Genomic DNA, 57,025 nt, shown 5'->3' with positions numbered 1-57,025 from the left:
CATGCTGGTACTCGCCAGCCATATCCCCCTTGGCCGACAGGTACTGGCACGGGGGATCATCTTCATCGACCTGGCGGTGGCGCAAGCCGCCGCCACCGGTCTGCTGGCGGTGCGACACTTTGCCCATGTGGAAACCGAATGGCTGCTGCAGCTGGCCGCCATTGCCACCGCACTCGGCTTTGCCCTGGTGCTGCACCAGCTGGAAAGGCTGGGCAACCGGGTGCAGGAAGCCCTGATTGGCGCCACCTTTGTGGTGCTGGCCAGCGCCAGTGTATTGATGCTCGCCAATGACCCCCACGGCGGAGAACACCTCAGTGCCAGCCTGGCTGGCCAGATCCTCTGGGTCGATACCCCCCAACTGCTGGGCCTGGCCGCCAGCGCCATCGCCGCACTGGCCGCCATGAAACTGTTTCGCCACCCGCTGCTGGGCTTTTATTTACCGTTCGCCATCGCCATCACCGCATCCGTGCAAGCCGTGGGCGTTTACCTGGTGTTTGCCTCGCTGATCTTCCCGGCCCTCTCTGCCTACCAAAGCCAACGCCCAATGCAGATCGCTGCCGCAGTGGGTATCACCGGCTACCTGAGCGGGCTGGCTGCCAGCCTGTGGCTGGATTGGCCCAGCGGACCCGCCATCGTCACCACGCTGGCACTGGCTGCCGTGTTCGCCGCTGTGACACGTGCCGTCGCAGCGCGGCAATGAATTGGCTACAATCCATGCCATTGTCACTTTGCGAAAGGACCACCCTGATAATGATGAAAAAAATGCTCATCGCTGCACTCGGCAGCCTGCCACTACTGGCCAATGCCGGTGGTTTCGCCGGTCTCGACTTTGTCAGCAGCAAGATCGAACCTGACAACACCAACGCCTCCGCCAAACCCAGCGCCCTGCAGTTCAAGTTCGGCAGCTGGATCAACAAGGACGAAACCCTCGGCGGTGAAGTGCGCCTGGGCCTGGGTGTGGGAGACGATGAACTGACTCGCAACGCCGATCTGGAAATCGACCGCTCCTACGGCGCCTACTTCCGCGGCCAGTTCCCCAACACCCTGCCGGTACGTCCCTACGGGCTGCTCGGCCTGACCTATGTGGAAACCACCGTGGAATTCGACAACGGCGGCAGCGATGGCGAGAACTTCAAGGATCTCTCCCTCGGTCTGGGTGTCGACGTCACCGTGACCAACAACATCTTCGTCAGCCTGGAATACATGCGGGTTGTGGATCGCAGCGGCGATGAAGTCTCCAATCTGGCGCTGGGCCTGAACGGCCGCTTCTGAGCCATCTGCATTGCCCATAAAAAAACCGCGCCCGGCGCGGTTTTTTTTGCTTTCGGAGAAACCCTACTGCAGCCAGCTGGCGGCACAGGCATCCCGCTCAGCGTTATTCAACGGATCGCTGAGCCGACAACAACTGCCCCAGCCCGGACAGCATTTGTATGCAGCCAAACAGGATGGTGCCCCAGACAACCATCCAGGTCGCCATGTAATGGCCCACCGCACTGGAACTGAGGAAAGTGGCAACCACGACCACAAGACCCACCACCAGCCACAGGGCACCCAAGCTCACATTCTTCTTCGCTTTGGCCGCCTTGTGTTCTTGTATCACTGCCTTCTGCCGGGCGATCAGCGCCCAGGCGGTGGCGTTATCGATACCTCTGGAAAGAAGGTCGTTGACGATCTGCTGATCCGGTTTGCCAGCGAGGAGTAACTGCGCCACACGGGTACAGGCGGCGTGCATCATGTCGTCGTGAATTTGCTGTTCCATTCATCCCATCCTGAAACGATTGTTCGGTCATCATTTCGCCATGCACCTGTCCCTTCCTGGGAGCGACAATAACGAAATCAGGTTTAATCTGAGCCAGTAGTAAACCAAGCCGAAGGCCTCTTGTCTTCCCCCAAACAGGCTAAGAAAAAAAGATTACACCCCTCGAGCCAAAGCCCCCGCCTTCTCCAGCCAGCGCAGGCGTTTGGCCTCTGTTGCATAGCGAACCGGGCCGAACGAGCTGATCTTCACCGGCTTGATCCCGGTGAACTCCAGAATGGTTTTGCGCATTTGATTGTGCGCTGGCGCGCGATACACCAGATTGAAATACCACGGCGGCGTATCCATGGTGGCAAGCACATGGGCAGAGCGGCCCTTCAGCAGTTTGTCCCACAACTGGGAGTTCTTGCGGTACTTGAACGCATAACCCGGCAGGAAAATACGATCAAACATCCCTTTCATGATGGCGGGCATGGAGCCCCACCAGACAGGGTAAACAAGCACCACATGCTCGGCCCAGGTGATCGCCTCCCGGATTTCCAGCAAGCCCGGCTCAAGTTCCTGGCGCTGGTTGTAGCCATGACGCAGCACCGGATCAAACTCAATCTCTCCAAGCCTGAAGTAGCGCACCTCGTGACCCGCCTGCTCAGCGGCGCTCGCATACTGATCCGACAGCGCCCGACAGAAACTCCCCGGGTCAGGACTGCCCAGAATGACCACAACACGCTTTCCCATAAACAGACTCCCCCAGTATTCTCAGAACGGCATCGTGAAGCCACAGCGAACCAGCAGCTCGACCATGCTCCCCCGGTGATAAGCAACAGTGCCTGTAAAAATGGGGAGTCTGATCGCCGTTACAAGGCAACCATGCGAGGAAAAGTTCGAGTACCAGCCACAGGCAAACCCATTGGCCTCAAAAGAATAGAAAGCGACGCTGAGCGGAGGCCGTGGACGCAAGCCATCAAAGGCATGTCGCGGACGGTTGTTTTGCCCATTGCTCAAGCGTCAGCCGGTATAGCCTCACAGGCCGGCCATGAAACTCCAGGGTCTTGTAGCTGGCAAACCCTGCTTTCTCAGCCACTCTCAGCGACGCCACGTGCTCAGGCTCTATGATCACGACGACCGAGTTGAACAGCCCCTCATCGAACACATGCTTCAGCACTGCCCGGGCGGCCTCGGAAGCGAGCCCCTTGCTCCAGAAGCGCCTGGCCAGCCGGTAGCCGAGGTTCATTTCCTCGACACCATCGACCTGCTCCGGCCCCACACCGCAGAAGCCAATCAACTCATGGGATTGTCTATCTATCAAAGCCCACGGCCCAACACCCTGTGATTCATAACAAGCAAAACACCATGCCAAAAACTCGCGGGTGGCCGCCTCATCACATACACCCCGGACAGAGTACTTCATCACTTCAGGATCACTGAGCATGTCCGTCAACGCGGACACATCTGCAAGCTGCAGCTGCCGCAAAACCAAACGATCCGATTCACAAATCTGCACTACCGCCTCCCTGTGCGTTACGCCGGGCACACCGTTCCACGCTCACATGCGCCCGGCGGCCGACAACCGCGTAGTGCGGCCCGTGATTGTGTGTGGGGGCAACCGACAGCCTAGTTCGAGAGATTGAGTTGCCAGGAAACGCCATACCTGTCATTCAACCACCCAAAACGTTGGCTGAATCCGTAGTCATCCAAGGGCATTAGCTCTACCCCTCCTTCAGCAAGAGCCCGAAACACCTTTTCTATCTCGCTCATTGACTCACACTCAACGTACAAGGACATGGAAGGGGTAAAGGTAAAGGCGTGATCAAGATGGCTGTCCAACGCCATAAACTCGGAGCCATTGATCGTAAACCTGGCCATCTTGATAGAACCTTCGGGCTCATGCTGGCCCGCTTCGTATCGCTGAAGCTCAATGATCTCTGAATCGGGGAATAGAGAGGTATAAAACGTCATCGCCTCCTCGGCTTTCCCGGCCTGTTCCCCGACAAACATGAGCGAGGTCTTAATGGATCTCATCCGTTTCTCCGTTTTCTTTTGGACACATGACGCTCGATTCAGCGAGCAAAATGAAGCGATAAACGAGCGGAGACTTGGTCCTGCTGCCGCCACTTGTTATGCATTTTCCTCATCCTCGGATAAGCGCCCTCTGCGCATGAAAATACTAAGCGCAGAGCGGGAAGCTTCAGATAGTGACAACCACTCAGCAGATAACTGTAAAGAGTCTGAATTAACGGATTCCCACGAAGAATTAACCCGCGCCATGGCCAATATCTCATCTTGGGAGAAAACATCGATTGAGAATTTAAGCAACGCTTCCTCGTCAACCCAATCACCCCAAAACTCTAAATTGGATGATGCCACTTGAAACATGCTTGAATCCGAGAAAAGCTCCAGGACTTCAATTATCCTGTTTCTAATTCGCTGCTGGATCAACTTCTCTGATAGCTCATCACTCATAAGGCATAACGCCGGCAGCAGCCGCCGGAGGCGATTGGCGACTTTTTTGCAGCGAAGCGCAAAAAAGATGACAATTGCCGGAGGTCCGTTGCCTGCCCTTGTTATGTTCATTTCCGTAAATGTAAATTAGCAGCATCAGCTATAAGCCATTTTTTGCCAACACTACCAAAATCGATGTGGATTGTGGTGGTGAATTCTTGCTGCCTTATATCAAGTACCTCACCTTCCCCAAACTTTGGATGGATGACAGCGGAGCCGATCTCAGCTAATTCAGTGTCATTTATGTTCACTGAGGCAACTGATTCACCTGCATGGTATGAATACACATAGTACCCACCACCTACGATGAGCACTAACAATAGAAACAGGATTCCGAATAAAATTCTCATAACTCTCTAAAGAACATAACGCTTTGCTCACCGGAAAATTGGGAGCGCAGTGAGTATTTTTTCCGGGTGCAGCAGCTTGTTATATTCAAAACGCGCTAAAATCAAGAGAAACGATTGGCTTCTTGAAGCCTATACCTTTGGCTTCAATATATTCAACGAGCTCATAGATAAACCCGTCAACTTTGATCGGAACAAAGATCCGCACGAACGGACTTTCGTTATATTCCATTGGTTCCTCTATATCTACGAACCCATGCTCCCCAAGCAAAACCACTTCATCGTCCAAGTCGGGAAACCGGCAGACCCGCTTAAGCTTGTTGTAGTTAAACCACAAGTTCTCATAGAAGCCAGACCCACTCGGGGTCTTCTTGTCATCCTTTTCTCTGCGTTCAAGCAGAAACGCATAAAACTCCCGAGTTATTCTGGGCAACTGAGCAAGCTCTCTAGAAAATTTTCGGAAATGCTCCTTTACCTCTTTGGCCGTGTGTTCGAATTCCTCTGCACATTGCTTTTGATAGGCGTGATATTTTTTGAAGTCGGACATTTGTGGTGCCGGAATCTTCTCAATATATGAATCGATTGATGTAGAATAATTGCCATCTTCGTCGGGAATCTCAAGTTCGATTCGCACTCTTGCCAAGTTACGACGGACTAGTTCGTAAAGTGCCTGCAAGCGATCAAGCGGAAGTGATATGGTCTTTTTACATAGATCATCGACATCCCAAATATTTTCCTCCGTGAACCCAAGACTTTGAGCAAGCGATTGGTCCAACCGGTAAGATGCTTGCTTTTTTCCAATAACAAGTACGTTAATTTCATCAAACTGCTTTTTTCTTTTTGACGTTGTCTTAAGAGTCTTGTTGACCTTCTGAGCGGTCCTAGTCGATGTCACCTGAAAAGCCACAGAGGACACTTCATCGCCGAGATCTAGGCCTGGCTCATTGCTTCTCTCATCATTTAGATTCACTAACGAGAGTGACAGAGCCTCATTGAGATAGTCCTTAAAGAAATCCTCAAGATAGCGATTGAGGTCTGTAAGCCCCAGTTGGCACCGAGTAGATACCTGCTGCGAAATGGAGGTTAGTCCATCAACAATTTCGCCGATGAGATGTCCGCGCGTGATCATAGTTTCCCTTGAATATAACGCCCGGCGCAGCAGGCAAATTGAAGCGACGCAGGAGCGGAAATTTGGTCTGCCTGGCGCCGCTTGTTATGTAAATTTCAACTTCGATCGAACTAGACTCACCACTGCGGCAACGTAGCACGGGATAAAGAGGACAACGAACAGACCCGCCTCACCTCTTACACCAACCCCACCCCAACTTAACCCAGAATCCGTATAGGCCGGCCCAATGAAAAAAATCATGGCAACACCACCGATAAAACTAACCGGCACACCGCCATGGCCACCAAGAAGCAAGGTGGGGGCGATAAAGGTTGCGGTGATGCCCGCCCTTAATGCTGCAAAAAACCAAAAGTTTCGCTTTATGAAGCCTTCGTTTTGGAGCAATCCCCTTTGAAATAGAAGGCCCAAAAGAAGAGGAACAGCCCACACGAAGATAACTTTAACGAAATCCAATCCCCCTCCTTATACATAACGCCGCGCTCTGCCGCTTGTCGGCAGCAGCGCCTTGTTATGCGTATTAGCCCTTGCGTGAATCAATAACATCCAGGGTTTCTTCTAAATTTAGAATCTCACCCTCATTGCCTCTAAATCTAGAAACAAGAATGCTCCCATCTGATTCCACATCAAACTCGATCCGCTCTCCCGGCACAGCCAAATGAACTGTGACAGTACCGGTTCTGTAACGCCCTAAGGAGTAAAGGATCTGCTCAGAGTCTAAAACTTCCAGCAATTCATATAAGACATGCATGACTCTTACTCACACATAACGTCCGGCTCACCGGGTAAATTTTTGATGGCGGCTTTTGTGCCGTATTTTGCACAAAAGGTGACAGCGGAAATTTATCCGGTGCAGCCACTTGTTAGGAGAGTCATACCGCCACCGGGAATGGCAAGTACAGCCAATTTGTTTTTCTCTTGGATTTTACTTTCTTCGGGCTACAGCCTGAAGCTTCCACTCTAAATTCCTGCTCTTCGCTAAGCCTTCCTTTATATTCCTGATGGTAGTAGCAATGGCCGCCAGATGTTTTTTCGAACTGCATTTGCATATTATCAACATAGACGGCAGGGCACGCCTGAGAAAATCTAAAGAGAGCCCAATGATTTCTCTCGGATGGAATAATGGGAACTATAATTCCCTCTAAAGAAATAGAATTACTTCCCACACTAAAGATGAACTCATGAGCTACTGTATCGCATTCAAGCTCGATTGATTCCGCATACCTGTCGTACCTGTCCAAGGAAGAGCAACCACTAACCAAAAGAGCGGCCATAAACCATAGCCATCGCCGCATGCGCATCTCCTAACGCCGTGCTCTGCCGCTTGTCGGCAGCAGCACATTGTTATGTTTACCTGCAACTGTTGTATGAAAGTTTCGGTTTGTTCTTAACATTAAAATTAAGATCCTGATCGCTATACTCGAAGTAATGGATACGGCGATCAGTAGTAATCGTGAAATTGCCATGTTCATCAATTTTGGCGATCCCCGCTACTATTGGGAAAGGAAGGATCATCCACTCAGCGCCGATCCCCAACACTTCATCTCCATACGCAGGAGAGCCATCGCAGCGATGAGCATCCCCATTGTAGATATATGTTGACGCGCACCCTGAAGAAAAAGTGGCAATAACAAAAATAGTTATGAGCCTCATATCACTCACAGAACATAACGCCCGCCTCAGCCGCCGAAGGTCGGCTTGCAGGCCTTTGTTAAATTTTTCTTGTATAGCATGACAACCATGCATCCAGTAAACAAAGCCACAAGCCCCCATAAGGGAGAAAGCAGAACCATGGGTAGCGCACCCACAAACAGCGAAACCCTTGTTTCGCCTGCCGGCTCGCCCCTCCTAACGGAAAGCAAGGACATAATAAAAGCCGCGACACCCAACAGGACTGCCACAGACCCAACCACTATGATTGATATCTCTTCTGTAATGGATACTCCCTTAGAGGTGTATCCAGACAAGGTTTCACCTTGACTAAAAGCGGCCGAAATCGCTGCAATGTAGGGCGCAAGATAGAGGTTGATACCGTCATCAATTTTCCAGGCATGCAAAGTCAGATAGGAAAGCACCAATCCCACAAAGCCTAGAAATGCACCAATCTTCCCTCTCGACATCACCATGCCTTTATCAATTTAACAGCGTATTCAGTCGAATCGTTCGACATATCTTTTTTCGACATAATTCTGAGAGCCAGCCATCCCCAAAAACACAAAACCCATCAATAATCACGCGCTTATTAGAAATTTAGCAATCATTCTCATCCGACAAAACTTGACGAAGCGGGTTATTTCCCGGGGCATTCCCGCAATGATCTCGTTTTCGCGAAGAACAAAATCACTTTATATCAACCGTTTAGCATTTTCTGTAAGCCATATCCTACAAACTTTGGATGCCGACCGTTGAGCACGGCATTTTCACCGGTAGTTCGCCCATAAAAAAACCCGGACAGCTTGCGCTGTCCGGGTATGAATCAGCTGCAGTGCAGCTTTCCCGAGGTTGAATGTTTTACCGCTTAGCGATCTTCATAGCGTTGGTGCTTGAAGAAGATGCCGGTGTCACCGAACTGGGACAGGGTGAACTCGGAATCGGTGACCAGCTCGCCAATTTTTACAGCACTGTTGCGACGATCACGGGCGTAGCGTTGGGCAACCCAGGGCCAGATGGAGGTTCTGATGCTCTGGGTGGTGCCGTAGATATCGTAGACCTTGGTGCCGGCCGGGATGGCGGTCAGGTCATCACGGAAATCGTGGGCGCCCGTGCTGGTGCTGTTCTTCAGGGTGCTGTTGGGGACGAAGTAAATCTGGGTCGGGGTCTTGGGTGTGGAGACCGCTGAACCGTCCTGATTCACTTTCGCCATATCACTCATGACCAGCAGCGTTGGCTTGGTGGACACCAGGGAGAACAGGGTGGTGGTGCCCAGGGTTTCGTTTACTTCGGCCTGAACATAGTTGGACAGCTCGTTGGCGAAGATATTGTGGTTGCTGCCCTGACCGCTGAGGGTGTAGAGCGCGGACACGTTCTCGGAGCGCTTGCCATCCACGAACAGCTTGAGCGCCAGGCCCGGAGCAAAACCCCGATCGGACGGGTCGCCAGTGACAGACAACCGTAGCAGGCCATGATCCGCGCCCTGGAACAGGCCGGTAAAGTCCTGGCCAGCGCTGGGTACGAATTTCACCTTGGCCAGTGCGCCGCGCGGGTGAATGGGCTTGCTGTAACCCGGAGGCGCCACATCGGTGACGTCCTGCACTTTCTTCCACAGGATGGAATCAATCAGGCCGCCGATATCGATGGGCTCAATGGCAGGCACGTTACCGTCGGCATAGCTGGTGCGCAGGGCCCCATTTACCCACAGATGGTTCTGCTTGGTTTGTGCATCCCAGTCCTGATACTCCGCTGGCATGTTCAGGCCCCAGGGCTTGAAGGCGTTATCCATGCCCACCAGGCTGGTGGCCAGGTTGGGGAAATGACGACGGATCACATCGACCATGGTGTTCTCTTCCACCCAGTCGATACCGGCGGCGGTGTACACCTCATCGGTATAGTCGGTGGTAAAGAAGCGATCGGTCATCAGACGGCGTGAAGCATTGAGGATAAAGATCTGGAAGGAGGTTTCGCCGAAGCCGAAGCCTTCCGGACGGGTCTCTTCGCCCAGCTGGCCAACCAGGGTGTCCACCAGCTCGATGTCGTTGTTGTACAACGCCTTCAGGTTCGCCAACAGCTCCGGGTCATCGGTCAGCTGTTCGAAGCTGGTGAGCGGCGTGAGGCCAATCTGGCGACGGAATTCGTTGTAGCGCGGCACACCACGCTCACGATCCCGCAGGATATCAATGGCCGCCATATCGATGTCGCCAATCAGCGGCATGGACAGGTTGCGCAGGAAGTCCGGGTAGTTGTTCAGGCTCAGCGCACCCGGATGGGTGATACCGAAGGAGTACCAGAGACGGTCCTGACCGATGTCGCCGAGCAGGTCTTCGGCGTCCCCGTTACGGGTGTCTTCCAGGGCAATTTCCTGATCCACCACGTTGGAGCCGATGTCATACACCTTGATCTCGTCACGCAGCAGCGGGTGCATGCGATACACCGACACGAATTCTTCGGTCAGCGTGTAAGGCACACCGTAGTTGTTCGGGGTGCGGGAACCCACCAGACCGGCCAGTGCATGCTCCAGGGAACCGGTGGGGCTGTCGCCCAGATCGTTGGTGATACCCACCAGATCCAGCAGACCACCAATCTCACCCAGGTTGTTGTTGAGGGTATCCAGGTCGTCCTGGTACTTGTCACGCTTGTCGCGGTCACCGCCGAGGCCCCACCAGTTGGCGTACATGGCCCGCTCCAGTACCGGGTTGGCGAGAATCGCCGGGGTCCACTCCACGGTATGGATCTTGGCCATCAGCGCAGAGTTGATCAGGCGCGCCTTGTCGAAATACCACTGGTCTGACTTGCCCGGGTTGTTGGCCTTGAGCATGTCAGCGATAGCGTTGTGCTCCAGCGTGAACAGGTGGTGCAGCATGCTCAGCCCCACCCACCAGTTTTCGTTGAACCCGGTGATGGGCTTGCCACTGAAGAACTCGGTGGGCAGACGGCCATCGCCATCCACTTCCAGTTTGCCATCCACGAAGGAGCGCACTTCATCGTTCTTCTCTTTGCTGCTGCCGTACAGCTGGGAGCCGTCCCACCAATGGGTGTTCACGTTTTCATAGGTGATGATGCCTTCATCGCCGGTCACGCTCGGGTCCGGGCGGGTGCGCTGTACGGACATGGTGCCGCCGCCGAGCACATCCCCCGCGGGCAGCGGGAACTCGATGGGGTTGGCGTCGGTGCGCGGGCCGTGATCGAACCAGTCATGCACCATGAACTGGATCCAGCTGGTGGCGATAAAATTCAGCGTGGTGGCAGGCTTGAAGTCACCACCACGGGACATGATCAGGTTACTGACTTCGCGGGGGTTCGGGTTCAGCAGGTTGCCGCTGTTGGATTCTGCATAGACAGCAGACGGGTCCACGTTGCGGCCAAAGTTCACATGCACGGAACCCTCTGCCGGGTTTTCCAGGATATTACAGGTGCCATCTTCCGTACGGGCGGTCAGGCTGCGTTCATCACACACGATATCGGCATTCTTTTCCTGCCAGTTCTCGGTGTCGAACATGTTGTTTTCAAGCAGTTCCTGACGCTCTGCAGCCAGCACCAGCAGTGCGACCATGACGCCAAGGGAGCCAAACTTCGTCAATGCGGGCCAGGTGACCCAGGGGGACGTAGCCATGGGGTGTCTCCGTCGTTGTTATTCTTGGGGTGAATGTTGATAACGACGGGACTCTAGCAACCGCCCCTCCCGATCACCCCCTCCCTTGGGAGGGGGTGGGGAGGGGGAAGGCAAAATCGCGAACCGGTTCAAGGTTTCTCCAGCCCTCACTGCCATCCACCAGCAGAAACCATAGACGCGAGTTGCGAGTTTCGAGTTGCGAAAAGCTGAAAATCGAAATAGCAGATGGTTTCGCCTTTCGAAACTCGCAACTCAAAACTCGAAACTGTTTCCCGGCTTTCGATTGATAACGAAGGCTGGCGCCTATCGAGACGACGCGCGCAGTACCGCTTCGGTTCGGTTGGAGACACCCAGCTTGCTGTAGATATTTTTCAGGTGCCACTTGGTGGTGGTGACGGACACCCCGCTCTGCTCACTGATCTTCGCGTTGCTCAGGCCATTTTGCAGCAATTCGAAAATCTCGAACTCCTTGGGCGTGAGCACCGAGGCAGGGTCGACTTCCAGCGACGCATGCTCCGGGCTCTGGGTGAAAATGCCGGAGAACAGTTCAGTGTAAAACTCCGGTAGCTCCAGCACGCCCCGGCGCCACAGGTCACTGATCAGAGTGCTGAGCCCCGGTGCTTCGTCGAACACCGAGCGGTTGATGTTCATCACGCCATAGCGTGAGATCAGCGCCTCAATGCGGCGAGCCATGTCGGCGTCGTTGCTTCGTCGCCCTGCCAGCACCAGCAGGTTGGCTTCCATGATGGCACCGCTACTGCGAATGCCTGCACGGTTAACCACATCGCGCAGAAGCACCAGCGCAGCATGGGCATCCTCGTTGCGCCCCGAGGCCATCAGCCAATACACCGCCGCCAGCCCCAGTCGCTCCCAGCTTTGGCTGTAATCCGCACTGTTCTTGTTCAGGTATTCGTCTACCCAGTCCTTCAACCGGAAACGTTCGGCGATGACATCGAGCCGGGCCCACTCACCATTTACATAGGCCTGACGCATCATTTCCATCACCGCTTCATTGATGAACCGCTGGTAATTCCCCAGCTGCAGAATGCTTTGCAACTTTTCCAGCATTCGGGTGGAGTTCTTGCGGTTTCCCTGATGGTGCTGCAGGCGGGACAGGGTGAGATACACCGTGGAGATCACTTCGGTGGCCGACGCCGAGGACACCACCGGCAGCAGGTCTTCACAAAGTTGCCTCGCTTCCTCCAGGCGATTCTGATCGTACAGCACCACCACCATGCCGGTGGCCCACAGCGACCAGGTAGGACAGTCCCGTGGAGTCGCACTGAACTGTTCCATGACCAGCGTTACGGCCTCGGCAATGTGCCCCATCTGCTGGTGGGCCAGCGCCGTCACCAGACCGGCATAGCCCGCTGTAAAATGTTGCCCCAACTGCAACAACACTTCCCTGGCCTGGGCTGAAAATGCCAATGCAGACTGCAGGCGCCCGTGCTGGAGGTGATAATAGGCCACCATGGCCAGGGAAAAGGCACGCACATCTCTCTGGGTGCTGGTCTCCATCAGCAGCGACAGGTTTGCCCCTTCCATAAATTCCGTATCGTGTTGGAAAAACTGCAAATGCAATTCGAGAAATTCCAGCATTTGCCGTTCGTCTTCATTCTGCTGCAGGGCACTGCCTGCCTGCTCCCGGTAGGCATCCAGATAGAAACGGGCACGATAGAAACGCCGGGATAATGTCAGTGTACTGATCAGTGGCGCGGCCAGATCGATCCTGGCCAGAAACTCCTCGTCCGGAATCTGTTCCGCCCATTCCAGAATCTGGCTGGCGTAACCTTCGCGGAGCCAGTAATCAAACGCCCGCGCCAGGGCATCCAGCAACAGATCCACATCGTCTGCCCGGTGCGCATGCCAAAGCGCCTGTTCGTAATCCCCCTGCTGAAGAAAGTATTCGGTGGCCCGCCGGTGAATCGGCGCCACGCGCTCAGGCATATCGATGGCCACGCGAGCCTGAAGGAATTCCCGCAGCAAGGCATGATAGCGATACCAGCCGGGGCGCCCGGGCACCGGGATGATGAACAACTCCCGGCGGGACAACTCTTCCATCAACTGCGCCGAATAGGTGGTTTCCAGCACCACGTCACACATCTCTGCGTTGAAGTGATGCATCAGGCTACTCTCAAGAAACAGCTTGCGAGCAAACTCCGGCAACCCCTTGAGCACCGCATGGCCAAAGTAATCCATAATTTCCGGCTGACTGGCGTGGAAGTCATGCAGTGTGCGCACGCCGGTGCCCATGGCTCCCATCAGCGCAATCTTCACGCCGGCCACCCACCCCTCGGTAATGCTCATCAAGTGATCCAGTGCGGCCGCCTCCAGTGGCTCACCGCCAAGGCGCTGGTTCAGCTCGATCACTTCATCCCGGTTCACTTTCAGCGCCCCGGCATCCAGTTCCAGCAGAGCATCATTCAGGCGTAGCGACGCCAGGTTCAGCCCCGGGCGGGTGCGGCTGGCAATGATCAGGTGCACATCTTTCGGCGGGTAGGCACACATCACGTCCAGCACCTTCAGGGTTTCGGCGTTGGTAATGTGCTGAAAGTCGTCAAAGACGATATAGAGGGGGTCGGTCACCTGCTCCAGGGCATCCTGCAGCGCCTCCGCAATGGACGATGGCGGCATCTCTGAAACATCGAAGGGCATAAACCAGGAAGTATCGAACGCGGGAACCACGGCACGGGTCTGCTCAGCAAAACGACGCAGGAAGCGCACCGGATCGTCATCGGAGGGCTGCACCGCCAGCGAGACCACATGCCTGTCCAGTGCCTGCTTCTGCCACTGGCTGAGCAGGGTGGACTTGCCGGAGCCGGCCGGTGCCAGCAGCAAAGTGAGCGGTACGCCGTTGCTGTCATTTAGCCGCGTGACCAGATCACGCCGATAAAACTGTCCCGATAAGGGGCGCGTCGTTCTTCCCGAACTCATAGTTATCCCTGCCTGGGAATCCGTTGTTATTGTTATGCTGCGGCGGTGATCCATTTTGATTGCCGGGAGCTTCCCCCTGCGGCAGGCAAAACGAACTCAGACGAGAAAGCCACAATCTAAACGAGACGATAGTGCCATTCGTTGCACAGGGTCACAATACACCCATCCGCACTTTTTCCCGCAAATCCAGCCCCGAACCGGGCCACAAAAAAAAGGCGGCCAATGGCCGCCTTTTTTCTTACCACCCTCCCCCTCAGGGAATGGGCAGGTATCCACCGTCCACTTCCTTGGTGACGATGGCCACCGCGTTGTGGGCGTGGAGACTTTCCAGGTGGTTCACACGCAGCCAGAAATCCTTGTAGCAAGACTGCGGGTCGATGGCCTGCTTGAGGCGACGGGCCGCGTCTTCACAGAACATCAGGTTCTGACCGTTGAGCAGGGCGAATTCCTGCTCATCAACACGCTTCACTGCGGTCTGCACCGGGGTTTTCAGTGCGCCTTCGATGGAATCGATGAGCGCGGTGATCGGGAAGGCATCCCCTTCGGTGTGATCCAGCAGGACACGCACCTGGGCAACTGATCGCTGGCTGTGCGGCGTCGCCACGATACCTTCTTCGGTACCCAGCCACTCAAACACAGCATCAGCATCGATCTTGCCTTCCTTGAAGTCCTTGCGGAACTGCTCCTGAATCAGCTGGCGAGACAGGGCGGCAGAGCACGGACAGGTAGACGAATAAGGCACTTCCACGTACATCTCGATACGCATGCCTTGCTCGCACAGGGTGCCCTTGATGCTCACCGGGTAGCTCTTCCAGCCGGAATAGCTGCTCTTGAGAGCCGGGCGGCGCATGGAGTATTCGAAGTCCAACTGCACAAAACCACGGGTACTAAGGCCCGCATGGGTTTCCAGGAAGTTGCGCAGCAGCTTCTCGATGGAGCCGGCGCTCACGGAGTGATCCCCGAAGGTTTCTTCCAGCATCAGGAACAGGCGAGACATATGAATGCCCTTGGCATCCGGGTTCGCCAGGTTCACATAGGCCTGGATAGAGGTGCTTACCGGGCGCTCGCCAGCCAGGGTGTCACTCACCCGGGCGGGCAGATGGATCTCGCTCATGCCCACCCAATCCAGGGTGCTATGGATATGATCCACCATGGAGTTGGACGCCACATCCGGCATCTGCTTGGTGCCACTGGCACCGTTTTCACGTGTCATGGGATTCTCCACAGGGGCGATGCAACCCTTCCTGGCGCGGCACTTCGCTGCCAGAAATACACCCCGTTTTATGGGGCTCATCGCCCTTTCCTTCAAGGGGGGGCAAGTCTAGCAGAAAGTCCCCCGTAAATTGACCATTTAGCGGCCCTTCTGCGCCTATCACTGTGACAGTAAAGGACTATCAGTCGGGAACCGCCGGATCACTGTCGCTTCCCACCAGCGCTTGGAATCGTTCAAGATTCCGAAGCGGGCGGAACATCTCCTCCACCCTGGCATGACGCACCAGAGTCTCCGAAGCCTGGATCGCTGCTTCCAGATCCTGCAGGGCGTTATCGATTTCCCCCAGGCCAGACCATGCACATGCCCGCTGATACAGGGCATGAGAGTTTTCCTCATCCACTTCCAGCACCCGGTCGCACAGACTCAGGGCCCAGCGTTGCTCACCCAGCTCCAGCGCCGCATCCGCCTTCCACGCCAATGCCTCTGCATCGTCAGGCCTTAATTCGAGAATGCGGTCGTACATCTCGATCTTGGCCTGGGCGCTGGGCTCCTTGGTGCTCTTGAGCCACAGGCTGTGAATCTCGTTGGTGCGCTCGATCTCTTCCTGGTTCTCAGCGATGGTGCGCGATTTTTTGCGTAACTCTCGCTCCAGATCCGCCAGCCGGGATTCATATTCGCTGGTCAGCCGGGCCATTTCCTTTTCGGCGTACACCCTCACGTTATCCTTGAGGTCACGAATGGTGGACCAGCCAACCAGGGCCAAAATCGAAGCGGCGCCAGCAATCAGGTAAAAGAAATAGGTCACGGTATTGGTGGCATACCCCATGGCCTTGTCGGCCACTTCCAGCTCCCGATCCGTCACCAGCAGATTCATTTGGTTGCGGTATTCCATCATGTCCTGCCGCAGGGAGCGCAGCTCGCCCAGAATCCAGTTCTCCCGAAACTGGGAAATAACCGGCCCCTTTTCGATTTCGCTCTGCGCCTCTGCTCTCGGCTCGACGTCGGCGGGTTCAGCCGCATCTTGCGCACGCACACCCGATAGAGCCAATAGCAGTGTCGTGGACACCAATACACGCATTAGTACCTGCACCAAAGTTACTCCTTCAGCTGTCATGATCCTGTCAAAGTGCCGAGGCAACGCCCCGAAATCAGAAAACACTACCAGAGAGAGGCCACTGTCGCTGATCTGCTGCCGCGACGAAACACCCACATGGCAACGCTTTGCCCCTTACGCGCACCCTCTCACCAGCACTTACTTTGACATCTAAACTTTCTACCCCTAAAATATGCACCACATTCTAGCAAGGAATTACGGCTTTTTGCCTGATTTGCACCGAAAAATGCCATTTACACCTCAAAACGGTTTGAGGAGGCCACATGACCATTTTTCGTCACATTACTTTGTTATCAAGAGAATTAGCGGCAATGGCCAGACACGAAGACGTGCTGATTTCATTACGACAGATCATTCGCGCCACCGACCTTTACTCGCGAAAGCTGAGCAAAGTGTCCGGGCTGACGTCCCCGCAACTGCTCATCATGCAGGCGATCGGGGCCAAAGGTGAGATCACCATGGGCGATCTGGCCAACGAGGTGTCCCTGAGTCAGGCCACCGTGACCACCATTCTCGACCGACTGGAAAAACGCTCGCTGATTGAGCGCAAACGTGGTGAGTCCGACAAACGTCGGGTCTACGCCACCCTGACCGGGGACGGGGAGTCCATTATTGAACAGGCCCCCACCCCGCTTCAGGAGGAATTCATTGCCCGCTTCGACCGGCTGGAGGACTGGGAGCAATCACTGATCCTCAGTTCCCTGCAACGGGTAGCTGCAATGATGAATGCCGAAGAGATTGACGCTTCACCGGTACTGGATCTGGGCGCCATTGATCGCGCCCAGCCAACCCTGGAGATACCCCAGCGGAGCACCGGTAGCGATCAGTAATACTTTCAAAGCGGACCAATAGTGAGACCATGCCTGCAGACAACGTTATAGAACGTACTTCGTCCGAGACGGACACCATCACATTTCGTAAACCCGAAAGCCAGGATGGCAGCCGGGTTCACAAACTGATCAGCGAGTGCAAGCCACTGGATGAGAATTCCGTGTACTGCAACCTGCTGCAATGCACCCACTTTGCCGACACTTCGGTGGCGGCAGAAATGGACGGCGACCTGGTCGGATTCATTTCCGGCTACATCCCCCCCAAGCAGCAGAACGTGCTGTTTGTCTGGCAGGTAGCAGTACACGAGAAAGCCCGCGGCAGGGGGCTCGCCAAGCGCATGCTGGCGGAGCTGTTGCAGCGGGATGAAAGTGCCGACGTGCAATTCATCGAAACCACCATTACCCCGGATAACGAAGCATCCTGGGGAATGTTCCGCAGCTTCGCCTACCAGCGCAGCATGCCGACAGAAGAATTTATTCTGTTCGACTCGCGCATTCACTTTGCCGGCGAGCACAACGATGAATATTTGCTGCGGATTGGCCCTTTCAACCGCGAAGAAGCCTGAACGAATTCAAGCGAGGAAATTGATCATGAACACCATGGATACTGAAATTTTTGAAAGTCATGAATCGGAAGTCATGAGCTATGCCCGTAGCTTCCCGGTTGTCTTCAATCAGGCAAAAGGCAGCTACCTTTACGATGAAACCGGTAAGGAATACATCGACTTTCTGGCGGGCGCTGGCACCCTGAACTACGGCCACAACAACCCGATCCTGAAAGAGAAACTGCTGGAATATATTCAGCGCGACGGCATCGTTCATGGTCTGGACATGCACACCAAAGCCAAGCGTGAGTTCATGGATGCCTTCTATGAAGTGATCCTCAAGCCGCGCGATATGGACCACGTGATGCAGTTTACCGGCCCCACCGGTACCAACGCAGTGGAAGCGGCACTGAAGATAGCCCGAAACATCAAGGGCCGTGAGAACATCATCAGCTTCACCAATGGCTTCCACGGCGTCAGCCTGGGCGCCCTGGCCACTACCGGTAACAGCCATCACCGTGGCGCTGCGGGTGTGACCATGAGCGGTGTGACACCGATGCCCTATGACGGCTATCTGGGTGATGCCTTCGACACCACCGAATACCTGGACAAGGTTCTGGGTGATTCTTCCAGTGGTGTGGACCACCCTGCGGCGGTCATCGTCGAAACGGTACAGGGCGAAGGTGGTATCAATGCGGCCAGCTTCGATTGGCTGCGCAACCTGGAGAAGGTGTGTCGCAAGCATGACATGCTGCTGATCCTGGATGACATTCAGGCCGGTTGTGGCCGAACAGGTACCTTCTTCAGCTTTGATGATATCGGTATCAATCCGGATATCATCACGCTGTCCAAGTCCTTGAGCGGCTATGGACTGCCGTTTGCCATGGTGCTGATGAAGCCGGAACTGGACCAGTGGAAGCCCGGCGAACACAACGGTACCTTCCGTGGCCACAACCTGGCATTCGTGACCGCTGCAGCGGCACTGAATCACTTCTGGCGTGACGACAAGTTCGCCAAGGAAGTGCAGAAGAAAGCAGGCATCATTACGGATCGCTTCCGCGAGATCGCCAATACGTACGATCCGCATTGGTTCTACCTCAACGGCCGCGGCATGATGCAGGGCCTGGTAGCGCGTGACGGTGAGCTGGCGGGTGAAATCACCCAGGCCTGTTTCAAGCGTCAGCTGGTGATTGAAACCTCCGGTGCCGACGATCAGGTGATCAAGACCCTGTGTCCGCTGACAATCAGCGAAGAAGACCTGACCCGCGCCCTGGACATCATCAAGGAAAGCGTCAGCGAAGTGATGACCGACCGTATCAAACGTGGTGAAGCCCACTCCGTTTCAAGTCTGGCCAGCTAATCCGATTACCGGATCCACTCGCTGAACCACAGCCCGCTACGGCGGGCTGTGTTCCTCTTAAACCTTACTCACCCTGGGGAATGAATCCATGATCGTTCGTACTCTGGCGGAAGCCGAAAACTCCGAACGCTGCGTCAAAGCCGAAAACGGCAACTGGCAGTCGGTTCGTCTGTCCCTCAAAGATGACAAGATGGGGCACTCTTTCAATATCACCACCATCTTCAAGGGCACCAAGACCCACATCCACTACAAAAACCACTGGGAATCCGTTTACGTGATCTCCGGAAACGGCAAGATCGAGACCATTGCCGATGGCAAGGTCTACGACCTCAAACCCGGCACGATCTACCTGCTCGACGAGCACGACGAGCACTGGTTGTACGGTGGTGACGAAGACATGGTGGTGGCCTGCGCCTTCACCCCGCCACTGAGCGGCAAGGAAGTGCACGACGAAAACGGCGTGTACCCGGCAGATCTGGACTGATTAAGAGACGCTTCATGCTGCACGCAACACGCAGCACACCAAAAGAAAAGGACGCTTCGGCGTCCTTTTTTGTGCCACTGCGCGGCCGCATAAAAAAGAGCGCCTAAGCGCTCTTTCTTGTTTTCGCGTGCAGCGTGTTGCGTGCTGCGTGCTGCTTGTAGCAGCTCTTTTTCAGTGTCTTTTATTCAAAACGCATACTTGGCCGTAAACTGCAGACGCTTCAGGTCGCCATCATCGCCGCTCTCGATTTCACGATCGGCATAGATGAACTCACCACCCAGTGACAGCGGCTTGGCCACCTGCCAGATCAGGTTGGCATGGGCGCTCTGAATCATCTTGTTGGTGGTATCCGTTACCGTGTCCGGATTATCCGCTTCACTGACCGACAAGGCGATATTGGTACGCCACTGCTCATTCCAGTGATGACGCAGCGCCAAGACCGCACTCCACTGATCAATCAGCTCAATGCTCCCATCGGCTTCAATCTGACCGGCACGGAAAGCATTCAACGTGGTGTAGCGACCCATGGCGTTGCCGTAGTTCGCCTGAAAGCGGACATCATCCTTGCCCAGCATCCACTTGCCCGCCAGCGACACGGCGTAGCCATATTCACTTTCATCCTGATCCACGCCACCAATAGTGTCCTGGTAGGCAACTTCACGGCCCATGGCTGACAGGCTCACGTTGCCCCAGTCGCCGGTGAAGTTGTAGCGCGCCACCAGATCAGGCATGGCATTGTCGTCGTAGGGGTTGGCGCTGCCGCCATACAGTGTGGTGGACGGGTTTTCCATGGCCAGCATCAGCCCACCATGGGTATATCGGATCTGCTGCTGACGCTCAAACACCGTGCCTGCGGCACCAACAAAGTCCAGGGTTTCTGGCAATGCACTGACATTGAAAAAGGTGGACCAGGTCTGGCCGAACAGCCACTTGTCCCAGGTCAGGTAGGCATGACGCAAACGCACTGCGTAGCTGTTGCTGATGCGCTCATCACCCATACCGTTGGTTTGCGCATCGACTTCGATGTGGCTGGCGATTTCGCCAACATCGGTCTGGGTTTTACTCTTCAGCCAGAAGCGGCTCTGCTTTGCCGTGAAATCAATTTCTTCGGAACTTTCTTCACCACCGACCGGAATGGTGCTCGGCACCATGAAGTCACGGCCAATGGAACCGCCAGCCAATTCACCATTACTGTATTTGCTGACCAGAGTATCGGCCTTGATGAAACCGCCAAAGCTGAGCTGGGTATTGCCAGCCTGCGCCTGAGCCGCAGCCTGTTGATTACCTGCCTGCTGCTCGAGCATCTCAACGCGCTCTTCCAGAGTTGCCGCACCGACCGTTCCGGCGCAGGCCAGTGCGATACTGGCGCACAGGTACTTGGGAGTTATTGCTTTCATGGCCCTGTCCTCTTGTTGTCATCCGAATGCAAGAAATAACTGACTCCAGATAGCAGCTTGCGCAGGACCGAATTTCTTCTCTATTAGCCATAGGTCGTAGCCATAAACGTGCGCCTCAGACATCCAAAACAGGGCCTACGACCAAAGTCTAATTGGGCTTTATTTCACCCCCCTCCACACTGTTTCCGCCTCAACGTGAACACCGACAATGCCCAGGGAACGGCTCGATCCTCAGCGAGCCGGCCCCCAATTCCCCGCATGGAAAGGCAATGTTGTCGGACTGTTATGCTGAAGGGATTCTGTTGTTATTTGGTCAAACCGCTTCCCCCGGGCTGCCCTTCCAGGCAGCCTTTTTTTTGCCCGGCAAGACTCGCCAGCACAAGCCCTGTATAAAGGCTGTACAGAACAAATAAAAATCGCTAAAACAAAGTCATGACAAATATTCTGATAGCCGATGACCATCCACTCTTTCGGGCTGCACTGAAGCAGGCGGTCAGCGCCAGTTTTAGTGATGCGCATATTCTCGAAGCAGATTCACTGGCCGCACTGGAATCACTGGGCCAGCAATCGGTTCCTTTTGATGTGATCCTGCTGGATTTGCACATGCCCGGCACTCATGGTTTTTCGGGACTGATTTATCTGCGCGAGCAATACCGTAAAGTGCCGCTGATTGTGATTTCCGCCACTGAAGATGTGGACGTGATACAGAGGGCTATCCATTTCGGCGCCGATGGTTTCATTCCCAAGTCCACCCCGGTGGACACCATGACCGACGCCATGCAGAAGGTCATGGATGGTGAGCGCTGGCTCCCCGAGCATGCACGCCGCGCCATGCCCCCCACCCTTCCCGATCTCTCCGCCATGAGCGAGCGCATTGCCAGCCTGACACCGCAGCAATTTCGGGTTATGGGCATGCTCATGGAAGGCATGCAGAACAAGGTCATTGCTTACGAACTGGATGTATCCGAAGCCACCATCAAGGCCCACATGACCGCCATCTTCCGCAAGCTGGGCGTACGAAACCGCACCCAGGCGGTGCTGGCACTGAAGGATCTGGCGATTGAGCAACCAGCGATTGACGGCAATTAATAGTTAATAATGAATAATTAATAACGCGCGCCAGGGTTTCTTTTGATCTTGAATGCATGAGGCCGCGCCCAGAGTTTGGGCGCGGCCTCATTGTTTGGAAATTCCAACTGCGCTGAACGCGCAGCTGTTAATTATTCATTATTAACTATTAATTGACTCCAGAGTTCGCTTCAGCATCGCCTCCGTCAACGGTTTCTGGAGAAAGCCTACTCCCAGCTCGTCGGCTTGCTGACGGATTTCCGGACGACGATCCGCGGTCATCAGTGTGGCGGGAATCACGTCTTCCCAACAATCATCCAGCCCTTCGATGACATCAAAGCCATTTTCATGGTCCAGCTGGTAGTCCACCAGCAACAGGTCCGGAGCCTCCGTTCCCTTTGCTTTTTCCTGCGCATCGGCCAGACCGCTGGCGGCGATGACATGACAACCGAGGGTCTCCAGCGCTTCCACCAGACTGGCCAGCAAGGCCGCGTCGTTATCCACACAGAACACGCTCATCCCAGCTACATCACGGCTGGCAGGCACATCTTCATGAGACAACATGGGTGGCAGTTCGCCGCTGGCCAGCGGCACCGTCACACTGAACTGCGTCCCCCTGCCCGGCCAGGAGCGAACGGTGAGTGTATGGTTCAACAGGCGGCAGATACGGTCGGCAATGGCGAGCCCCAGCCCCAGTCCTTTGATAGACCGGCCATTCTGTTGTGGCAGGCGCTGGAACTCCTGGAAAATTTGTTCATGCTGATCATCGGGAATACCCGGCCCGGTATCCCACACATCGATGCGCACCGCGCCCGAGCGACGTCGACAACCAAACAAGACCTTGCCAGTCTCGGTATAGCGGATCGCATTGGACAACAGGTTCTGTAATACCCGCCGCAGCAGCACCTCATCACTCTCCACAATGCAGGAGCTGGACACCATATGCAGATGCAATCCACTGGCACGGGCCATGGCAGAAAACTCCTGCCCGAGCTGCTCCATCATTTTCTGCAAACTAAGGGGATGCACATGCACTGGCATGACGCCGGTATCCAGCTTGCTGATCTCCATCAGGGCAGAGATGATTTGCTCGGCGGTCTGCAGCGAACTGTCGATATGACCCAGCACATCCACCTCGCGGGCAAAACCCTCGGCATCCTGATGTCGCAGCTGCTGGCGCAGCGAGGATGCAAACAACTGGGCGGCATTGAGCGGCTGCATCAGGTCGTGACCAGCGGCTGCGAGGAAGCGTGTCTTGCCTTCATTGGCCTGGGCCAGCTGCACGTTCAATTCAGTCAGCTTTCGGGTCCGCTCGGACACCATGTTTTCCAGATTCTCATTGATCTGGCGCAGCGCCAATTCATCGCGCTTGCGCTCAGTGATATCCATGTAGGTACTGACAAAACCGCCACCAACCATGGGGGTCCCGCGCACTTCCACCACAATGCCATTGGGTAACTCACGCTCAAACCGGTGGGAGTGGCCATCGCGTAGCAGCTGCACCCGCTTCTGCACATTGGCATCCATGTCCTCACCGTCATAGAAGCCTCGCTCGGCATTGAAGCGATACACCTCTTCGATGGAACGCCCCAGCCGTATCAGCCCATCCGGGTACTCGAAGAGCTTCACATAGGCTTGATTCCAGGCCACCACCTGCATGTTGCGATCGACCACACAGATGCCCTGGGCAATGGTTTCAATGGTGGTGCGCAGCAGCTGGTGATTGAACTGGATCAGCTCTGACGCTTCGTCCATCATGCGCACCACATCATCGTGGCGGCTGTTTTGCTTGCGCAGCAGGGAACTCATCACGATTCGGGCGGTGGACGCGCCCATGGCACCGGCCAGCAACCTTTCCACATAACGCACCAGATGCAATGGCGCGGGCAACTCCAGATCTTCCGCCACATGACGGCGCTGCATGTAATCAAAGAACAGGGGTTCGGCACGGGGGGTGCCCAGTCCGCGCCGACACACTTCCAGCAATTCTTCCGTGGTGATGGAGGGGTGATCCATGCCTTCCCGCCACCAGTCGGTGGGCATGTCCACAAAGCGGGCCGCCTGGGCTTCATCCAGCGCATCATTTTCAGCACGGCGGGAGAAGTAGATAAAGGCGGTCAGATTCAGACTCAGGGACCAGAACACACCGTGGGTCAGCGGCTCCAGACCCTCGATCCCGAACATGGCATTGGGGCGAAGCAGCCCAAGCCCCAGCAGCCCCTCGGTGTTGAGCGTTATCACCCATTCCACTGGCAGTATCACTGGCAGCAGCAGGCAATAAACCCATAGTACAAAGCCCACGCCCAATCCAATGAAGGCGCCCCGTTTGTTTCCATTACGCCAGTACATCGCCCCCAGCAGGGCCGGAGAAAACTGCGCCACCGCTGCAAAGGACAGCAACCCGATACTGGCCAGCCCATCGAAACGATCAATCAGGGTGTGAAAGGCAAAGGCCAGCCCCAGCAGCACCAGAATACTGGCGCGGCGCAGGAAGCGGAGCTGCTTGCCCAAATCTGACAATTGTTCTTTCTCATGCAGGCGCGACTGCAACCACATGGGGAGCAACACTTCATTGGTGAGCATGATGGCCAGGGCCATGGTCGACACAATCACCATGCCGGTGGCGGCGGCGATCCCTCCAATAAAGGACAGCACCAGCATGGCAGAATTTTCCTGCGCCATGGGCAGCGACAGCATATAGGTGTCTGCCTGCCCCAACAGATAAGGCTGGGTCAGCACGCCGGTCACCACGATCGGCAGCACAAAGAGGGCAAACAACAGCAGATAGATCGGCAACACCCAGCGGGTGGTACGCAAATGGCGCAGGTCATTGTTTTCCACCATGCCCGCATGGAACTGCCTGGGCAGGCACAGGATCGCCACCATGGATAACAACAGGGCGGTCACAAAACTCTGAGAAAACAGGGTGGGTTCGAAGGTCTGCATCACCTCGGGCCGGGCTGACAGACTGCGCCACATGTCTCCCGGCCCATCAAAAATCCCAAACAGGCAGTAAAGCCCGAGCAGCACAAAGGCGACCACCTTGATAAAGGATTCAAAACTGACCGCCAGCATCAAGCCCGACTGGTGTTCGGTGGTATCAATATGGCGGGTACCGAACAGCAAGGTAAACAGGGCCATGAGCACGGCGACCACCAGTGCCGTATCCACCGAGGAGGCATCCGCCTCCTGGAGGACGTAATCGAACGACAGCGTCACGGCCTTGAGCTGCAAGGCGATATAGGGAAGCACCCCGACCACCGCCACCAGCGTTACCAGCACCGCCAGACGCCGGGACTTGCCATAGCGCGCGGCCAGAAAATCGGCAATGGAGGTAATGTTTTGCTGCTGGGTAACCGACGCCATCTTGTAGATCAGCGAACCACCCAGCAGCACGGTGATGATGGGGCCCAGATAGATAGGCAGGTAGTTCCAGCCGCTTTGCGCCGCTTCGCCCACCGCGCCGAAAAACGTCCAGGAGGTGCAATAAACGCCCAGCCCGAGGCTGTATACCCAGGCATTCTGGAAGGTCTTGCGGCCTTCTCTGGCGGCGCGATCCCCCAGCCAGGCAATCACGAACAGTACCAGCACGTAACACAATGCCAGCCCGCTCAACTCCCACAGTGAAAACACAGCGGCTCCTGATTCTTATTGGTTTCATCAGGATCTTCGCGTGTGGCCTGCTGCGTAAAACCTGATGCTCCTCTCTTTATACCAGAGCGCCAGTGAAACGCAGCACCACAGCCACCAGTAGCAGGCACAGTCCCGCCCGTTGCAGCTTGAACTCACGCACATCCAGGGTCATGCCCTTGCGCCAGAACATCAGCACACCGCGGGCATCGCCCGTGCGGCGCCAGTAGGTCAGGTAACTGAAGGCAACGATGGCCAACCCGGCCAGCAACAAAATCTGCTCTGCAATTTGCATGGTTTCTCTCCCTCTTCCGGGGTTATTGATCCAGCGTAGGGCGCTGCAACTGCAAGTACATGAGCCCGGCCGTCACCGCATCACCGCGGGCACTATGGCGGGCCATCATCGGCACCTGCAGGGCCTTGGCCATGGCTTCGAATCTGAGGTCCGGTTCCGTATCCGGCTGCCAGTAACGCATTTTCTTTTGGTACAGCGACGATAACTCAATGGTGGCATTGGGCAGATCGAAGCCGAGTAACGGGCGCAGATAACGGTTGATCATGGCGACGTCGAAATCGATGCACCAGCCCACCACCGGGCGGTTGCCTATGAAGGTCAGCAAGCGCTCCAGCGTATCAGCCACCTCTTCCCCTTCATCCAGATCCACCGGCCGCAGACGGTGAATGGTGATGGATTCGCTGGTAAGACTGTCCGGTGCCTGAAAATGGACATCCATGCTCTCGCTGGCACAGACCCGTCCTCCCCGCACCGGCACGGCAGCAATCGACACCAGTTCTGCATGACGGCTGTCCAGCCCGGTAGTTTCGCAATCCAGAGCCACCACATCCTCTCCCTCATAGGGGAGGAACAAATGGCCGTAGGGACCATGGGCATGACGATAACGGTCGGCATAGCGCCGTAACTGTCTGATCATTTTCCTTACTCCCGGCAGCGCTGCCATGGCCTCAATATTCCAGATGGAACCGGCGCGACAGACGCTGCTTGAAATCACTGACCAGGTGCAGGGCATCCCGAAGCAAGTCGCGCTCCAGTGATGACAGTTTCTGCACCACGATATGGTTGCCAGGAATATTCATCTCATCCCCGTGCAGGTTTTCCAACTGATGGTTGAGCCGAAGTTCGCTGAACAACTCCATCGCTTCGCCCAGATCTTCTGCAAAGCGGGCCTCCATGGCACCGGCTTCCACCAGTTTTTCCAGTCGGGCCAGGGTTGAGGTTTCCTTGATACGGCACTGCAAGGCCATGGCACGCACCCCATGCACCAGCGGGAACAGAGCCCCTTTCTTGATATCAATGCCGTGCTGCGGCTTTTTCAGTGAACCAAACAAATTCAGTGGCGTGGCGAATTGCAGAATCGGCCGGGCGAAATGACGCAGGAACACGTCGTCATCACTGCAGCGGTCAAACAGAATGGTGCGAACTTCATCCAGCAGATGACTACTGCCGGCAACACAGTGCGCGTCCACCAGGGTGGTGATATGAATCATGCCCTCACCGCCAGCATCACCAGCCCAGTCGTAAATGCGCTCGCGCCACTGGCTTTGCGTGCCGACCCACTGGGGATTGGAGACCATCACCTTGCCCGGGCAAGGCGGATAACCGAGGGTGAGCAATGTTTCGGTAAACTGATTGGCGTCCTGCTGGCACCGTGGCCAGTCCTGATGATCGCCCAGGATCAGACCGTTATCCTGATCAGTCTTGAGAATCTGTTCACCACGCCCTTCACTGCCCATAACAATGAGGCAGGCTGAATGTTGCTCGGCAGGAATCACCATCTCGAATGCCTTGGCCATGATGCGGCCATTCAGTGCGGCCAGAAGGTCCATGGCAAAACGCATTTTTACACCCTGTGCCATCAGCGCCTGGATCAGATCCGGCAAGCGCTCACTGGCCATCCGCAGGGCGTCAAGATCCTCGGCTTTTTCAATTTCCAGACCCACAACATAGGAGCGGCTGGAAAAGAAACTGAGTACATCGGTAAGCTCAACCACCCCCACGGGCTGGTCATGGGCCATGACGACGACCCTGGCCACCTTGTGACGGGTCATCAGGGTCAGCGCCGTGAACAGGTAATCCTCCGGCAGCGCGGTCACCAGCTTCGTTTCTGCCACGCTGGACAGAGCATCGTCCGCACTATGCCCGCCCATCACCAGGCCGGTCAGCAGGTCGGTCTTGGTGACGATGGCAAAATGGCCATCCATTTCTGTCAGAACACTGTCGACGCCATAGCGCTTCAGCGTTTCCACCGCGTCACGCAGGCTGGCATCGGGTGGCATGATCGTGGGCTCGCGCATGCACTGCTCCACCCGTGCGAGCATGAAGCCGGCCAGGGTGACACCCCCTTCTCGCCGCTCTGCCAGCCGCTGGGACTTTTCCGCCAGAGTCTGCCGAAAATAACGTCCAAACTCTTCGTCCCTGTCACACAGCTCCAGAAACAGCTTGGCCGGAATCAAATGACACAGCGTCTGCTCTTCACAGCGAAAGCGATATCGACTCTTGCCATTCAGTACGCTGATCGCACCAAACAGATCCCCTGCCGCGTACACCCCCACCTGGCTACGCCCGTCCGGCGCATTCACATCCAGCTCGGCCACACTGCCTTTGTGCACCACAAAAACATGATCGCTGGAGCAGGCCGCATCGAGAATGATGTCGCCCTTCTCGAAATACGCCAGATCCATGCCCTGATTGAGACGATGACGAGACGCCTCGCTGAGCAGGGTAAAGGGGTAGTGATTGAGTTCCTGTTCGATCATCTGGTTAAACCCAGTTGAAAGTTAAAAGTTGAAAGTTAAAACGCGGGTCAGCCGAGGTCAGCTCTGGGACGTCATCTGCCGCCAACCACCCGTTCGTGTGCAGGCCTATCCATCAATACTGATCAGATCAAACCTGCTTTTTAACTTTCAACTTTGAACTTTACACTCAGAGAAAAAAGCCGGCATGAATAGGTTATCCATACCGGCTTGCTCTCCCTTTCCTTTTTACGGATTAGTGTGCGTGAGCTTCACCGGCACCGCGAGGAATACGGATATCCTCCACGATATGCTGAATGTGCTCCGGCGGCGGTGCAGTGACACGGGATACCGTAAAGGCCACAGCAAAGTTCAGCAGCATGCCCAGGGTACCGATACCTTCCGGGGACACACCAAACCACCAGTGCTCCGCGTTGTTCAGCTCCGGAGAGACGAACTTGAAGAACACGATATAGCAGAAGGTAAAGATCAGGCCCACCAGCATGCCGGCAATGGCACCTTCCTTGTTCATGCGCTTGTAGAAGATCCCCATCAGGATCACCGGGAAGAAGCTCGCTGCGGCCAGGCCGAAGGCGAATGCCACCACCTGCGCCACAAACCCGGGTGGATTGATCCCGAAATAGCCGGCGATACAGATCGCCACCACTGCCGCACCACGAGCGGCAAGCAGCTCCTGCTTCTCGTTGATATCCGGCTTGAGGGTTTTCTTCAGCAGATCATGGGAAATGGCACTGGAGATCACCAGCAGCAGACCTGCCGCCGTGGACAACGCCGCAGCTACACCACCCGCAGCCACCAGCGCGATCACCCAGGCAGGCAGATTACCGATCTCCGGGTTGGCCAGAACGATAATGTCGCGGTCGATATAGACCTCGGAGGTATTATCGGTCGGAGCATTGGTCAGCACTCGCTCGCCATAGCTACCTGCGGCCTCTTCACGGCTGCCGGCAAAGGTCGGCTTGCCTTCGAAGGGCGCACCGGCGCGCATCTGCACAGCACCGTCACCATTCTTGTCCACCCAGCCGATCAGACCAGAGTTTTCCCAGTTGTAGAACCACTCAGGCAGTTCCGTGTACTGGGTCTCGTTGACCGTATCGATCAGGTTAAGACGGGCAAAGGCACCCACCGCCGGGGCAGAGGTGTACAGCAGAGCGATGAAGAACAGGGCCCAGCCGGCACTGATACGGGCATCACGTACACGAGGTACGGTGAAGAAGCGCACGATCACGTGGGGCAGACCAGCGGTACCACACATCAGGGCCGCCGCAATAAAGAATACATCCACAGTGGACTTGGAGCCTTCGGTGTAAGCAGTAAAGCCCAGATCGGTCACCACCTGATCCAGCTTCTGCAGCAAATAGACGCCGCTGTCATTACCCGCAGCATCCAGCACCGTACCACCGAAACCGGTTTGCGGAAGCACATGGCCAGTCATCATGATGGACAGGAACACCGCCGGCACCAGGAAGGCGAAGATCAGTACGCAGTACTGGGCGACCTGGGTATAGGTAATCCCCTTCATGCCACCGAGAACGGCATAGAAGAAGACGATGGCCATACCAATGACAACCCCCGTGTTAACGTCCACTTCCAGGAAGCGGGCAAACACGATACCGGTCCCGCGCATCTGCCCGGCCACATAGGTGAACGACACAAAGATTACGCAGATAACGGCAACGGTTCTCGCCACACTGGAGTAGTAGCGGTCACCAATAAAGTCCGGCACGGTAAATTTGCCGAACTTTCTCAGGTACGGTGCCAGCAGCATGGCCAGCAGCACATACCCGCCGGTCCACCCCATCAGGTAGACCGAGGCATCGTAGCCTGCGTAGGCGATGATCCCCGCCATGGAGATAAAGGATGCGGCAGACATCCAGTCAGCCGCAGTCGCGGCACCATTGGCCAGCGGAGATACCCCGCCGCCGGCAACATAGAAATCCTTGGTGGAACCGGCACGCGTCCATATCGCGATACCGATATACAGGGCAAACGAGCCGCCCACAAACAAATAGGTAAGGGTCTGAATATCCATACGGCCTCCCAGCTCAGTCTTCGTGGACGTCGAACTTGCGGTCGAGCTTGTTCATGGAATGCGCGTACATGATGATCAGTACCAGGAACGCATAGATTGCGCCCTGTTGAGCAAACCAGAAACCGAGCTTGAAACCGAACAGGTGAATCTGATTGAGTTCGTCCACCAGCAAAATGCCGCAGCCATAAGAGACCACGAACCAGATAGCCAGGTAGGTAAGAATCAATCGCAGGTTGGCAGCCCAATAGGCGCGGGCGTTTTCTTCTCTCATTACTCGTCCCTCTGCGTCCTCGTTACAAGTGGCCCTTCCAAAGGAAAGGCATCCTTGAATCAAGACTAGCCAAACGGCGGTTGCGGCACAGTATGACTTTAGTCGAACAGAGCCCGCGCACGGTTTTTGGCGACATACACCACTGCGCTTATACACAAATTTCAGTACTATAGGCCTTTACGGTCAGGATCGACCCAAAGCAAATAACAATACTGGATGTATCGATGAAAGCAGCGCGGTGGCTTCTCAGCGCCCTGGTAGTACTGGCAGTTCTGTTGGCTGTTCTTTTTCACCTTTCGCCCTCTCTGGAGGGTTGGCAGCAAGCGGACACCCAAAATGCGCCTGAGGAAGGAGACGTCACCATCGTCTTCCTTGGCACCAGCACCATCCTGATCAGCGACGGCAGTACCCACCTGCTCACGGATGGCTATTTCTCGCGGCTCAGCATTCCCCGCCTGTTTATGCCCATGAGCCCCGATGAGGATCGAATCAAGCAGGCATTGGCCACGGCGGGCATTGATAAGATCGATGCCATTCCAGTACTGCACAGCCACTTTGATCACGTCATGGATAGCGGTATCGTGGCGCAACTCACAGGCGCGCAGGTACTGGGCTCTGCCTCAACGGCCATGGCGGCAGCAGGAAGCGGCATCGGCGAAGAACGGATTACTACCGTACAAACCCATCACCCTTACCAATTTGGCGATTTCACTCTCACCTTTGTTCCCGCCAGCCATGTGCCGCTGCCCGGCGTCATTGAAAACTGGACAGGCAAAGGCGAAATTACCGAACCGGTAACGCCGCCGGCATGGATCGGCGCCTGGGAAGAAGGGCAAAGTTATGGCCTGGTGGTGGAACACCCCAAGGCGCGGATTCTGGTTCAGGGCAGCGCGGGGATGCAGCCGGGGGAGCTGGAGCGGTATCAGGCGGACTATGCGCTGGTGGCCACCGCGAGCCTTGGCAAACAGAGCAAGGCGTATCAGGACGCGTACTTCAACGAGACAGTGGCGGCTGTCGGCGCCCACACCATCATTCCCGTGCACTGGGATAACTTCTTCACAGAGTTAGCGGAAGACGTACCACCACTTCCATGGATCATGGACAACCTGGATGCCTCCTTCCAGGCACTGGCAGGACGTCATCAGGGAGAATTCAGAGTACTGAAGCCGTTCAGGACGCTGGTGCTGACACCGCCGCCAGCGCCTGCTGAAGACTCGGCTCCATCGTCCTGAGGCAGGTTTCGCGCTTGATATGCTGCAGCAGCTGGCCGGCCTCCGGCCACTGCCGGCGCATGTAGCTCAACCACTGTTTCACTCGCCCCGCTTCCTGGGCATCCGTACCGGTACCCGCCACATCCTGCATGAAGCGCTCCACGATCGGCAGAATTTCTGCCCAGCTGGACATCTGCCCGGTGCGCAGGGCCCGCACCAGCAGGGGGTCTGCCACCGCGCCACGCCCGAGCATCAGATCGGCGCAGCCGCTCTCCTGCTGGCAGCGCCGGGCGTCTTCCGCAGTCCAGATCTCGCCATTGGCAATCACCGGAATATTCACCGCCTCTCGGATCAGGCCAATGCGGTCCCAGAAGGCCGGCGGCTTGTAACCCTGCCGTTTGGTTCTACCGTGCACGGTTAGCCAGGCGGCACCCGCGGCTTCCACCCCCAGGGCATTGTCCAGCGACAGCGCGTCGTCCTCGTTTCCCAGCCGCATTTTTACCGACACCGGGATATCTGCCGGCACGGCCCGCCGTACCGCCAGGGTGACCGCGTGTACCAGCTCCGGCTCATCCAGCAAAACGGCGCCACCGCGATGGCGATTCACCGTCTTTGCCGGGCAACCAAAGTTCAGATCAATGGCCGGGGCCCCAAGTTCTATCGCACGCGCTGCGTTTTCGGCCACACAGGCCGGGTCCGAGCCCAGCAATTGCAGATGCACAGGCACGCCCGCCCGGGTGCGCGCGCCATTTTTCAGCTCGGGACACCAGCGATAGAACACTTTGGGGGGAAGCAGCAGCCCGTTGACCCGGACAAATTCGCTGACACACCAGTCGTAGTTGCCCACATCCGTCAGCGCCTGCCGAACCCAGAAGTCCGCCAGGCCTTCCATGGGGGCGAGGATCAGTTTCATGGGGCGGATTATCGGGGTGCGGTGTGTTACAGGCAAGCCGGGAGTCGTTTGCAGGCTGTCCTTCCGGGAATTAAGTGCCCGGCCTTGTTTCAAGGCCCGCCTACAGCAGGAGAGCGTTTCTGGAGTCCTTACCTCGCTTGGGCCCGGATCGCCATGCGAGCATGGCTCCTACAGGAGGCTCAGGTTATCTACTGGCGCCGAACTCAACGACCTGAAAGGCTTTTCCGTTCTTCGCCCCCCGGGAACTTTTCCTGGTTCTCCAATCAAGCGCAGCTTGTAGCTTGTAGCTTGTAACTCGTAACTCGTCACTAAATATCATTGCCCTGCCCCCGGTTTTCGACATACTTGCCCCATGTGGACAACAACACTGCGCCCCCGCTTTTGCGAAACCGATGCCCTGGGCCACATCAACAATACCGTTATACCGGTCTGGTTTCTGGAGGCCAGGGAGCCGGTGATTGCCCTTTTCACGCCGGACCCAACCCATGGGGAGAATGGCTTGGCCATGGTGCACATGGATATCAGCTTCAAGGCCGAGTCCATGTTTGGCGCACCGGTCACCGTCACCACCGCCATTGGCAACGTGGGCAACAGCTCGCTGGTAGTCGTGCAGCGCGCCTGGCAGAACGGTGTACTCACCGCCGTCGGCAAGGCCACCCTGGTGAGCTTCAATACCGCAGCCCGCAAGAGTCAGTCCATTACCGACCAGCAGCGTGAACAACTGAACCTTCACCTGGATGGCCCCGAGGCCGAACAGCCACCGCTCGGATGATCGGCTGCTACAACGCGCATTGTCAGCGGCTTTCAGCCGACCTTCTCCACTTTTTTTCTGTCGCATATAACTTCGGTTTGTTCATTCCTGATGTCTTCTTTTTTTCGAATAGCACGATAAAAATCGTGAGACCTTATAAAAAAATCGCACTGCAACCGCATCATTCTTTCTTCCAATAATGGCCAAAATCCCGGCAAAAACCGGGATTAATCCGGCCAGTTCCTTGCAATCATGCTTTTCATTTGCCACGGTGGTGCACACAAGTCCGCCACAATGGACGTGCTGCGGGTGAAAAATTGATCTCGAGGGTGCTAATGAATACCGCTTTGCCTTCTCAGGATTTGAGGCTGCCGTAACTACGCGAGGCGTTGTTCAGAGGCTCCCCAAACGATGAGAGGAGAGAGCCATGACCGTTCGATCATTCCCTGGTGCCATCATTGCTGTTGTGATGATGGCGGCCCTTGCTGCCTGTAGTGACAGCGGCAACGATGGCGCCAACCCGTCTGCCAACGCCGAACATGAGGGCCAGAACTGGCGCTATGCTCACGAGGAATACGAAGGTGATGTGCAGGACGTCTTCGCATTCAAGTTCAAGGAATACATCGAAGAGCACTCTCCCAATACGGTTCAGATTCATCGTTTCGGCGAACTGGGCGAATCCGATGACATCATGGAACTGACCCAGGCCGGCGTCCTGCAATTCGTCAACCAGTCACCCGGCTTTACCGGCTCCCTGATCCCCGAAGCACAAATCTTTTTTATTCCCTACCTTCTTCCGGTGGGCGACGACAAAATCGTTTCTTTCTTCAAGGACAGCAAGGCCATCAACGAGATGTTCCCCTCCCTTTATGCTGAGCAAGGGCTGGAACTGCTGGCCATGTATCCGGAGGGAGAGGTGGTCGTCACCGCAGACGAGAAAGTAACCTCACCGGAAGAATTCAAGGGCAAGAACATCCGGGTAATGACCAACCCGCTGTTGTCCGAAACCTACAGTGCCTTCGGCGCCACACCCACACCGCTCCCCTGGGGCGAAGTGTACGGCGCGCTGCAGACCAACATTATCCAGGGACAGGAAAACCCCATCTTCTGGATTCAGTCCGCACGTCTTTACGAGGTTTCCCCAAACCTGATTTTCACCGGCCACAGCCAGTTTGTGACCGCCATGATGGCGAATCAGACGTTCTACAACGAGCTGTCTGACGAAAACAAGAAACTGGTTCAGGACGCCACCGCCTATGCCCGCCAGTACATCTTCGACTATGTCCCCGGTCTCGGCGACAAGATGCTCAAGAAGATCAAGGAAGACAGTGACAAGGTGACCGTCACCCGTCTGAGCGAAGCACAGCGAGAGGCATTCCGCGAACGCGCACCTCAGGTGGAAGCCAAGTTCATCAAAATGACCGGTGAGCGAGGTGAGGAGCTGCTAAACCAGTTCAAGAGCGATCTGGCTGAGGCGGAAAAAAGCAGCAGCAAAGAATAACCACTCTGACCTCGGGGCAGGCCTGCCATGCCCCGGGGTTGAAGACGATCCAGCAACCGGGCAGTGACCGCACCCCTGCCTCATTGCTGGCGGCTTGGCGGTCAGGATGACCGATGCCCGCGAGCAGACATGGCCGACAAAGGGAAAAAATCATGACCGATGAGGCCCCATTACGGGAAAACTCGAGCCTGCCAGGATTCCTTGGCACCATCGATAACGGCATTGCCCGCATTGAGGCTGTGATTCTCGCGATGGGCGTGCTGCTCATGGCCGTCAATACCGTAGCCAATGTGGTTGGCCGATTCCTGTTTGGTGAAAGCCTTCACTTCTCTGAAGAAGTGAACCGTATCCTGATCATCATGATTACCTTTGCAGGTATCGGCTATGCCGCGCGACATGGCCGACATATTCGCATGTCCGCACTTTACGATGTATTCCCCACCCAGGTTCGCCGAGTAATGATGGTGATCATCAGCATGGTCACTGCGGCCGTCATGTTTTTCCTTTGCTGGTATGCCGTCAGCTATATCACGTCGGTCTATCACACGGGCCGGGTACTGCCGACGCTGGGCTTCCCCATCTACCTGATTTATCTGTGGGTACCCGTGGGCCTTGCTGTGACAGGCATCCAGTACCTGATGACGGCCATCAAGAACATCGTGTCAAAGGATGTGTATCTGTCCACCTCGGTGCTGGATGGCTACGACGACGAAGAGACGGAGATCTGACTGATGGCCTGGATCATGTTTCTGGTCATGCTGGCGCTACTGCTGTTTGGCTTCCCCATGAAGGTGCCGCTGATTCTGGGCGCTATTGTGGGCTTTGTGATGATGTTCGACGGCTTCGACCGGATGGACTTTTTTATCCAGCAAATGCTGGCCGGGATTCGCCCTACCGCGCTGATCGCCGTACCCATGTTTATTCTCGCCGCCGACATCATGACCCGCGGTCAGTCCGCCAACCGGTTGGTGAATATGGTGATGGCGTTCATTGGCCATATCAAAGGCGGCCTGGCGGTGAGCACCGCCACCTCCTGCACCCTCTTTGGCGCGGTCTCCGGTTCCACCCAGGCCACCGTGGTTGCTGTGGGGTCTCCGTTACGGCCACGTATGCTGGAGTCTGGCTACAAGGATTCCTTTACCCTCGCGCTGATCATCAATGCCAGCGACATTGCGTTCCTGATTCCGCCCAGCATCGGCATGATCATTTACGGCGTCATCTCTGGCACGTCCATTGCGGAATTGTTTATTGCTGGCATAGGACCGGGCCTGCTGATCCTGGCCATGTTCTCCATCTACTGCATCATTTACGCCTACCGCATGGATGTGCCCACGGAAGAAAAGGCCAGCTGGCGAGAACGCATCACCTCCGTTCGCGAAGCGCTGTGGCCGCTGGGTTTTCCGGTGATCATCGTCGGCGGCATCTATGGTGGCATATTCAGCCCCACCGAAGCGGCCGCTGCCTGCGTACTGTATGCCGTGATGCTTGAGTTCGTCATTTTCCGCTCCCTGAAAGCCATGGACATCTACGCCATTGCCAAATCCACCGGCTTGATTACCGCAGTGGTGTTTATTCTGGTGGCCGTTGGTAACGGCTTCTCCTGGATCATTTCCTTCGCGCAGATTCCCCAGACGGTGCTGGGCTCCATGGGCATAAACGAGGCGGGGCCCACCGGAGTACTGATGGCCATTGCCGTCGCGTTCTTTGTGGCCTGCATGTTTGTGGATCCCATCGTGGTGATTCTGGTGCTGACCCCCATCTTCGCGCCGGCCGTATCCGCCGCAGGGCTGGACCCGGTGCATGTGGGCATCCTGATCACCATGATGGTCGCCATCGGGTCGGCAACACCGCCGTTTGGCTGCGACATCTTTACCGCGATCGCCATTTTTAAACGCCCCTACTGGGAAGTGATTCGCGGTACGCCACCGTTCGTATTCATGCTGCTGGGGGCCACCTTACTGGTCATCGCCTTCCCGCAGATTGCATTGTTCCTGAGGGATCTCTTCTTCCAGTAAACCGCTCACCGCAAGGAGGCTGGCATGTACAAGCGAATTCTGGTTCCGGTCGACGGCTCCCAGCAAGCGCTGCTGGCCCTGGACCACGCGGCCCATCTTCAGCAAGCCAATGATGCTGAGCTGTACCTGCTGTGTGTCTTCAAGCATCACAGTCTATTTGAGGCGTCCCTCTCGATGGTGCGCCCCAAGGATGTGCAGATCCCGGACGATGCCTTGCGTGAATACGCGTCCGAGGTAGCGGAACAGGCAAAGCAGCAGGCACTCAACGCTGGCGCCCAGAAGGTAAGAGCCTTCGTAAAAGGGGGGCGCCCCTCGAAGGCTATCGTGCGTTTTGCCAAAGACAACGACGTGGACCTGATCGTCATGGGCGCTCGCGGCAGCAGTAGTGACGTGGACGGCTATTTTCTGGGCAGCGTGTCACAACGTGTGGCCAGTATGGCCACCTGCCCGGTAATGATTGTTTGAAACCAGAGGGAGAGAACGATGAACCAAGCACGCACCCTGAGGCTGTCCGCAGCCACGCTGGCCAGTCTCGCCGCCTTGGGCAGCTTGCCCGCCCATGCTGAAATGGAAGTCACCCCCTACGGCTCCTTGCGGATACAGACCGAGGCGGTTTCCGTAGATGAAGCCCAACCTGGTGAGGATGATTCCTATACCGGACTGCGCGATGCCTACTCACGACTGGGCGCCCGCGCCACCTTCAACGATCTGGACTGGGTGGACATTACGGCCACCGTGGAATTCCCCATCAACTCGGCATTGATGCGCGCCGAGGACCCCACGTTCTTCCAGAGTTTCTACAAGGGCAACAACAAGCCCCGTGTTGCCGATATCGCGGCTACAACCGAAAGCATGGGCAGCCTGCGCGTCGGCACCCAGTGGCTCGCCTACTACAACAGCGTTGCCTACCCGGTGGATTTTTTCAGTTCCTTCTACTCAGGTTACGCCACCCAGGCCACATTCCGCCGTGATGCTGCCACCTATACCACACCGAGCATGGCAGGACTCACCGGCACCGTCTCGGCAGTGGACCTCACCGACGAAGCCGGGACCAGCTATCTGGACACCTGGCAATACGCCTTGTCCTGGGCACTCAATGATCTGACGCTGGGGCTGGCTTATCAGGATAGCGAGCAGGACTCCGGCGATCAGGCCGACCAGCTAGGCGCGTCGTTGGCCTATGTGATGGGTGGCTGGCGTTTTGCCGCGAAAGTGGAGCAACTGCAGTCCAACGATGACACCCTGCAGGATGAAGATCCTGTCACCTATAATCTGTACGGCTCATACAGCTGGAACAAGTACACCGTCAAAGCCATGTTTGCCAACGGTGAAGAGAGCGACGACCCGGCCGCTTTCTTCCAGGGTGACTCTTACCAGGTCGGACTGGACTACCAGTACAGCGACAACCTGAAGCTGTTTGCCGACTACTTCTATGAAGAGCTGGGTTATGCCATCTACACCCCGACCTCGAGAAGCTTCAATCCTCTGGCGGGCTACCAGGTAGACAGTGACGGCCAGGCCATTTCACTGGGCCTGCGCTATGATTTTTGATTAAACGCAACACGCTGCACGCAACAACGCGACACCAAGGCATGCAGCAAGACTGAAGTCAGACGCCGCGCCCGCAAGACGGGTGCGGCATCAATCCAGATCACCCTGCCACGGGTAGCCCAACAAGCTCAGGGTTTTGGGGTTTGGGTTTGAATTTTGCGTCTGGCGTCGAGCTTCAGGCGTCCCGCGCCTTTTGCCTGCTGCGTGAAGCATGATGCCTGCAGCGAAAAAGAACCCCGCCGGCGCCGCAGAACACACGCCATAGCTTAGGAGATCAGAGGAAGAGTCGCCCTGCGAATTCCGGCGGGGTCTTTCACTATAAGCAGGCAGCGGGCGGGGCCGAAACCCTTTCTTTAGAACCATTTGGAATCAAACTCAATCGGGGCAAAGTTCCCCATACTTTCGATTTAAAATCATACAGTTAAACAGACCCTACTTCGCTCAACAGGGAGCGAAAAACGGTCACTTTCGGACCATAAACGGATTGATTCACCCTCCCGGCTGCTTTACTGTTGCCGCCGTATCCACCCCAGAGCCAACAACCCTCCGGAGATCCCATGGCCAAAAAGGCAACCCCCGCCCTGGAAACCGCACTGGACAACCTGGAAACCCTGGTTGAGCGGATGGAATCCGGAGAATTGACCCTGGAAGAATCCCTGAAGGCCTTTGAAGAAGGGGTTCGCCTGTCCCGCGACTGCCAGCAAGCGTTGCAACAGGCAGAGCAGAAAGTCCGCATTCTGCTGGAACAGAACAGCAACGCCGAGCCCGAGCCTTTCACCGGCGGCAATGATGAGCAGTAACTTCCCCGCGCTGGATACCCTGCGCACCACGTGCATCAGCCGGCTGGAGAGCAGCCTGGACGGCCTGCTGCCCGCCAGTAGTGCTGCCAGCCGCCTCAGCCAGGCCATGCGCTACGCCGCACTGAGCGGAGGCAAACGTATCCGGCCATTGTTGGTCTACGGTGCCACCGGCCTCGCCGGCGCCCCCCTGAGCCAGGGCGATATCCCGGCGTCTGCGGTAGAGCTGATTCACGCCTATTCGCTGGTGCACGATGACCTGCCCGCCATGGACGATGACGACCTGCGCCGCGGCCAGCCAACTTGTCACAAGGCCTTTGACGAGGCCACCGCCATACTGGCAGGCGACACCCTGCACACCCGCGCCTTCGAACTGCTGGCCACTGAAGGCCAGTACCGTGCAGACACGCGGATCGCCATGATTCGTCACCTCTCCCAGGCCTCCGGTGTCGATGGCATGGCGGCCGGACAAATGCAGGACATGCAGGCCCAGGGGCAACTGCAAACCGTCGCCGCGCTGGAAGAAATGCACTACCTCAAGACCGGGCGGCTGATCACGGTCAGCTTGCAACTGGGTTACTTTGCGGCGGAGATCAACGAACCCGCCCTGCTGCAAGACCTGACCCGCTTTGGCGATGCCATCGGCCTGGCCTTCCAGATCCAGGATGACATTCTTGATGTCACCATGGATACCGAACAGCTGGGCAAGCCTTCCGGCTCCGATGAGAAGCTCAACAAAAGTACCTTCCCGTCCCTGCTGGGGCTGGATGCCAGCCGTGAGCGAGCCAGCCTACTCTGCCAGCAGGCACAACAGGCACTTTCAGCCTATGGCGACCGCGCTGCCCCCCTGCAACAATTGGCGCAGTACATCATTGCCCGCAATCACTGACGACTCACCCCAAGGGCCTGTATACTAGGCAACACTACGATTATGGCTTCCAGACTGAAGCCCTTGAGCCGTTTTAAACAGGCTTCCTGACGCAGCCAGTACCGACCCAGGCAACTCGACGCTATGCCCAAGACCTTTACGCAGATTCCGCTGACGCGCCCTTCCACCCCGTTGCTGGACACCCTGGACAGCCCGGCCGAACTGCGCCGCCTGCCTGTCAGCCAGCTGGAGCGGGTGGTTGATGAACTGCGCGAGTACCTGCTGTATTCGGTGGGCCAGTCCGGTGGGCATTTCGGTGCCGGTCTGGGCGTGGTCGAGCTGACCGTGGCCCTGCATTACCTCTACAACACCCCTGACGACCGCCTGGTATGGGATGTGGGCCACCAGTGCTACCCCCACAAGATTCTCACCGGCCGCCGTGAAGCCCTGACCAGCATTCGCCAGCAGCATGGCCTGTCCGGGTTTCCCAAGCGCAGCGAATCCGAGTACGACACCTTCGGGGTGGGCCACTCGTCCACCTCCATCAGTGCCGCGCTGGGCATGGCGCTGGGCGCGGAAATGGCCGGCAGCGACCGCCGGGCGGTGGCCATTATTGGCGATGGCGCCATGACCGCAGGCCAGGCCTTTGAAGCCATGAGCCATGCGGCCCATACCCGCTCGAACCTGCTGGTGATCCTTAACGACAACAACATGTCGATCTCCCACAATGTGGGCGGGCTCTCCAACTACTTTGCCCGGATCTGGGCCAGCAAAAGTTATATCGCCCTGCGCGAAGGCGGCAAACGGGTGCTCTCGACCATGCCGGCGGCATGGGATTTCATCCGCCGCACGGAAGAAAGCATGAAGAACATGGTCAGCCCGGACATGTTGTTCGAAGCCATCGGCTTCAATTACATCGGCCCCATCGACGGCCACAACATGGATGAGCTGGTGCGTACCCTGGGCAACATGCGCGACCTGGAAGGCCCCCAGCTGCTCCACGTCTACACCACCAAGGGCAAGGGCTTTGCGCCGGCGGAACGGGACCCGGTGGGCTATCACGCCATCAACAAGATCGAGCCCAAACCCAAGGTGCAAGTGGCCGTGCCAGCCAAGCCCAAGTCGCCAAAATATCAGGATGTATTCGGCCAGTGGCTGTGCGACATGGCTGCTGAAGACCAGCGCCTGGTTGCGATTACACCGGCCATGTGTGAAGGCTCGGGGATGGTGGCGTTCAGCGAACAATACCCGGATCGCTTCCACGATGTGGCTATCTGCGAGCAGCATGCGGTGACATTGGCCGGCGGCCTCGCCTGCGAGGCACAGAAACCGGTAGTGGCGATTTACTCCACCTTCCTGCAACGCGGATACGACCAGCTGATTCATGACGTGGCTTTGCAGGATCTGGATGTCACCTTCGCCCTCGACCGTGCCGGTCTGGTGGGTGAAGACGGCGCCACCCACGGCGGGGTCTTTGATCTGGCCTACCTGCGCACCGTGCCCAACATGATCATCGCGGCGCCTTCGGATGAGAATGAATGCCGCCAGCTACTGACCAGCGCCTACCAGCACAACGGCCCTTCCGCCGTTCGCTACCCGCGCGGCACTGGCCCGGGAGTACAGATCCAACCCTCTCTGGACGCTCTTCCGGTTGGGCAAGCACGCACGCTTCAGCAGGGTAAGCAGGTCGCTATTCTGGCCTTCGGCGCCCTGACGGGAACCGCCCTTGAGGCAGGCAAGGCGCTTAACGCCACCGTTATCGACATGCGCTGGGTCAAGCCACTGGACCGGGACGCCATTCTCAACGCTGCCGGCAGCCACAGCCTGATCGTTACCGTAGAAGATCATCAGCTCATGGGGGGCGCAGGCTCCGCCGTTAATGAACTGCTGAACGAAGAAGGGATTGTCATGGATGTGATGAATCTGGCGCTGCCGGATCATTTCATTCATCACGGCAAGCGCGAAACCCTGCTGGCCGAAGCCGGACTGGATGCCACCAGCATCGAGCAGCGCATCCGTGAACGTCTGAGTCGTCAGCCCCTGGCCAAAGCGCAGGAAAGCTAGTCGTCCTTGCGAACGCCATTCTCCCGCACCAGCCGCACGGTAGGCGGCGGCTCATAAAGCCGCCAACTGTCTCGGCCACTCTGCTTGGCCTGATATAACGCCTGATCCGCCGCATCCAGCAACTTGATGGCACTGCGGTTTTCCATGGGCATGGTAACCGCGACCCCCACGCTGATGGTCACTTCCCCGGAAGGCGGATTGTGCGCATGGGTCAGCCCAAGGGCGCGCACCGTGCGGCAAAGCCGTGATGCCAGACGCGCGGCCTCCGTCTCATCCACGCCGGGATACAGCAGTACAAACTCCTCACCGCCAAAACGTGCCACCAGGTCTCCGCCACGACGGCTATAGCGACGCAGCTCATCTGCCAGGGCACGCAGACATTCGTCACCCTGCAGATGACCGTAGTGATCGTTGTAGGACTTGAACAGATCCACATCCACCAGCATTACCGTCAATGGCTGTCGCTCCCGCTGACAACGCCGCCATTCGCGATCCAGTGCCTCATCAAAGTAACGGCGATTGGCCAGCCCCGTCAGGCTGTCCTCCCGACTCAGACGATGCAGACGCTCGGCGAGACTCTGGGTGCGTTGCTGTTGACGAACCAGCTGGCGCTGATTGAAGAACAGCAGCCGACCACGAACCTCCTCGGTATAGCACAGGAACATGCCCAGCAAGCTGATGCCGGTATAGGTACGGTGGGCCACCTGCCAGTCGATGCCGCGACCAAACTGTTCGGCAATCCCCCAGCCCAGCAAGCCCCCGGCCCAGCACACCAGTGCGGCTACCGGAAAACGCAGGCCCACCATGGCATAGACGATCACCAACGCATAAATTACCGAGACATTGGCCAGCTGGATGGAGCCCGGCTCTTCAAGAAAGCCGGGAATGGCCATGGACAACATGACCGCCAGAAAGCTGCCAGCGCCCGCATAAACAGGAAAGTAACGATCAAGGGCGCGAAACTGGGCAAGGATCCCGGCCAGCATGACGATGATGCCCACCCAGATATAGGTGCCGAGCCACAAGCCGCGAACGTCTTCCGGGGCCAGCGCGTAAATGCCGGTCACCAGAAGGAGGTAGAGAACCAGAATATAAAATGCGTTGACCCGGAAGCTGTCTACCGCTTCCAGACACTGGTATTCACGATATTCAGCTTCCAGACGCCGGGGAAAACGCAGCCAGCGCACACCGGGCACAACAACACGTCTGGAGCGGGGGTCAGTCTCCGCCATGGCAATTCCCTTGCACGCCCAAAACGACTCAAGTCAGAGCCTCAGGCTAGATCGTCCACTATGGTCATGCCATTACCGATCTCCGAACGGTAGTGACAGAACGATATCATGACAAAATGCAGGGAATTGCATGGTGACGCAGTCGTCATCGACAGCCATACGATGCAGGCAACCGACGAATGGCCAGCGCCACCATCAGACCTTTCTCAAATCTCAAGCGCTCAGGTAAATGCGGCGGGCAGGAAGAAGATCAAAAGCTGCATGACCACGGCCGCATAAACACCGGCCAGGAGGTCATCCACCATGATGCCCAGCCCGCCTTCCACCCGACGATCCAACCAGCCGATCGGCCAGGGTTTGATGATGTCGAAGAACCGGAATGCCAGGAAGCCGGCCAGCGCGCCCAGCGGCGTAATCGGCACGGCAACCATGGTCACCAGCAGGCCGGCAATTTCATCCCAGACAATACCGGGGTGGTCATGCACATTCATGTCGCGGGAGGTCTTGCCGCACAGGTACGGGCCCACCAGAATCACCAGCGCCGTGGCCAGCAGATAGCCCCACAGGGGTAACTGCGCGCACAGCCACCAGATCGGCATGGCCGCCACTGTCCCGAAGGTTCCCGGCGCAATCGGCGCCAACCCGGAGCCAAAGCCAAAGGCCAGAAAGTGCACCGGGTTACTCATCTTCGGACGTTTCAGTTCCATGCGGTTCCTCTTTTCTGTTTTTTGATCTCTGGTTTTGCGTGCCGCGTGAAGCGTGTTGCTTGAAAGCGGCTCTAACCAAAATGCTGCCAGCCTCTGGCTTCCAGCTGACGGGTTTCACCCGCGCTGGTCAGCAGCCGAATCCCTGACTGTTCCTCAACTCGACCGATGGCAAAGCAAGCCTCTGGCAGCTTTACGCCCTGGGGCAAGGTAAACAGCAACAGATAGTCGTCGCCCCCCTGCAGCTGCAAGCGGCGCTGCTCGTCGTGGGGGCAGTCGCGAAGAATAGCAGCATCCAGCGGCAAACACGCTTCTTCCAGCCGGGCACCCAGCCCCCCCGACGCCATCAGCACATGATTCAGGTCCGCCAGCAGCCCATCGGATAGATCAATGCAGGCGGTCGCGACACCTCGCAGGGCAAGTCCCAGTGCCAGTTGCGGCTGCGGCCGTCGAAAATGAGCGATGGCCGGCCCCTGACGCACACCCTGCTGCCAGAGGTGAAGTCCGTGCAAGCCTGCTCCAGTCACGCCACCCAAACAGATCACATCGCCAACCCGGGCGCCACTGCGCAACAATGCCTGACCAGCAGGGACCGCACCGGTGGCCTGTATCGAAATGGCCAGCGGACCGCGGGTAATATCCCCGCCCACAAGTGCAATACCGGAGGCGTCGGCTAGCTCGAACATACCCCGGGAGAAATCGGCCAACCATGCCTCGTTCACCTCGGGGAGCGTCAACGACAGCAGAAACCACAGTGGGGTTGCGCCCATGGCCGCCAGATCAGAAAGGTTCACCGCCAGACAGCGGTACCCCACATCCGACGCGGCCATGTCATCCGGAAAATGGCGGCCCTCAAGGCTGGTGTCCTGGGTCATGACCAGCTGATGGCCTGCGGGAGGAGTGAGGAGCGCGGCATCATCACCCGGCCCCAGCACCACACTGGCATCCTGGCCCGCGAGCCGGGCGGCATGATGGAAGTACCGCCGGATCAGCGAAAACTCATCCAGCGGCTTATCGGGTGAGGAAGCGGAAGTCATACCGTCAGTCTAGCAGGGCAGGCAGACGGTTGGAGCACCCTTGCATGATGCTATTCACCCCGGGAGGGGCGTTCCGAGGCTTCTTCGTAACGCAGCTTGCGCGCCAGCTTGTCGAGCACGCCATTCACGTACTTGAAGGACTCTTCGGCACCAAACACCTTGGCCAGTTCGATGCCTTCATTGATCACCACACGATAGGGCACATCCAGACGCTCTTTGAGCTCAAAGGCGCCCATGCGCAGGATGGCTTTTTCCACCTGCGACAACTCTTCCACACGACGATCCAGAAACGGCGTCAGAAGTTCATCCAGCGCCTTTACCTGGCCGGGCACCCCATGCAACAGATCATGGAAGTACTCACGATCCGTCTTGGCAAAATCATTATTCGCCAAAAACTGGGCTTCAATATCGGTCACGCTGGCGCCAGCCAGCTGCCACTGATACAGCGCCTGAAGGGTAAAGCGGCGTGCCTTTCGACGGGCAGCGGGTGTGGCTTGGCTCATAACAATCTCTAGGTATCAAACGCGCCCGCACCAGCAACGGCGGGCGCAGCGTCAGCAGCGCGCGGTGGCGTCCGCCTGATTACAGTGACTTAAACAGGGAAACCATTTCCAGCGCACACATGGCCGCTTCGGCACCCTTGTTACCCGCCTTGGTGCCGGAGCGCTCGATGGCCTGCTCAATGGTGTCCACGGTGAGCACACCAAAGATCACCGGCACGCCCGTCGCGTTCTGCACGCCCGCCAGTCCTTTGGCCGCTTCACCGGCCACATACTCGAAGTGAGCCGTGCCACCACGGATCACCGCACCGAGGGTAATGACCGCATCATAATCGCGCTTCTCGATGACCTTCTTCACCGCCACCGGCAGTTCCCAGGCGCCCGGCACACGGATGATCTCGATGTCATCGCGGCTCACACCGTGACGCACCAGCGCATCCACGGCACCGTCCAGCAGCGCCTCAACGACGAAGCTGTTAAAACGAGCGACAACGATACCGTAACGGCCGCCGACGTTATTCAGGGAACCTTCAAGGGTCTTGATGTTTTGCATGTGTCTTGTCCTGATCGCTGGTCACATCTGGCAACCCAGATGTTTCCAGTGGTTTCGATTAGCTGCCAGATGCCGGGAGCCTGAGGCCGGACGCAGTTGGGTTGAGCGTCAGGCGTTCGGCGTCAGGCCTCCAGCGTCTTTTTAACTTCCGGCGTCAACGTACTCGGTGATTTCCAGATCAAAACCGCTGAGTGCATTGAACTTCATCGGAGAGCTGAGCAAACGCATCTTGCGCACGCCCAGCGCCTTCAGAATCTGGGAGCCGGTACCGATATTGCGGTAGGCGCGAGACTCCCCCTTCGGCTTGCGGATACCGCCGCCAAAGAAGGTATCCAGACGCTCCACGATATCCTGGGAGTCATAATCCTGACCCAGGATGATCACCACCCCGGCATCCGAATCAGACACTTCTTCCAGCACGCGATGCATGTTCCAGCCGGTTCGGCCATTCATCTTCGCGCTCATCAAATCACGCAGCGGATCCACCTGGTGCACCCGTACAGTGACTTCTTTCTCTTCACTGATTTCGCCTTTGACCAGCGCCACATGGGTCAGCCCATCCACGGTGTCACGGAACGCCACCAGACGGAAATCGCCATACCAGGTTTCCAGCACATTATCGGATACCTGCTCAATGGTCTTTTCATTCAAGGCACGATACTGAATCAGGTCGGCAATGGTGCCGATCTTCAGGTCATGCTCCTTGGCGAACAGCTCCAGATCTTCCCGGCGGGCCATGGAGCCATCTTCGTTCATGACTTCACAGATCACGCCGGCAGGCTCGCAGCCAGCCAGTTGCGCCAGATCACAGGAGGCCTCGGTGTGACCTGCGCGACGCAACACGCCACCCGGCTCGGACATCAACGGGAAAATGTGGCCCGGCTGCACGATATCGTAGGCCTTGGCATTGCGGGCAACCGCCGCTTGCACGGTGCGTGCGCGATCAGCAGCAGAAATACCCGTGGTCACCCCTTCACGGGCCTCAATGGACACCGTGAACTTGGTGCCAAAACCACTACCGTTGCTTTGTACCATCAACGGCAGTTCCAGCAGTTCGCAGCGCTCACGGGACATGGGCATACAGATCAGGCCACGGCCAAACTTGGCCATGAAGTTGATGGCTTCAGCAGTCACATGCTCCGCCGCCATCACCAGATCGCCTTCGTTTTCCCGATCCTCGTCATCCATCAGGATCACCATCTTGCCCTGACGGATATCTTCGATCAGTTCTTCAATACTGTTGAGCTGCATAAATACGCCTTCACGCTGGACGCATCACGCATCACGCCAGCTTGTTGCGTGCCAGCATGTTGCATGTTGCGTCACTTCAAAAACCCGTTTTCCGCCAGAAACGCCATGGATATCCCCTGGGATGAAGGCTCGGCGGCCTTGTCTCCCAGCAGCAGGCGCTCCAGATAGCGGGCGATTATATCAACTTCCAGGTTCACTGGCGTCCCCACCTTCCACTGGCCGATGGTGGTGATGTCCTGGGTATGGGGGATAATATTCAGGGAGAACACTGCGCCAGACACACTGTTCACCGTCAGGCTGATGCCATCCACGGTGATGGAGCCCTTGTGCGCAATGTATTTGGCCAGCGCCGAAGGTGCCTCGATATCGATCCGCACCGAGCGGGCATCCTGCTTCATCTCGACAATCTTGCCGAGCGCATCCACATGGCCGCTGACGAGGTGACCGCCCAGGCGGGAGGTCGGCGTCAGCGCCTTCTCCAGATTCACCTTGCTGCCGACCTTGATCTGCGCCAACGAAGTGAGGGACAAGGTCTCACCGGACACATCTGCTTCAAAAGCACCGCCCGGCAAGGCGGTGGCAGTGAGGCACACACCATTCACTGCAATGGAATCACCCAGCTGCACATCGGAAAAATCCAGGTCATCGCTCTTCACCAGAAGAGTCACATCCCCACCCTTGGGGGTCATGGCAGCCACAGTACCCATGGCTTCAATAATGCCGGTAAACATGGAAAACCTCGTTATGTCAGGCTACAGGAGCGGCGAGCCACCATTAAACAGGAGTCAACGTCAGGCGCAGGTCATCACCGACCATGCGCACATCCTGCCACCGCAGTGACACCTTTTCGCTCATGCTGGCCAGCTGTGGCAAACCCAGCAAAGGGCGCGCGGAAGATCCCAGTAAGGCCGGCGCCATATAGACCACCAGCTCATCAAACAGTCCTTCGCGGACAAAGGCACCGGCCAGCGTGGCGCCACATTCTACCAGCACTTCATTGCATTCGCGCCGGTTCAATTCCTTGAGTAATTGCTGCAAATCAATTCCAGAGCCCGAGGCGGGCAGATGAATAACCTCCGCCCCGGCAGACTCCAGCGCATTCTGGCGACCATCATGCCGCTCCCCTGCCACCAGCAGGCAGTGCCCCGGTGCACTGACCACCGGCACATTGGGCGGCGTGCGCAGCGTCCGGTCCAGGATCACCCGCAGTGGCTGGCGCACCCAGTCATTGCCATAGTCAGTGAGTGCCCACTGATCCGGGCGAACCGTATAAGAGGGGCGGTCGGCCAGCACCGTGCCTACGCCGGTAATCACCGCCGAGCTTCTCGCGCGCAGCCGCTGAACATCTTCCCGGGCCGCCGGGCCCGTGATCCACTGGGACTCCCCGCTGGCCATGGCGGTACGGCCATCCACGCTGGCAGCGATCTTGATACGGACAAAGGGGCGCTGGCGGGTCATTCGGGAAATAAAGCCGGGGTTGAGGGCGCGGGCCTGCTCTTCGAGCAGACCAAATGCCGTGTCGATGCCGGCATCCGTCAACCGCTTGAGTCCCTGCCCCGCCACTTGCGGATTGGGATCCTGCATGGCGGCAACGACGCGGGCCACTCCCGCCTCAAGCAGAGCATCGGCGCAGGGGCCGGTACGGCCGGTATGGGAACAGGGTTCCAGGGTGACATAAGCCGTGGCGCCGCGGGCCTTTTCTCCCGCCGCCGCCAGGGCATGACGTTCCGCATGGGGCTCGCCCGCACGGACATGAAAACCTTCACCAACGATGTCTCCTTCACGCACCAGCACACAACCCACCCTGGGGTTCGGGTCGGTGGTATAAAGAGCGCGGCGAGCCAACTCAAGGGCCCGCGCCATGATCTGTCGGTCAAAGTCACTGAACATGCGCGTATTCTACTGGATACGAGGACCCGATGTCGCAACAAAGCGACCCGCATCCTCAACAAAATCGGCCAACACGGCGCGCCCCTCTTCCTCCATGAACTGCTGAAAGGCCTGCGCAACCACCGAAAGGCGCTTGCGGGACGGTCTGACCAGATACCACTGCGTCACAATGGGCAATCCCACCACAGGCAATGGCGCCAATCCCACCCAGCCACCAAGGTTCAGGGTATGGGCCGAGAGGATGGAAATGCCCAGGCCCGCCATCACCGAATGCCGAATGGCTTCATTACTTTCCACGGTCATCTTGACGTTCAGCCCCTGCCCCTGCTGCTGAAGATACTGCTCGATGGCGTGCCGCGTCCCGGAGCCCGATTCACGCATCAAAAACGGCTCGGAGGCAATGTCCTGCAAACTCAGCGATGAGCGCCGAGCCAGAGGGTGATCCTCTGCGGCGATAGCAACCAGAGGGTTATCCAGGAAAGCGCTGGACTCCAGTGACATGCCACCAGGCACATGGCTGAACACATAGAAGTCATCCAGGCCCGCCTCCAGCCGCTCAATGATCTGCTCCCGGTTACCCACGTGAAACGATACCTCTACACCGGGGTAGCGTTCGCAGAATGGGCCCAGCAGGTGGGGCACAAAGTATTTGGCCGTCGTCACTACCGAGAGGCGCAGGGTACCCGCCTTGAGCCCGCGCAAATCTGCCAGCGTCATGTCCAAAAGCTCAAACTCTTCCATTACGCGACGGGCCGAAGCCACTGCGGCCAGCCCCGCATCCGTGAAACGAAGTTTGCGGCCATGCTGCTCGTAGAGCGCAATCCCCATGGCATCGGCCAGCTTGTGCAGCTGCATGGACACCGTGGGCTGCGTCAGGTGCAATACCTCCGCTGCCGCGGTTACCGTGCCAGAGTCATGAACCGCCAGTAGAATCTCCAGTTGTCGCAGGGTGCCCACCCGCGCGTGCAATCGACTCATAATTAGATCTTTATCTATGGTTTAGCTAGATAGTATCTATTTTTATCTAACCTTTCTGCTCTGGATAATGGCCGCCGCTTATCACTGGAGGCCCCCATGTCACTGATCACCCGCCAACGCCTGTTTATCACTCTTGTCGCGGTCCTGCTCCTGGCTCTTTCGGCAACACTCACGTTGAAGGGCCATGCCGGAGCGCCGCTGGCCGTCATCGGTGCAGCGCTTCTCCCCCTGGCCTGGCTGGCCGGTCGCAAGCCGGAGGTGAACGCCGACACCACGAAAAACGGAGACAACTATGCAGCTTGATGCGGTCGTCCTGTTTTTTGTTCTGGGCCTGGCGGCCGGGATTTTGAACGTTCGCCTCCCCTTCCCCAATGGCCTCTACCAGAGTCTGACCCTGTTCCTGTTGCTGGCCATCGGTCTCAAAGGGGGCGCCGCGCTGGCCGAACATGCCAGCGCGCGCATCCTGTGGCAGTCCCTGCTGGTGGTGGCCTTTGGCGCGTCGCTGCCGCTGCTGGCCTTCCCGCTACTGCGACAGATTGGCGGCATGGACAAGATCAACGCCGCCGCCATCGCCGCTCACTACGGCAGTGTCAGCGTGGCGACCTATGCGGTGGCCGTTGCCGTACTGGATGCCGCGTCAGTGAGCTATGAAGCCTATTTCCCCTTGTTTGTGGTCCTGCTGGAAATCCCGGCCATCATTGTCGGGCTTGTGCTCGCCAAGGGCCTGTCCGCAGGCCTTGCCAACCGGGAGCTGGCCCATGAAACCCTGCTTAGCCCCGGCATCGTGCTCATGGTAGGCGGTCTTTTGATCGGGGCTTTTTCGGGGGACAGTCTCACCAAGGTTTCGCCCTTTTTCATGGAGCTGTTTCAAGGCGTTCTGGCGCTGTTCTTGTTGAAGATGGGATTGATCACTACCGAACAGCTTGGCGCCCTGAAACAGGACGGCCCCTTCCTGGCCGCATTTGGGGTGTTCATGCCTCTGGTGGCTGGGGGACTGGGCGCCCTGCTTGGGCACGGACTCGGTCTGTCAGTGGGAGGCATTACGCTGCTCGCCGTTTTGGGAGCCAGCGCTTCCTACATTGCTGTTCCGGCCGCCATGCGCGTGGCTCTGCCCCAGGCGAACGCCACACTGTCCATGGCTTCATCCCTTGGCATTACCTTTCCGTTTAATGTGCTGGCCGGCATCCCGCTCTACCTGCTTCTTGCCCAGTGGCTTCACGGTGGCGGGATAATGCCCTGACCCGGCCCGGCTGCTATATCGGCAGGCCCAGCCTCCGCCCTTACCGGCACACAACCGTGAGGGCGGGAAATGGGGGAAAAAAGGGAGAGGCTTACTTTTCCTGATCGTCGTCCTTGCTGCCCTTGCTACGCAGACGATCCACCTCGGCCGAGAACTCAGAGATATCCTGGAAACTACGGTACACGGACGCGAAGCGCACATAGGCCACGTCATCCAGTTGCTGCAGCTCTTCCATGACGAACTCCCCCAGCTCACGGGCCGGCAGTTCACGCTCACCAGTGGCACGCAAGCGATGACAAACCCGGCTGATGGCGGCTTCCAGGTCTTCCATGCTCACCGGGCGCTTCTCCAGCGCCCGCAGCATGCCCGCCCGCAGTTTGGCCTCATCAAACGGCTGACGTGTACCGTCGGATTTCACCAACCGCGGCATCACCAGCTCAGCGGTTTCGAAGGTGGTGAAACGCTCGTTACAGCTCAAGCACTCCCGACGCCGACGCACCTGCCCGCCATCGGCAACCAGACGGGAGTCGATCACCTTGGTGTCCTGGGCCGAGCAAAACGGGCAATACATGGGAACCTCAATTAATAGTTAATAATTAATAATTAATAGTTAATAGCTAAAAACCATTAACTGCGAGTCTTGGTGGTTTTGATAATGGCGGTCAACAGCTTGATCAGCTCTTCGGCATCCGCCTGCAATGAAGCACCCGCTTCAGGGTTGAAATAACCAGAATCGCACAACAAGTCTATCCAGTAATCAGTCTCACTGGCTTCCTTTAATGCGATATGCAGCTTGTGCACGAAATCAGCACGACTTTCCGCATATTCCGCTTCACGAACCATCGCGCCAATTGCTGTACCACTCCGCAGCAACTGCTTGCTAAGCACATATTCTTTTCTTTCACCTTGCAGAAAGCGGTAGCTATTCACCACCCGCAAAGCAAAAGCGCGGGATTTCTCCCGCGCTGCATTACCTTCAGCCATCCTTGGCCTCCAGTTATTAGTTATTCATTATTAACTATTAATTTATCTCTCATACACCGGCAGGCGAGCACAGATTTCCTTCACCTTGCCTTTCACGGTTTCGATCACGGACTCATCGCCCATGTTGTCGAGGATGTCGCAGATCCAGCCGGCCAGTTCCTTGGCGTCGGCTTCAACGAAGCCACGACGGGTGATGGACGGAGAACCGATGCGCAGACCGGAGGTCACGAACGGGGAACGCGGGTCGTTGGGAACGGCGTTCTTGTTCACGGTGATGAAGGCACGGCCCAGGGCAGCGTCAGCATCTTTACCGGTGATGTCCTGCTTGATCAGGCTGAGCAGGAACAGGTGGTTCTCGGTGCCGTTGGATACCACGTCAAAACCGCGCTCGATGAACACGCTGGCCATGGCCTGGGCGTTCTTCACTACCTGCTGCTGGTAGCCTTTGAAGTCAGGCTGCATGGCTTCCTTGAAGCAAATCGCCTTGGCGGCAATCACGTGCTCCAGCGGACCACCCTGGCCACCGGGGAACACCGCAGAGTTGATCTTCTTCTGAATCTCTTCGTTGGCCTTACCCATGATCAAGCCACCACGGGGACCACCCAGGGTCTTGTGAGTAGTGGTGGTGGTGATGTCGGCAATGCCTACCGGGCTCGGATATACACCAGCCGCAACCAGACCTGCCACGTGGGCCATGTCTACCAGCAGGATCGCGCCCACTTCGTCGGCAATATCACGGAAACGCTGCCAGTCCACAACCTGGGAGTAGGCAGAGAAACCCGCCACGATCATTTTCGGCTTGTGCTCACGAGCCAGGCTTTCCACCTGCTCGTAGTCGATCAGGCCAGTCTCATTGTCCAGACCGTACTGAACGGCGTTGTAGGTCTTGCCGGAGAAGTTCGGCTTGGCACCGTGGGTCAGGTGACCACCTGCGTCCAGGCTCATGCCCAGTACGGTGTCGCCAGCTTGCAGCATGGCCATGTAAACAGCCGCGTTGGCCTGGGAACCGGAGTGCGGCTGCACGTTGGCCCAGTCGGCGCCGAACAGCTGGCAGGCACGGTCGATGGCCAGTTGCTCCACCACGTCCACGTTTTCACAACCACCGTAGTAGCGCTTGCCGGGGTAACCTTCTGCGTACTTGTTGGTCAGCACGGAGCCCTGGGCTTCCATGACCCGCGGGGAGGCATAGTTTTCAGAAGCGATCAGTTCGATGTGCTCTTCCTGACGCACTTCCTCGGCCTCGATGGCCGCCTGGATTTCCGGATCGAACTCGGCAATGGACATGGATTTCGGGAACATGGGCTAACCCTGCGCAATATTTGGTGGATTCGAGGGCGCGTATTCTAACCAAAACTGCCGGCAAAGACACATGAAGACGCCTCAAGGGAACCAGCCAGTCGTCTCATACCCTGAAACCGGGCCAAATCCGCTACGAACGGGGCCTGCGGCCTTTCACTTGAAGGCGCTTTCCGTTAGCTTAGGCGCCATTCCGCCGGGGCCCGGGCTATTCATTTTCGTGCATTGATCACGAAGAGTGCCTACCTCGCACATTCAACGACACTGCGGTCGGAGTTTATGAGCCAGTACATCTTCACCATGGACCGGGTGGGCAAGGTTGTCCCGCCCAAAAAGCACATCCTGAAAGACATTTCCCTGTCCTTCTTTCCTGGCGCCAAGATCGGCGTACTGGGTCTGAATGGTTCCGGTAAATCCACCCTGCTCAAAATCATGGCCGGGGTAGACAAGGATTTCCTTGGTGAGGCGCGGCCCCAGGCTGGCATCAAGATCGGCTACCTGCCCCAGGAGCCGGAGCTGGACCCGGAGAAGAATGTCCGCGAAATCGTGGAAGAGGCCCTGTCCGAGATTCTGGATGCCCAGAAGCGACTGGACGAGGTGTACGCCGCCTACGCGGACGAAAACGCCGACTTCGACAAGCTGGCCGCCGAACAGGCCAAGCTGGAAGCCATCATTGAAACCAGCGACGCCCATAACCTGGAGCGCAAGCTGGAAATCGCCGCCGACGCCCTGCGTCTGCCGCCCTGGGAAGCCAGCGTCAAACACCTCTCCGGGGGTGAGCGCCGCCGGGTGGCCCTGTGCCGTCTGATCATGAGCGCGCCGGACATGCTGCTGCTGGACGAACCCACCAACCACCTGGATGCGGAATCCGTGGCCTGGCTGGAGCGATTCCTGCACGAATTCCCCGGCACCGTGGTGGCGGTGACCCACGACCGTTACTTCCTCGACAACTCCTGTGAGTGGATTCTGGAACTGGACCGCGGCGAAGGCATTCCGTGGAAAGGCAACTATTCCTCCTGGCTGGAGCAGAAAGAGCAGCGCCTGGAGCAGGAAGCCAAGAGCGAATCCGCCCACCGCAAGACGGTGGAAAAGGAACTGGAGTGGGTGCGTCAGAACCCGAAAGGCCGTCGCGCCAAGAACAAGGCCCGTGTGGCCGCGTTCGAGGAACTGGCCAGCCAGGAGTTCCAAAAGCGCAACGAAACCCAGGAACTGTACATCCCACCGGGTGAGCGTCTGGGTGAGCAGGTGTTCGAGCTGAATGGCGTGGCCAAGGAATTTGACCACAAGCTGCTCTACGAAGACCTGAGCTTCACCGTACCGCGCGGTGCCATCGTCGGCATCATCGGCCCCAACGGTGCGGGTAAGACGACCTTGTTCCGCATGCTGGCCGGGCAGGAAACGCCGGACAAGGGTGAGATCACCACCGGTGAGACCGTGCACATGGCCTACGTGGACCAGAGCCGCGAAGACCTGGATGGCAAGAAGACCGTGTGGGAAGAAGTGTCCGAAGGCAACGACATCCTGCGCATCGGCAACTACGAAGTCCCCAGCCGAGCCTACCTGGGCCGGTTCAACTTCAAGGGCGGCGACCAGCAGAAGCGGGTCGGCGAGCTGTCCGGGGGTGAGCGCAACCGTCTGCATCTGGCCAAACTGCTCAAGCAGGGCGCCAACGTACTGCTCCTCGATGAGCCCACCAACGATCTGGACGTGGAAACCCTGCGAGCGCTGGAAGAAGCGCTACTGGCCTTCCCGGGCTGTGCCATCGTGATTTCTCACGATCGCTGGTTCCTTGATCGTGTGGCTACGCATATTCTTTCTTTTGAAGGAGATGCTAAAGTAGAGTGGTTCGAAGGCTCCTATACCGAGTATGAGGAGTACAAGCGCAAGCAGCTGGGCGACGAGGCCCTTCAGCCCAAGCGCATGAAGTACAAACGGATCGACGTCTGACCCGTTGCGGCCGCCCCGGCAGCCGTGCCGGGGCAGACTGCGAGCCAGCATCCGTTGGCAGCAGAAGGAAACGCCCATGAGCGAACGGCGCCGGGTCAACCGCATCGAATTTGACGGTGAGGCGACCCTGATTTTCCAGCAGGACAGTTTCAGCGTGGAACTGCAGGATCTGTCTGTTCTTGGCGCCCGGGTACACAGCGAAACGCCGCTGGCCCTGCCCGATGCCTCTCCCGTCTCACTCAACATCGTCCTCGACGATACCGATATCGCCCTGACATTGCCTGGTCGCGTGAAGCGTCAGGAGGGCCTGGATATTGGCATCATGTTCGAGAAGCCATCCGTTGACGACATGCAGCACCTGCGTCGCCTGGTCATGCTGAATGAGGGTGACGAAGGAGATGACAACCCGGCCAGTTTGTTAAGCCCGGAGCACTGATATCTTGCAGCTGGATGGACCGGATTTTATTGCACGACTGAAGCAGGGTGACCGAGCCGCCTTTGGCCAACTGGTCAAACACCATCATGGCTACCTGCTGGCCACCGCCCGCTCCCTGCTCTCCCCCGCTGATGCCGAAGAAGCGGTTCAGGACGCCTGGATCTCGGCCCATCGAGCCATCGGCAAGTTTGAGGGGCGCAGCCAGCTGCGCACCTGGCTAACCCGCATTGTCATCAATCAGGCGCGCATGATGCTCCGCAAGCAGGGGCGGGAAATCCAGTTTGACCCCACCGATGAAAACGATGCGCTGGCCCATCGCTTTCGCGAAGGCGGCCACTGGGAGCATGCCCCCCGGCAATGGGATCTGGGTGGACCGGATGCCCTGTTGACCCGGGATGAACTCCGTCACTGCATGGCCAAATGCCTGGACAACATGCCCGAGAACCAACGTCTGGTGCTGGAGCTGCGCGACATGCAAGGCATGGACTTCGACGCCATCTGTAACATGCTCGACATCAGTGCATCCAATGTTCGAGTGCTGTTACACCGGGCCCGAGCGCGGTTATTCGAGCTGGTGGATCATTTTCAGGAGACTGGCGAGTGCTGAAATGCAAAGACGTGACCGAAAAGGCTGATGCCCTTGTGGATGGCACGCCGCTGAG

At 57.3% G+C, this 57,025-nt stretch carries 57 protein-coding genes (2 of these 57 running past the window's edge); 24 read left to right on the top strand and 33 right to left on the bottom strand.

Annotated features, from left to right (window positions below; all coding sequences use genetic code 11):
• Both GFN93_RS06705 and GFN93_RS06700 read left to right on the top strand, forming a co-directional pair.
• Window positions 1-700, top strand: partial view of a metal ABC transporter permease gene (locus tag GFN93_RS06705; protein ID WP_153499958.1) — the 3' portion only. 35 nt of this gene lie to the left of the window's left edge; the window shows 700 of its 735 coding nt (coding positions 36-735); its start codon lies beyond the left edge, outside the window; it ends in the stop codon at window positions 698-700.
• Between the two features lie 50 nt (window positions 701-750).
• Window positions 751-1,272, top strand: a complete 522-nt coding sequence (locus GFN93_RS06700; RefSeq protein ID WP_153499957.1) for an outer membrane beta-barrel protein — start codon at window positions 751-753, stop codon at window positions 1,270-1,272.
• A gap of 103 nt (window positions 1,273-1,375) precedes the next feature.
• Here the strand turns inward: GFN93_RS06700 and GFN93_RS06695 are convergent, their stop codons facing one another.
• From GFN93_RS06695 to GFN93_RS06680, 4 genes are all read right to left on the bottom strand, one after another.
• A complete protein-coding gene (locus GFN93_RS06695; protein WP_153499955.1) occupies window positions 1,376-1,759 on the bottom strand; it encodes a hypothetical protein in 384 nt (127 codons plus the stop codon).
• Between the two features lie 153 nt (window positions 1,760-1,912).
• A complete protein-coding gene (locus GFN93_RS06690) occupies window positions 1,913-2,491 on the bottom strand; it encodes an NAD(P)H-dependent oxidoreductase (RefSeq protein WP_153499953.1) in 579 nt (192 codons plus the stop codon).
• 226 nt (window positions 2,492-2,717) lie between these two features.
• Window positions 2,718-3,257, bottom strand: coding sequence for a GNAT family N-acetyltransferase (locus tag GFN93_RS06685; RefSeq protein ID WP_328594347.1), 540 nt, complete (start codon window positions 3,255-3,257; stop codon window positions 2,718-2,720).
• 110 nt (window positions 3,258-3,367) lie between these two features.
• Window positions 3,368-3,775, bottom strand: coding sequence for a VOC family protein (locus GFN93_RS06680; RefSeq protein WP_153499952.1), 408 nt, complete (start codon window positions 3,773-3,775; stop codon window positions 3,368-3,370).
• Between GFN93_RS06680 and GFN93_RS06675 the strand changes: the two genes are divergently transcribed.
• Window positions 3,765-4,124, top strand: coding sequence for a hypothetical protein (locus tag GFN93_RS06675; protein ID WP_153499950.1), 360 nt, complete (start codon window positions 3,765-3,767; stop codon window positions 4,122-4,124). The two genes, GFN93_RS06680 and GFN93_RS06675, sit on opposite strands and share 11 nt — an antisense overlap.
• Before the next feature lie 199 nt (window positions 4,125-4,323).
• Here GFN93_RS06675 and GFN93_RS06670 read toward each other — a convergent pair whose 3' ends face one another.
• The 9 genes from GFN93_RS06670 to GFN93_RS06630 all read right to left on the bottom strand — a co-directional run bounded on the left by GFN93_RS06670 (window position 4,324) and on the right by GFN93_RS06630 (window position 16,231).
• Window positions 4,324-4,605, bottom strand: a complete 282-nt coding sequence (locus GFN93_RS06670; RefSeq protein WP_153499948.1) for a hypothetical protein — start codon at window positions 4,603-4,605, stop codon at window positions 4,324-4,326.
• An 85-nt stretch (window positions 4,606-4,690) separates the two neighbouring features.
• Complete coding sequence (locus GFN93_RS06665; RefSeq protein WP_153499947.1) at window positions 4,691-5,731, bottom strand: SMEK domain-containing protein; 1,041 nt, start codon at window positions 5,729-5,731, stop codon at window positions 4,691-4,693.
• Window positions 5,732-5,815: 84 nt separating this feature from the next.
• On the bottom strand, window positions 5,816-6,184 hold the full coding sequence (locus GFN93_RS06660) for a hypothetical protein (protein WP_153499945.1): 369 nt from the start codon (window positions 6,182-6,184) through the stop codon (window positions 5,816-5,818).
• A 416-nt stretch (window positions 6,185-6,600) separates the two neighbouring features.
• Window positions 6,601-7,023 carry a hypothetical protein gene (locus tag GFN93_RS06655; RefSeq protein ID WP_153499944.1) on the bottom strand — a complete coding sequence of 141 codons (423 nt, stop codon included), beginning with the start codon at window positions 7,021-7,023 and terminating at the stop codon, window positions 6,601-6,603.
• Between the two features lie 384 nt (window positions 7,024-7,407).
• Window positions 7,408-7,854 (bottom strand): hypothetical protein, encoded by a 447-nt coding sequence (locus tag GFN93_RS06650; RefSeq protein ID WP_153499942.1) that lies wholly within the window; start codon window positions 7,852-7,854, stop codon window positions 7,408-7,410.
• A gap of 392 nt (window positions 7,855-8,246) precedes the next feature.
• A complete protein-coding gene (locus GFN93_RS06645) occupies window positions 8,247-10,994 on the bottom strand; it encodes a peroxidase family protein (protein WP_153499940.1) in 2,748 nt (915 codons plus the stop codon).
• A 303-nt stretch (window positions 10,995-11,297) separates the two neighbouring features.
• Window positions 11,298-13,928 (bottom strand): LuxR C-terminal-related transcriptional regulator, encoded by a 2,631-nt coding sequence (locus GFN93_RS06640; RefSeq protein ID WP_153499938.1) that lies wholly within the window; start codon window positions 13,926-13,928, stop codon window positions 11,298-11,300.
• A gap of 253 nt (window positions 13,929-14,181) precedes the next feature.
• Window positions 14,182-15,141 (bottom strand): GTP cyclohydrolase FolE2, encoded by a 960-nt coding sequence (gene folE2 / locus GFN93_RS06635; RefSeq protein ID WP_153499936.1) that lies wholly within the window; start codon window positions 15,139-15,141, stop codon window positions 14,182-14,184.
• 181 nt (window positions 15,142-15,322) lie between these two features.
• Window positions 15,323-16,231 (bottom strand): tetratricopeptide repeat protein, encoded by a 909-nt coding sequence (locus tag GFN93_RS06630; RefSeq protein WP_328594344.1) that lies wholly within the window; start codon window positions 16,229-16,231, stop codon window positions 15,323-15,325.
• A gap of 335 nt (window positions 16,232-16,566) precedes the next feature.
• Here GFN93_RS06630 and GFN93_RS06625 point away from each other — a divergent pair, with 335 nt between their 5' ends.
• From GFN93_RS06625 to GFN93_RS06610, 4 genes are all read left to right on the top strand, one after another.
• The gene (locus GFN93_RS06625; RefSeq protein WP_153501864.1) at window positions 16,567-17,085 is read left to right on the top strand and encodes a MarR family winged helix-turn-helix transcriptional regulator; all 519 of its coding nucleotides are present in this window, start codon (window positions 16,567-16,569) and stop codon (window positions 17,083-17,085) included.
• Window positions 17,086-17,114: 29 nt separating this feature from the next.
• Window positions 17,115-17,651, top strand: coding sequence for a diaminobutyrate acetyltransferase (gene ectA / locus GFN93_RS06620; RefSeq protein WP_153499934.1), 537 nt, complete (start codon window positions 17,115-17,117; stop codon window positions 17,649-17,651).
• Between the two features lie 34 nt (window positions 17,652-17,685).
• Entirely contained in the window at window positions 17,686-18,990 is a 1,305-nt protein-coding gene (gene ectB / locus GFN93_RS06615; RefSeq protein ID WP_153501863.1) for a diaminobutyrate--2-oxoglutarate transaminase, read from the top strand.
• 88 nt (window positions 18,991-19,078) lie between these two features.
• Window positions 19,079-19,474 (top strand): ectoine synthase, encoded by a 396-nt coding sequence (locus GFN93_RS06610; RefSeq protein ID WP_035233423.1) that lies wholly within the window; start codon window positions 19,079-19,081, stop codon window positions 19,472-19,474.
• A 185-nt stretch (window positions 19,475-19,659) separates the two neighbouring features.
• On the opposite strand, the gene GFN93_RS06605 is transcribed toward GFN93_RS06610, so the two are convergent.
• Complete coding sequence (locus GFN93_RS06605) at window positions 19,660-20,871, bottom strand: DcaP family trimeric outer membrane transporter (RefSeq protein WP_153499932.1); 1,212 nt, start codon at window positions 20,869-20,871, stop codon at window positions 19,660-19,662.
• Window positions 20,872-21,303: 432 nt separating this feature from the next.
• Here GFN93_RS06605 and GFN93_RS06600 point away from each other — a divergent pair, with 432 nt between their 5' ends.
• Window positions 21,304-21,960, top strand: a complete 657-nt coding sequence (locus GFN93_RS06600; protein ID WP_153499930.1) for a response regulator transcription factor — start codon at window positions 21,304-21,306, stop codon at window positions 21,958-21,960.
• A 141-nt stretch (window positions 21,961-22,101) separates the two neighbouring features.
• Here the strand turns inward: GFN93_RS06600 and GFN93_RS06595 are convergent, their stop codons facing one another.
• The 6 genes from GFN93_RS06595 to GFN93_RS06570 all read right to left on the bottom strand — a co-directional run bounded on the left by GFN93_RS06595 (window position 22,102) and on the right by GFN93_RS06570 (window position 30,644).
• Window positions 22,102-25,572: a PAS domain-containing hybrid sensor histidine kinase/response regulator gene (locus GFN93_RS06595; RefSeq protein ID WP_328594341.1), complete on the bottom strand. Its 3,471-nt coding sequence runs from the start codon at window positions 25,570-25,572 to the stop codon at window positions 22,102-22,104.
• Window positions 25,573-25,648: 76 nt separating this feature from the next.
• Complete coding sequence (locus GFN93_RS06590; protein WP_153499928.1) at window positions 25,649-25,864, bottom strand: hypothetical protein; 216 nt, start codon at window positions 25,862-25,864, stop codon at window positions 25,649-25,651.
• Window positions 25,865-25,886: 22 nt separating this feature from the next.
• The gene (locus tag GFN93_RS06585) at window positions 25,887-26,501 is read right to left on the bottom strand and encodes a 3'-5' exonuclease (RefSeq protein WP_153499926.1); all 615 of its coding nucleotides are present in this window, start codon (window positions 26,499-26,501) and stop codon (window positions 25,887-25,889) included.
• A 31-nt stretch (window positions 26,502-26,532) separates the two neighbouring features.
• Window positions 26,533-28,344, bottom strand: coding sequence for a putative nucleotidyltransferase substrate binding domain-containing protein (locus GFN93_RS06580; protein WP_153499924.1), 1,812 nt, complete (start codon window positions 28,342-28,344; stop codon window positions 26,533-26,535).
• A 232-nt stretch (window positions 28,345-28,576) separates the two neighbouring features.
• A complete protein-coding gene (locus GFN93_RS06575) occupies window positions 28,577-30,373 on the bottom strand; it encodes a sodium:solute symporter family protein (protein WP_153499922.1) in 1,797 nt (598 codons plus the stop codon).
• Between the two features lie 13 nt (window positions 30,374-30,386).
• Window positions 30,387-30,644, bottom strand: coding sequence for a DUF4212 domain-containing protein (locus GFN93_RS06570; protein WP_153499920.1), 258 nt, complete (start codon window positions 30,642-30,644; stop codon window positions 30,387-30,389).
• A gap of 224 nt (window positions 30,645-30,868) precedes the next feature.
• On the opposite strand from GFN93_RS06570, the gene GFN93_RS06565 reads away from it, so the two are divergent.
• Window positions 30,869-31,876, top strand: coding sequence for an MBL fold metallo-hydrolase (locus tag GFN93_RS06565; protein ID WP_153499918.1), 1,008 nt, complete (start codon window positions 30,869-30,871; stop codon window positions 31,874-31,876).
• Here the strand turns inward: GFN93_RS06565 and GFN93_RS06560 are convergent.
• A complete protein-coding gene (locus tag GFN93_RS06560; protein WP_407921800.1) occupies window positions 31,815-32,777 on the bottom strand; it encodes a tRNA dihydrouridine synthase in 963 nt (320 codons plus the stop codon). The two genes, GFN93_RS06565 and GFN93_RS06560, sit on opposite strands and share 62 nt — an antisense overlap.
• A 343-nt stretch (window positions 32,778-33,120) precedes the next feature.
• On the opposite strand from GFN93_RS06560, the gene GFN93_RS06555 reads away from it, so the two are divergent.
• From GFN93_RS06555 to dxs, 9 genes are all read left to right on the top strand, one after another.
• Window positions 33,121-33,540 carry an acyl-CoA thioesterase gene (locus GFN93_RS06555; RefSeq protein WP_235901706.1) on the top strand — a complete coding sequence of 140 codons (420 nt, stop codon included), beginning with the start codon at window positions 33,121-33,123 and terminating at the stop codon, window positions 33,538-33,540.
• Window positions 33,541-33,991: 451 nt separating this feature from the next.
• A complete protein-coding gene (locus GFN93_RS06550) occupies window positions 33,992-35,020 on the top strand; it encodes a TRAP transporter substrate-binding protein (protein ID WP_208993753.1) in 1,029 nt (342 codons plus the stop codon).
• Window positions 35,021-35,172: 152 nt separating this feature from the next.
• On the top strand, window positions 35,173-35,748 hold the full coding sequence (locus GFN93_RS06545; RefSeq protein WP_153499915.1) for a TRAP transporter small permease: 576 nt from the start codon (window positions 35,173-35,175) through the stop codon (window positions 35,746-35,748).
• A gap of 3 nt (window positions 35,749-35,751) precedes the next feature.
• Complete coding sequence (locus tag GFN93_RS06540; protein ID WP_153499913.1) at window positions 35,752-37,035, top strand: TRAP transporter large permease; 1,284 nt, start codon at window positions 35,752-35,754, stop codon at window positions 37,033-37,035.
• Between the two features lie 24 nt (window positions 37,036-37,059).
• Window positions 37,060-37,500 carry a universal stress protein gene (locus GFN93_RS06535; RefSeq protein WP_153499911.1) on the top strand — a complete coding sequence of 147 codons (441 nt, stop codon included), beginning with the start codon at window positions 37,060-37,062 and terminating at the stop codon, window positions 37,498-37,500.
• Between the two features lie 18 nt (window positions 37,501-37,518).
• Window positions 37,519-38,586: a porin gene (locus GFN93_RS06530; protein ID WP_153499910.1), complete on the top strand. Its 1,068-nt coding sequence runs from the start codon at window positions 37,519-37,521 to the stop codon at window positions 38,584-38,586.
• A 557-nt stretch (window positions 38,587-39,143) separates the two neighbouring features.
• On the top strand, window positions 39,144-39,386 hold the full coding sequence (locus GFN93_RS06525) for an exodeoxyribonuclease VII small subunit (RefSeq protein WP_153499908.1): 243 nt from the start codon (window positions 39,144-39,146) through the stop codon (window positions 39,384-39,386).
• The gene (locus tag GFN93_RS06520; RefSeq protein ID WP_153499906.1) at window positions 39,376-40,272 is read left to right on the top strand and encodes a polyprenyl synthetase family protein; all 897 of its coding nucleotides are present in this window, start codon (window positions 39,376-39,378) and stop codon (window positions 40,270-40,272) included. The genes GFN93_RS06525 and GFN93_RS06520 overlap by 11 nt, the downstream gene beginning before the upstream one ends.
• A gap of 123 nt (window positions 40,273-40,395) precedes the next feature.
• Complete coding sequence (dxs, locus tag GFN93_RS06515) at window positions 40,396-42,315, top strand: 1-deoxy-D-xylulose-5-phosphate synthase (RefSeq protein ID WP_153499905.1); 1,920 nt, start codon at window positions 40,396-40,398, stop codon at window positions 42,313-42,315.
• Here dxs and GFN93_RS06510 read toward each other — a convergent pair.
• From GFN93_RS06510 to GFN93_RS06470, 9 genes are all read right to left on the bottom strand, one after another.
• Window positions 42,312-43,547 (bottom strand): GGDEF domain-containing protein, encoded by a 1,236-nt coding sequence (locus tag GFN93_RS06510; RefSeq protein ID WP_153499903.1) that lies wholly within the window; start codon window positions 43,545-43,547, stop codon window positions 42,312-42,314. The genes dxs and GFN93_RS06510 overlap by 4 nt on opposite strands.
• Before the next feature lie 221 nt (window positions 43,548-43,768).
• Window positions 43,769-44,254 carry a phosphatidylglycerophosphatase A family protein gene (locus tag GFN93_RS06505; protein ID WP_153499901.1) on the bottom strand — a complete coding sequence of 162 codons (486 nt, stop codon included), beginning with the start codon at window positions 44,252-44,254 and terminating at the stop codon, window positions 43,769-43,771.
• A gap of 71 nt (window positions 44,255-44,325) precedes the next feature.
• Window positions 44,326-45,288, bottom strand: a complete 963-nt coding sequence (gene thiL / locus GFN93_RS06500; RefSeq protein WP_153499899.1) for a thiamine-phosphate kinase — start codon at window positions 45,286-45,288, stop codon at window positions 44,326-44,328.
• A gap of 50 nt (window positions 45,289-45,338) precedes the next feature.
• Window positions 45,339-45,791, bottom strand: a complete 453-nt coding sequence (nusB, locus tag GFN93_RS06495) for a transcription antitermination factor NusB (RefSeq protein ID WP_153499897.1) — start codon at window positions 45,789-45,791, stop codon at window positions 45,339-45,341.
• A 79-nt stretch (window positions 45,792-45,870) separates the two neighbouring features.
• Window positions 45,871-46,341 carry a 6,7-dimethyl-8-ribityllumazine synthase gene (gene ribH / locus GFN93_RS06490; RefSeq protein ID WP_153499895.1) on the bottom strand — a complete coding sequence of 157 codons (471 nt, stop codon included), beginning with the start codon at window positions 46,339-46,341 and terminating at the stop codon, window positions 45,871-45,873.
• 141 nt (window positions 46,342-46,482) lie between these two features.
• Window positions 46,483-47,592 (bottom strand): bifunctional 3,4-dihydroxy-2-butanone-4-phosphate synthase/GTP cyclohydrolase II, encoded by a 1,110-nt coding sequence (ribBA, locus tag GFN93_RS06485; protein WP_153499893.1) that lies wholly within the window; start codon window positions 47,590-47,592, stop codon window positions 46,483-46,485.
• A gap of 71 nt (window positions 47,593-47,663) precedes the next feature.
• A complete protein-coding gene (locus GFN93_RS06480; protein ID WP_153499891.1) occupies window positions 47,664-48,323 on the bottom strand; it encodes a riboflavin synthase in 660 nt (219 codons plus the stop codon).
• Between the two features lie 43 nt (window positions 48,324-48,366).
• Complete coding sequence (ribD, locus tag GFN93_RS06475; protein WP_153499889.1) at window positions 48,367-49,482, bottom strand: bifunctional diaminohydroxyphosphoribosylaminopyrimidine deaminase/5-amino-6-(5-phosphoribosylamino)uracil reductase RibD; 1,116 nt, start codon at window positions 49,480-49,482, stop codon at window positions 48,367-48,369.
• A gap of 9 nt (window positions 49,483-49,491) precedes the next feature.
• Entirely contained in the window at window positions 49,492-50,460 is a 969-nt protein-coding gene (locus GFN93_RS06470) for a LysR family transcriptional regulator (RefSeq protein ID WP_153499887.1), read from the bottom strand.
• A 96-nt stretch (window positions 50,461-50,556) separates the two neighbouring features.
• Between GFN93_RS06470 and GFN93_RS06465 the strand changes: the two genes are divergently transcribed.
• The gene (locus tag GFN93_RS06465) at window positions 50,557-50,763 is read left to right on the top strand and encodes a hypothetical protein (protein ID WP_153499885.1); all 207 of its coding nucleotides are present in this window, start codon (window positions 50,557-50,559) and stop codon (window positions 50,761-50,763) included.
• A complete protein-coding gene (locus GFN93_RS06460) occupies window positions 50,753-51,700 on the top strand; it encodes a sodium-dependent bicarbonate transport family permease (protein WP_153499883.1) in 948 nt (315 codons plus the stop codon). Before GFN93_RS06465 ends, GFN93_RS06460 begins: the two co-directional genes overlap by 11 nt.
• 91 nt (window positions 51,701-51,791) lie before the next feature.
• On the opposite strand, the gene nrdR is transcribed toward GFN93_RS06460, so the two are convergent.
• Genes nrdR through glyA form a run of 3 tightly spaced genes read right to left on the bottom strand, consistent with a single transcriptional unit; the run spans window position 51,792 to window position 53,983 of the window.
• A complete protein-coding gene (nrdR, locus tag GFN93_RS06455) occupies window positions 51,792-52,271 on the bottom strand; it encodes a transcriptional regulator NrdR (protein WP_153499881.1) in 480 nt (159 codons plus the stop codon).
• Window positions 52,272-52,327: 56 nt separating this feature from the next.
• Window positions 52,328-52,684, bottom strand: coding sequence for a four helix bundle protein (locus GFN93_RS06450; RefSeq protein WP_153499879.1), 357 nt, complete (start codon window positions 52,682-52,684; stop codon window positions 52,328-52,330).
• A 42-nt stretch (window positions 52,685-52,726) separates the two neighbouring features.
• On the bottom strand, window positions 52,727-53,983 hold the full coding sequence (gene glyA, locus GFN93_RS06445) for a serine hydroxymethyltransferase (RefSeq protein ID WP_153499877.1): 1,257 nt from the start codon (window positions 53,981-53,983) through the stop codon (window positions 52,727-52,729).
• A 276-nt stretch (window positions 53,984-54,259) separates the two neighbouring features.
• On the opposite strand from glyA, the gene ettA reads away from it, so the two are divergent.
• From ettA to GFN93_RS06425, 4 genes are all read left to right on the top strand, one after another.
• Window positions 54,260-55,927, top strand: coding sequence for an energy-dependent translational throttle protein EttA (gene ettA, locus GFN93_RS06440; protein WP_153499875.1), 1,668 nt, complete (start codon window positions 54,260-54,262; stop codon window positions 55,925-55,927).
• Window positions 55,928-56,003: 76 nt separating this feature from the next.
• Window positions 56,004-56,363: a PilZ domain-containing protein gene (locus tag GFN93_RS06435; protein WP_153499874.1), complete on the top strand. Its 360-nt coding sequence runs from the start codon at window positions 56,004-56,006 to the stop codon at window positions 56,361-56,363.
• Between the two features lie 4 nt (window positions 56,364-56,367).
• Window positions 56,368-56,970, top strand: a complete 603-nt coding sequence (locus GFN93_RS06430; RefSeq protein ID WP_153499872.1) for an RNA polymerase sigma factor — start codon at window positions 56,368-56,370, stop codon at window positions 56,968-56,970.
• Window positions 56,964-57,025, top strand: partial view of an anti-sigma factor family protein gene (locus GFN93_RS06425; RefSeq protein WP_328594336.1) — the 5' end (the start) only. It continues 169 nt past the right edge of the window; only the first 62 of its 231 coding nucleotides appear in the window; its start codon is at window positions 56,964-56,966; the stop codon falls past the right edge of the window. The genes GFN93_RS06430 and GFN93_RS06425 overlap by 7 nt, the downstream gene beginning before the upstream one ends.

Source organism: Alcanivorax sediminis (genome assembly GCF_009601165.1).
Classification (GTDB): domain Bacteria; phylum Pseudomonadota; class Gammaproteobacteria; order Pseudomonadales; family Alcanivoracaceae; genus Alcanivorax; species Alcanivorax sediminis.
Note: the sequence above shows the minus strand (reverse complement) of the source record. Positions and strands in the feature narration are given on the sequence as shown.

Excerpts from the sequence above, each read along its gene's own strand:
- GFN93_RS06700 (WP_153499957.1), top strand. The coding sequence starts at position 751 with ATGATGAAAAAAATGCTCATCGCTGCACTCGGCAGCCTGCCACTACTG.
- GFN93_RS06695 (WP_153499955.1), bottom strand. The coding sequence starts at position 1,759 with ATGGAACAGCAAATTCACGACGACATGATGCACGCCGCCTGTACCCGT.
- GFN93_RS06690 (WP_153499953.1), bottom strand. The coding sequence starts at position 2,491 with ATGGGAAAGCGTGTTGTGGTCATTCTGGGCAGTCCTGACCCGGGGAGT.
- GFN93_RS06675 (WP_153499950.1), top strand. The coding sequence starts at position 3,765 with ATGGATCTCATCCGTTTCTCCGTTTTCTTTTGGACACATGACGCTCGA.
- GFN93_RS06680 (WP_153499952.1), bottom strand. The coding sequence starts at position 3,775 with ATGAGATCCATTAAGACCTCGCTCATGTTTGTCGGGGAACAGGCCGGG.
- GFN93_RS06670 (WP_153499948.1), bottom strand. The coding sequence starts at position 4,605 with ATGAGAATTTTATTCGGAATCCTGTTTCTATTGTTAGTGCTCATCGTA.
- GFN93_RS06665 (WP_153499947.1), bottom strand. The coding sequence starts at position 5,731 with ATGATCACGCGCGGACATCTCATCGGCGAAATTGTTGATGGACTAACC.
- GFN93_RS06655 (WP_153499944.1), bottom strand. The coding sequence starts at position 7,023 with ATGCGGCGATGGCTATGGTTTATGGCCGCTCTTTTGGTTAGTGGTTGC.
- GFN93_RS06650 (WP_153499942.1), bottom strand. The coding sequence starts at position 7,854 with ATGGTGATGTCGAGAGGGAAGATTGGTGCATTTCTAGGCTTTGTGGGA.
- GFN93_RS06645 (WP_153499940.1), bottom strand. The coding sequence starts at position 10,994 with ATGGCTACGTCCCCCTGGGTCACCTGGCCCGCATTGACGAAGTTTGGC.
- GFN93_RS06640 (WP_153499938.1), bottom strand. The coding sequence starts at position 13,928 with ATGAGTTCGGGAAGAACGACGCGCCCCTTATCGGGACAGTTTTATCGG.
- folE2 (WP_153499936.1), bottom strand. The coding sequence starts at position 15,141 with ATGACACGTGAAAACGGTGCCAGTGGCACCAAGCAGATGCCGGATGTG.
- GFN93_RS06625 (WP_153501864.1), top strand. The coding sequence starts at position 16,567 with ATGGCCAGACACGAAGACGTGCTGATTTCATTACGACAGATCATTCGC.
- ectA (WP_153499934.1), top strand. The coding sequence starts at position 17,115 with ATGCCTGCAGACAACGTTATAGAACGTACTTCGTCCGAGACGGACACC.
- ectB (WP_153501863.1), top strand. The coding sequence starts at position 17,686 with ATGGATACTGAAATTTTTGAAAGTCATGAATCGGAAGTCATGAGCTAT.
- GFN93_RS06610 (WP_035233423.1), top strand. The coding sequence starts at position 19,079 with ATGATCGTTCGTACTCTGGCGGAAGCCGAAAACTCCGAACGCTGCGTC.
- GFN93_RS06605 (WP_153499932.1), bottom strand. The coding sequence starts at position 20,871 with ATGAAAGCAATAACTCCCAAGTACCTGTGCGCCAGTATCGCACTGGCC.
- GFN93_RS06600 (WP_153499930.1), top strand. The coding sequence starts at position 21,304 with ATGACAAATATTCTGATAGCCGATGACCATCCACTCTTTCGGGCTGCA.
- GFN93_RS06590 (WP_153499928.1), bottom strand. The coding sequence starts at position 25,864 with ATGCAAATTGCAGAGCAGATTTTGTTGCTGGCCGGGTTGGCCATCGTT.
- GFN93_RS06585 (WP_153499926.1), bottom strand. The coding sequence starts at position 26,501 with ATGATCAGACAGTTACGGCGCTATGCCGACCGTTATCGTCATGCCCAT.
- GFN93_RS06580 (WP_153499924.1), bottom strand. The coding sequence starts at position 28,344 with ATGATCGAACAGGAACTCAATCACTACCCCTTTACCCTGCTCAGCGAG.
- GFN93_RS06575 (WP_153499922.1), bottom strand. The coding sequence starts at position 30,373 with ATGGATATTCAGACCCTTACCTATTTGTTTGTGGGCGGCTCGTTTGCC.
- GFN93_RS06570 (WP_153499920.1), bottom strand. The coding sequence starts at position 30,644 with ATGAGAGAAGAAAACGCCCGCGCCTATTGGGCTGCCAACCTGCGATTG.
- GFN93_RS06565 (WP_153499918.1), top strand. The coding sequence starts at position 30,869 with ATGAAAGCAGCGCGGTGGCTTCTCAGCGCCCTGGTAGTACTGGCAGTT.
- GFN93_RS06555 (WP_235901706.1), top strand. The coding sequence starts at position 33,121 with ATGTGGACAACAACACTGCGCCCCCGCTTTTGCGAAACCGATGCCCTG.
- GFN93_RS06550 (WP_208993753.1), top strand. The coding sequence starts at position 33,992 with ATGGCGGCCCTTGCTGCCTGTAGTGACAGCGGCAACGATGGCGCCAAC.
- GFN93_RS06545 (WP_153499915.1), top strand. The coding sequence starts at position 35,173 with ATGACCGATGAGGCCCCATTACGGGAAAACTCGAGCCTGCCAGGATTC.
- GFN93_RS06540 (WP_153499913.1), top strand. The coding sequence starts at position 35,752 with ATGGCCTGGATCATGTTTCTGGTCATGCTGGCGCTACTGCTGTTTGGC.
- GFN93_RS06535 (WP_153499911.1), top strand. The coding sequence starts at position 37,060 with ATGTACAAGCGAATTCTGGTTCCGGTCGACGGCTCCCAGCAAGCGCTG.
- GFN93_RS06530 (WP_153499910.1), top strand. The coding sequence starts at position 37,519 with ATGAACCAAGCACGCACCCTGAGGCTGTCCGCAGCCACGCTGGCCAGT.
- GFN93_RS06525 (WP_153499908.1), top strand. The coding sequence starts at position 39,144 with ATGGCCAAAAAGGCAACCCCCGCCCTGGAAACCGCACTGGACAACCTG.
- GFN93_RS06520 (WP_153499906.1), top strand. The coding sequence starts at position 39,376 with ATGAGCAGTAACTTCCCCGCGCTGGATACCCTGCGCACCACGTGCATC.
- dxs (WP_153499905.1), top strand. The coding sequence starts at position 40,396 with ATGCCCAAGACCTTTACGCAGATTCCGCTGACGCGCCCTTCCACCCCG.
- GFN93_RS06510 (WP_153499903.1), bottom strand. The coding sequence starts at position 43,547 with ATGGCGGAGACTGACCCCCGCTCCAGACGTGTTGTTGTGCCCGGTGTG.
- GFN93_RS06505 (WP_153499901.1), bottom strand. The coding sequence starts at position 44,254 with ATGGAACTGAAACGTCCGAAGATGAGTAACCCGGTGCACTTTCTGGCC.
- thiL (WP_153499899.1), bottom strand. The coding sequence starts at position 45,288 with ATGACTTCCGCTTCCTCACCCGATAAGCCGCTGGATGAGTTTTCGCTG.
- nusB (WP_153499897.1), bottom strand. The coding sequence starts at position 45,791 with ATGAGCCAAGCCACACCCGCTGCCCGTCGAAAGGCACGCCGCTTTACC.
- ribH (WP_153499895.1), bottom strand. The coding sequence starts at position 46,341 with ATGCAAAACATCAAGACCCTTGAAGGTTCCCTGAATAACGTCGGCGGC.
- ribBA (WP_153499893.1), bottom strand. The coding sequence starts at position 47,592 with ATGCAGCTCAACAGTATTGAAGAACTGATCGAAGATATCCGTCAGGGC.
- GFN93_RS06480 (WP_153499891.1), bottom strand. The coding sequence starts at position 48,323 with ATGTTTACCGGCATTATTGAAGCCATGGGTACTGTGGCTGCCATGACC.
- ribD (WP_153499889.1), bottom strand. The coding sequence starts at position 49,482 with ATGTTCAGTGACTTTGACCGACAGATCATGGCGCGGGCCCTTGAGTTG.
- GFN93_RS06470 (WP_153499887.1), bottom strand. The coding sequence starts at position 50,460 with ATGAGTCGATTGCACGCGCGGGTGGGCACCCTGCGACAACTGGAGATT.
- GFN93_RS06465 (WP_153499885.1), top strand. The coding sequence starts at position 50,557 with ATGTCACTGATCACCCGCCAACGCCTGTTTATCACTCTTGTCGCGGTC.
- GFN93_RS06460 (WP_153499883.1), top strand. The coding sequence starts at position 50,753 with ATGCAGCTTGATGCGGTCGTCCTGTTTTTTGTTCTGGGCCTGGCGGCC.
- nrdR (WP_153499881.1), bottom strand. The coding sequence starts at position 52,271 with ATGTATTGCCCGTTTTGCTCGGCCCAGGACACCAAGGTGATCGACTCC.
- GFN93_RS06450 (WP_153499879.1), bottom strand. The coding sequence starts at position 52,684 with ATGGCTGAAGGTAATGCAGCGCGGGAGAAATCCCGCGCTTTTGCTTTG.
- glyA (WP_153499877.1), bottom strand. The coding sequence starts at position 53,983 with ATGTTCCCGAAATCCATGTCCATTGCCGAGTTCGATCCGGAAATCCAG.
- ettA (WP_153499875.1), top strand. The coding sequence starts at position 54,260 with ATGAGCCAGTACATCTTCACCATGGACCGGGTGGGCAAGGTTGTCCCG.
- GFN93_RS06435 (WP_153499874.1), top strand. The coding sequence starts at position 56,004 with ATGAGCGAACGGCGCCGGGTCAACCGCATCGAATTTGACGGTGAGGCG.